Origin of the sequence: Mycolicibacterium llatzerense (assembly GCF_000878195.1) — a bacterium.
GTDB classification, from domain to species: domain Bacteria; phylum Actinomycetota; class Actinomycetes; order Mycobacteriales; family Mycobacteriaceae; genus Mycobacterium; species Mycobacterium llatzerense.
Map to the genome: position 1 here is coordinate 1 of NZ_JXST01000047.1, position 46,271 is coordinate 46,271.

At 68.4% G+C, this 46,271-nt stretch carries 44 protein-coding genes and 1 pseudogene; 10 read left to right on the forward strand and 35 right to left on the reverse strand.

Annotated elements, in window-relative coordinates:
• The 5 genes and pseudogenes from TL10_RS24970 to dprE2 form a co-directional block, all read right to left on the reverse strand.
• Positions 1–330 (reverse strand): annotated as a pseudogene (locus TL10_RS24970) (HNH endonuclease signature motif containing protein); the annotation flags it as partial.
• Between the two features lie 140 nt (positions 331–470).
• Positions 471–1,193 carry a cobalt-precorrin-6A reductase gene (locus TL10_RS24975; RefSeq protein WP_043987796.1) on the reverse strand — a complete coding sequence of 241 codons (723 nt, stop codon included), beginning with the start codon at positions 1,191–1,193 and terminating at the stop codon, positions 471–473.
• Positions 1,193–1,948 carry a precorrin-4 C(11)-methyltransferase gene (gene cobM, locus TL10_RS24980; RefSeq protein WP_043987797.1) on the reverse strand — a complete coding sequence of 252 codons (756 nt, stop codon included), beginning with the start codon at positions 1,946–1,948 and terminating at the stop codon, positions 1,193–1,195. Before cobM ends, TL10_RS24975 begins: the two co-directional genes overlap by 1 nt.
• Entirely contained in the window at positions 1,945–3,132 is a 1,188-nt protein-coding gene (locus TL10_RS24985) for a bifunctional cobalt-precorrin-7 (C(5))-methyltransferase/cobalt-precorrin-6B (C(15))-methyltransferase (protein WP_043987798.1), read from the reverse strand. Before TL10_RS24985 ends, cobM begins: the two co-directional genes overlap by 4 nt.
• 28 nt (positions 3,133–3,160) lie before the next feature.
• On the reverse strand, positions 3,161–3,919 hold the full coding sequence (gene dprE2, locus TL10_RS24990; protein ID WP_043987799.1) for a decaprenylphospho-beta-D-erythro-pentofuranosid-2-ulose 2-reductase: 759 nt from the start codon (positions 3,917–3,919) through the stop codon (positions 3,161–3,163).
• Positions 3,920–3,954: 35 nt separating this feature from the next.
• Between dprE2 and TL10_RS24995 the strand changes: the two genes are divergently transcribed.
• Both TL10_RS24995 and TL10_RS25000 read left to right on the forward strand, forming a co-directional pair.
• Complete coding sequence (locus TL10_RS24995) at positions 3,955–4,368, forward strand: F420-dependent biliverdin reductase (protein WP_043395247.1); 414 nt, start codon at positions 3,955–3,957, stop codon at positions 4,366–4,368.
• A gap of 117 nt (positions 4,369–4,485) precedes the next feature.
• The gene (locus tag TL10_RS25000) at positions 4,486–6,105 is read left to right on the forward strand and encodes an AMP-binding protein (RefSeq protein WP_043987800.1); all 1,620 of its coding nucleotides are present in this window, start codon (positions 4,486–4,488) and stop codon (positions 6,103–6,105) included.
• Here the strand turns inward: TL10_RS25000 and TL10_RS29820 are convergent.
• The 8 genes from TL10_RS29820 to TL10_RS25040 all read right to left on the reverse strand — a co-directional run bounded on the left by TL10_RS29820 (position 6,102) and on the right by TL10_RS25040 (position 12,804).
• Positions 6,102–6,791 (reverse strand): hypothetical protein, encoded by a 690-nt coding sequence (locus tag TL10_RS29820; RefSeq protein ID WP_052506536.1) that lies wholly within the window; start codon positions 6,789–6,791, stop codon positions 6,102–6,104. The two genes, TL10_RS25000 and TL10_RS29820, sit on opposite strands and share 4 nt — an antisense overlap.
• A gap of 116 nt (positions 6,792–6,907) precedes the next feature.
• A complete protein-coding gene (locus TL10_RS25010) occupies positions 6,908–7,918 on the reverse strand; it encodes a methionine synthase (protein ID WP_043395242.1) in 1,011 nt (336 codons plus the stop codon).
• Positions 7,919–7,928: 10 nt separating this feature from the next.
• Positions 7,929–8,261 carry an ArsR/SmtB family transcription factor gene (locus TL10_RS25015; protein ID WP_043987801.1) on the reverse strand — a complete coding sequence of 111 codons (333 nt, stop codon included), beginning with the start codon at positions 8,259–8,261 and terminating at the stop codon, positions 7,929–7,931.
• The gene (locus TL10_RS25020; RefSeq protein ID WP_043987802.1) at positions 8,258–8,746 is read right to left on the reverse strand and encodes an SRPBCC family protein; all 489 of its coding nucleotides are present in this window, start codon (positions 8,744–8,746) and stop codon (positions 8,258–8,260) included. Before TL10_RS25020 ends, TL10_RS25015 begins: the two co-directional genes overlap by 4 nt.
• Before the next feature lie 76 nt (positions 8,747–8,822).
• Entirely contained in the window at positions 8,823–9,890 is a 1,068-nt protein-coding gene (mnmA, locus tag TL10_RS25025; RefSeq protein ID WP_043987803.1) for a tRNA 2-thiouridine(34) synthase MnmA, read from the reverse strand.
• Positions 9,891–9,892: 2 nt separating this feature from the next.
• Positions 9,893–11,080, reverse strand: coding sequence for a cysteine desulfurase family protein (locus TL10_RS25030; RefSeq protein ID WP_043987804.1), 1,188 nt, complete (start codon positions 11,078–11,080; stop codon positions 9,893–9,895).
• Between the two features lie 33 nt (positions 11,081–11,113).
• Complete coding sequence (locus TL10_RS25035) at positions 11,114–11,974, reverse strand: lysophospholipid acyltransferase family protein (RefSeq protein ID WP_043987805.1); 861 nt, start codon at positions 11,972–11,974, stop codon at positions 11,114–11,116.
• Positions 11,971–12,804, reverse strand: coding sequence for a GNAT family N-acetyltransferase (locus TL10_RS25040; protein ID WP_043987820.1), 834 nt, complete (start codon positions 12,802–12,804; stop codon positions 11,971–11,973). Before TL10_RS25040 ends, TL10_RS25035 begins: the two co-directional genes overlap by 4 nt.
• Positions 12,805–12,912: 108 nt before the next feature.
• On the opposite strand from TL10_RS25040, the gene TL10_RS25045 reads away from it, so the two are divergent.
• Positions 12,913–14,052 (forward strand): NDMA-dependent alcohol dehydrogenase, encoded by a 1,140-nt coding sequence (locus TL10_RS25045; protein WP_043987806.1) that lies wholly within the window; start codon positions 12,913–12,915, stop codon positions 14,050–14,052.
• Between the two features lie 67 nt (positions 14,053–14,119).
• On the opposite strand, the gene TL10_RS25050 is transcribed toward TL10_RS25045, so the two are convergent.
• Genes TL10_RS25050 through TL10_RS25060 form a run of 3 tightly spaced genes read right to left on the reverse strand, consistent with a single transcriptional unit; the run spans position 14,120 to position 17,973 of the window.
• The gene (locus TL10_RS25050) at positions 14,120–15,580 is read right to left on the reverse strand and encodes an aldehyde dehydrogenase (RefSeq protein ID WP_043987807.1); all 1,461 of its coding nucleotides are present in this window, start codon (positions 15,578–15,580) and stop codon (positions 14,120–14,122) included.
• On the reverse strand, positions 15,577–17,355 hold the full coding sequence (locus TL10_RS25055) for a flavin-containing monooxygenase (protein WP_043987808.1): 1,779 nt from the start codon (positions 17,353–17,355) through the stop codon (positions 15,577–15,579). The genes TL10_RS25050 and TL10_RS25055 overlap by 4 nt, the downstream gene beginning before the upstream one ends.
• Before the next feature lie 39 nt (positions 17,356–17,394).
• Entirely contained in the window at positions 17,395–17,973 is a 579-nt protein-coding gene (locus TL10_RS25060) for a sigma-70 family RNA polymerase sigma factor (protein WP_043987809.1), read from the reverse strand.
• A gap of 204 nt (positions 17,974–18,177) precedes the next feature.
• On the opposite strand from TL10_RS25060, the gene TL10_RS25065 reads away from it, so the two are divergent.
• Positions 18,178–19,092 carry an MBL fold metallo-hydrolase gene (locus TL10_RS25065; protein ID WP_043987821.1) on the forward strand — a complete coding sequence of 305 codons (915 nt, stop codon included), beginning with the start codon at positions 18,178–18,180 and terminating at the stop codon, positions 19,090–19,092.
• Positions 19,093–19,215: 123 nt separating this feature from the next.
• Here the strand turns inward: TL10_RS25065 and TL10_RS25070 are convergent, their stop codons facing one another.
• From TL10_RS25070 to TL10_RS25105, 8 genes are all read right to left on the reverse strand, one after another.
• Positions 19,216–19,959 (reverse strand): SDR family oxidoreductase, encoded by a 744-nt coding sequence (locus TL10_RS25070; RefSeq protein WP_043987810.1) that lies wholly within the window; start codon positions 19,957–19,959, stop codon positions 19,216–19,218.
• Between the two features lie 99 nt (positions 19,960–20,058).
• Complete coding sequence (locus TL10_RS25075; protein ID WP_082068079.1) at positions 20,059–20,718, reverse strand: nitroreductase; 660 nt, start codon at positions 20,716–20,718, stop codon at positions 20,059–20,061.
• Positions 20,715–21,113: a cupin domain-containing protein gene (locus TL10_RS25080; protein WP_043395225.1), complete on the reverse strand. Its 399-nt coding sequence runs from the start codon at positions 21,111–21,113 to the stop codon at positions 20,715–20,717. Before TL10_RS25080 ends, TL10_RS25075 begins: the two co-directional genes overlap by 4 nt.
• Positions 21,114–21,165: 52 nt before the next feature.
• On the reverse strand, positions 21,166–22,092 hold the full coding sequence (locus TL10_RS25085; protein ID WP_043395224.1) for an MBL fold metallo-hydrolase: 927 nt from the start codon (positions 22,090–22,092) through the stop codon (positions 21,166–21,168).
• A 49-nt stretch (positions 22,093–22,141) separates the two neighbouring features.
• Positions 22,142–23,032, reverse strand: coding sequence for a hypothetical protein (locus TL10_RS25090; protein WP_043987811.1), 891 nt, complete (start codon positions 23,030–23,032; stop codon positions 22,142–22,144).
• Positions 23,033–23,130: 98 nt separating this feature from the next.
• Positions 23,131–25,920: a helix-turn-helix transcriptional regulator gene (locus tag TL10_RS25095; RefSeq protein ID WP_043987812.1), complete on the reverse strand. Its 2,790-nt coding sequence runs from the start codon at positions 25,918–25,920 to the stop codon at positions 23,131–23,133.
• Positions 25,921–26,023: 103 nt separating this feature from the next.
• Positions 26,024–26,980 carry an electron transfer flavoprotein subunit alpha/FixB family protein gene (locus tag TL10_RS25100; protein ID WP_043395218.1) on the reverse strand — a complete coding sequence of 319 codons (957 nt, stop codon included), beginning with the start codon at positions 26,978–26,980 and terminating at the stop codon, positions 26,024–26,026.
• A gap of 47 nt (positions 26,981–27,027) precedes the next feature.
• Entirely contained in the window at positions 27,028–27,828 is an 801-nt protein-coding gene (locus TL10_RS25105; RefSeq protein ID WP_043395216.1) for an electron transfer flavoprotein subunit beta/FixA family protein, read from the reverse strand.
• Positions 27,829–28,091: 263 nt separating this feature from the next.
• Between TL10_RS25105 and TL10_RS25110 the strand changes: the two genes are divergently transcribed.
• Genes TL10_RS25110 through TL10_RS25125 form a run of 4 tightly spaced genes read left to right on the forward strand, consistent with a single transcriptional unit; the run spans position 28,092 to position 33,269 of the window.
• The gene (locus TL10_RS25110) at positions 28,092–28,895 is read left to right on the forward strand and encodes a class I SAM-dependent methyltransferase (protein ID WP_043395215.1); all 804 of its coding nucleotides are present in this window, start codon (positions 28,092–28,094) and stop codon (positions 28,893–28,895) included.
• A 29-nt stretch (positions 28,896–28,924) separates the two neighbouring features.
• On the forward strand, positions 28,925–30,457 hold the full coding sequence (locus TL10_RS25115) for a 1,4-alpha-glucan branching protein domain-containing protein (RefSeq protein WP_192830303.1): 1,533 nt from the start codon (positions 28,925–28,927) through the stop codon (positions 30,455–30,457).
• Positions 30,458–30,485: 28 nt separating this feature from the next.
• Positions 30,486–31,715, forward strand: a complete 1,230-nt coding sequence (locus TL10_RS25120) for a glycosyltransferase family 4 protein (protein WP_043987813.1) — start codon at positions 30,486–30,488, stop codon at positions 31,713–31,715.
• Between the two features lie 57 nt (positions 31,716–31,772).
• Positions 31,773–33,269 carry a multicopper oxidase family protein gene (locus TL10_RS25125; RefSeq protein ID WP_043987814.1) on the forward strand — a complete coding sequence of 499 codons (1,497 nt, stop codon included), beginning with the start codon at positions 31,773–31,775 and terminating at the stop codon, positions 33,267–33,269.
• Here TL10_RS25125 and TL10_RS25130 read toward each other — a convergent pair whose 3' ends face one another.
• Entirely contained in the window at positions 33,270–34,007 is a 738-nt protein-coding gene (locus TL10_RS25130; protein WP_043395209.1) for an acyltransferase, read from the reverse strand.
• Positions 34,008–34,071: 64 nt separating this feature from the next.
• Here TL10_RS25130 and TL10_RS25135 point away from each other — a divergent pair, with 64 nt between their 5' ends.
• Positions 34,072–35,391: a BamB-related PQQ repeat family beta-propellar protein gene (locus tag TL10_RS25135; protein ID WP_082068080.1), complete on the forward strand. Its 1,320-nt coding sequence runs from the start codon at positions 34,072–34,074 to the stop codon at positions 35,389–35,391.
• Positions 35,392–35,446: 55 nt separating this feature from the next.
• On the opposite strand, the gene TL10_RS25140 is transcribed toward TL10_RS25135, so the two are convergent.
• The 7 genes from TL10_RS25140 to yczE form a co-directional block, all read right to left on the reverse strand.
• Complete coding sequence (locus TL10_RS25140; protein ID WP_043395207.1) at positions 35,447–36,142, reverse strand: esterase; 696 nt, start codon at positions 36,140–36,142, stop codon at positions 35,447–35,449.
• A 103-nt stretch (positions 36,143–36,245) separates the two neighbouring features.
• Positions 36,246–37,451 carry a THUMP-like domain-containing protein gene (locus TL10_RS25145; protein WP_110789215.1) on the reverse strand — a complete coding sequence of 402 codons (1,206 nt, stop codon included), beginning with the start codon at positions 37,449–37,451 and terminating at the stop codon, positions 36,246–36,248.
• A 40-nt stretch (positions 37,452–37,491) separates the two neighbouring features.
• Positions 37,492–38,517 carry a class I SAM-dependent methyltransferase gene (locus TL10_RS25150; protein ID WP_043987816.1) on the reverse strand — a complete coding sequence of 342 codons (1,026 nt, stop codon included), beginning with the start codon at positions 38,515–38,517 and terminating at the stop codon, positions 37,492–37,494.
• A 70-nt stretch (positions 38,518–38,587) separates the two neighbouring features.
• A complete protein-coding gene (locus tag TL10_RS25155; RefSeq protein WP_043395203.1) occupies positions 38,588–39,250 on the reverse strand; it encodes an enoyl-CoA hydratase in 663 nt (220 codons plus the stop codon).
• Entirely contained in the window at positions 39,250–40,050 is an 801-nt protein-coding gene (locus TL10_RS25160; protein WP_043395202.1) for an NUDIX hydrolase, read from the reverse strand. The genes TL10_RS25155 and TL10_RS25160 overlap by 1 nt, the downstream gene beginning before the upstream one ends.
• A complete protein-coding gene (locus TL10_RS25165) occupies positions 40,047–40,877 on the reverse strand; it encodes an ABC transporter ATP-binding protein (protein WP_043987824.1) in 831 nt (276 codons plus the stop codon). The genes TL10_RS25160 and TL10_RS25165 overlap by 4 nt, the downstream gene beginning before the upstream one ends.
• Complete coding sequence (gene yczE, locus TL10_RS25170; RefSeq protein WP_231575571.1) at positions 40,874–41,539, reverse strand: membrane protein YczE; 666 nt, start codon at positions 41,537–41,539, stop codon at positions 40,874–40,876. The genes TL10_RS25165 and yczE overlap by 4 nt, the downstream gene beginning before the upstream one ends.
• Before the next feature lie 301 nt (positions 41,540–41,840).
• Between yczE and yczR the strand changes: the two genes are divergently transcribed.
• Complete coding sequence (yczR, locus tag TL10_RS25175; RefSeq protein ID WP_082068081.1) at positions 41,841–43,292, forward strand: MocR-like transcription factor YczR; 1,452 nt, start codon at positions 41,841–41,843, stop codon at positions 43,290–43,292.
• Between the two features lie 6 nt (positions 43,293–43,298).
• Here the strand turns inward: yczR and TL10_RS25180 are convergent, their stop codons facing one another.
• The 3 genes from TL10_RS25180 to TL10_RS25190 all read right to left on the reverse strand — a co-directional run.
• Entirely contained in the window at positions 43,299–43,610 is a 312-nt protein-coding gene (locus TL10_RS25180) for a hypothetical protein (RefSeq protein ID WP_043987817.1), read from the reverse strand.
• Positions 43,611–43,693: 83 nt separating this feature from the next.
• Positions 43,694–44,932, reverse strand: a complete 1,239-nt coding sequence (serB, locus tag TL10_RS25185) for a phosphoserine phosphatase SerB (RefSeq protein ID WP_043395199.1) — start codon at positions 44,930–44,932, stop codon at positions 43,694–43,696.
• Positions 44,933–44,992: 60 nt separating this feature from the next.
• A partial coding sequence (locus tag TL10_RS25190; RefSeq protein WP_043987818.1) for a cbb3-type cytochrome c oxidase subunit I occupies positions 44,993–46,271 on the reverse strand: 1,279 nt, incomplete at its 5' end.

Below are 46,271 nucleotides of genomic sequence, written 5' to 3' on the forward strand. Positions count from 1 at the left end.
CACCTCGCCAGTCAGCGACCGCCGCGAGGCCAACAACTCAGCGTGCCTCACTCGGCGGCGAGCCTCCTCGGCACTGAGCCGGTCCCGGATGCGCAGCACGTCCGCCCAGTTCTTCGCCCCGATCTCCGTGGCGGTGGTGTGGGCCTGCAATGCGGCCACCACGGCATGATCAACGGCTTGGGCGGCGCACCGCATCTGCTCACGGTGGGACTGCACCGCCAACAACTCCGGCACCGACAACGCCATGTAGTCCACCGCCGCAACCCGCGCCTGTGCCGTGTCGAGGTCGGTGTAGACCTCCTCCACGGCGGTGGTGCTGGCAATGTCCATAGTCGAACACTAGTTCGATGCACCGACAAGAAACCGCGGGAAATGTGGCGCTAGTTACCTACTGTGACCAGCGCAAACAAAGTGACCAAAGTTTTTTGAATCGTCGGGCGACGAGCGCAGCAGCCGCGTTGCCCGGGCGCCTACAGTCCCCGCAACCACGCCACGGCTTCGTCGACTGTGGAGACTGTCGTCACGCCGTCGGGCAGCGCCGGCCGGTCCACCATGAGCACCGGAATGTTCAGCGCCGCGGCAGCATCCAACTTGGCGCGCGTCATGCCGCCGCCGCTGTTCTTGGTCACCAGGGCATCGATGCGGTGGTCAACCAGCAACGCCAGCTCGTTGTCGTAGCCGTACGGGCCACGGGAGAGCAGGATTTCGTGATCGGGTGGCAGCGTCTCGGCGTCGGGCGGTGTAACGGCACGGATCAGGAACCAGGCGTCCGACTCGCGGAACGCCGCGGTGCCGGACCGTCCCGTGGTGAGGAAGACCCGTTGGTAGCCAAGGTCTTTGACGGTCTGCGCGGCCTGCCGGTCGTCGGCGACGACGATGGCGTCGCCGTGCGGCCACGCCGGCCGAGCCAGGACCAGGTGCGGCAGCCCCAAGCCGGCACAGACCTGCGCGGCAGTGGCGGTGATGGTGGCGGCGAACGGGTGCGTGGCGTCGACGACCGCGGTGATCTCGTTGTCCTGCAGGTACGTTCGCAGGCCGTCGACACCGCCGAAACCACCGATCCGCACCGGACCCACCGGCAGCGCCGGGTCGGGGACGCGGCCGGCCAGGGAGCTGATCAGGTCGATGTCGGGGTGCAGTCGTTTGGCCAGCGCCCGCGCTTCGGAAGTCCCACCCAGCAGCAGGAGCTTCATCAGTGCGTACTCCCCCGGCGCCTACCACTGGAGTACAGGTAGCTGTCGGCAAAACCCCGGGCGCCCAACACGTCTCCGACGAAGATGACCGCGGTCTTGGTGATGCCGGCCGCCCTCGTGCGCTCGGCCAGCTCCGCCAGGGTGCACCTGACGACCTGTTCGGTCGGCCAGCTGACGAAAGCCACCACCGCACACGGGCTTTCCGGACGGTACCCGCCCTCGAGCAGTTGCGGGACGATGTTGTCGATCTGCGCTGCCGCCAGATGCAGCACCAAGGTGGCACCGGGCTTGGACAGGGTCACCAGGTCCTCGCCGTCGGGCATCGCCGTCGACAGCGTCGCCACCCGGGACAAGGTGATGGTCTGAGCCACACCCGGTACCGTCAACTCCCGCCCGAGGGCCGCGGCCGCAGCGGCGAAAGCCGGTACGCCGGGGACGATTTCGTAGTCGATACCGAGTTCGTCGAGCCGTCGGCACTGTTCAGCGACCGCACTGTAGATGGACGGGTCGCCGGAGTGCAGACGCGCCACATCGAGTCCGGCTTCGTGCGCGGCGGCCAGCTCGCCGATGATCTGCTCCAAGTTGAGCGGACCGGTGTCGACCACCCGCGCGTTCGGCGGGCACTCCACCAGCAGGTCGTCGGGCATGATTGAGCCGGCGTAAAGGCAGACCTGGCACGACTGCAGCAGCCGCTGCCCCCGCACGGTGATGAGATCGGCGGCACCGGGCCCCGCGCCGATGAAGTACACCGTCATTCTTTGACCACCGTCCACTGGGTTATCGGCAACGCCGGGCGCCAACCGGTGAAGCCACCGATCGGTTCGCCGTGATAGTGCTGGAAGCGGCGCAGGTCGCCGCCCAGCTTTGAATAGAGTTGCACCACAAAAGCTTCCGACTCCGCCGTCACTGCGTTGGCGACCAGCCGTCCACCGGATTCGAGCGCGTCGAAGCAAGCGTCGAACAGGCCCGGACGGGTCAGGCCGCCACCGATGAAGATGGTGTGCGGCGCGGGTACGTCGGCGAAACTCTCCGGCGCCGCGCCACGGACATCGACCCGCACGCCGAATGCGGTGACATTGTTGATGATCCGCTCGCGACGCACGTCGTCGCTCTCGAAGGCGACCGCGCGACCACCCGACGCCCGGCACCATTCGATTGCCACACTGCCCGAACCCGAGCCGACGTCCCACAGGATTTGGTCCGGCCGCGGCTGCAGCGTGGCCAGGGTCACCGCGCGCACGTGCTGCTTGGTGATCTGCCCGTCGTGCGCGAAAGCGGTGTCCGGCAACGCCGCTCCGATCCGCAGATCGGGGACGTACCGCACCGCAATGACATTCAACGCGTCGACGTCAGGGGCCGCCGCATTCCAATCCGCGGCAGTCATCGTGGTGACACGTTCGGCCGGCCCGCCGAGTTGTTCCAGAACGGTGAATTCCGATTGGCCGCGCCGAGCTTCGGTGAGCAGCCGGGCCAATGTCCGCGGGGTGTCGGCACCCTTGGACAGCACGATTGCGTGGCCGCCGAGCCGCATCGCGGTGTGGGGCGCGGCGTTGACAAGGCTGATCACCTCGGTGTTCTGCACGCTCCATCCCAGTCGCGCGCAGGCCAGGGTCACCGAGGACACGTGCGGCAGCACCGCCACCCGATCCCGACCGAACAGCCGGATCAGGGTGGCGCCGATGCCGTGCAGCATCGGATCACCTGAGGCCACCACGTGCACGTCGGGCAGCCCGTCGAACAACGTGGGCAGGGCCGGCAGCAGTGGCGACGGCCAAGCCCGGCGCTCGGCGGTCACCTCCGGGTCCAGCAGGTCCAGCTGCCGCGGTCCACCGAAAATCACTGTGGCGCTCAGCAGTTCATTACGCGTCGTCTGCCCGAGACCGGCCATGCCGTCGGCCCCGATACCGACGACCGTGATTTTCCCTTCGTGACCGGTCATCAGTGCCCTCTGCTCTTCGCGCAAGCGCTCATCGCGGCATCTTCCGCCAGATCGCCTTCGGCACAAACCGCGTCGCGAAGATCAGCGGCCGGATACCCCAGGGCACCCACACCGCCGACTTGCCCCTCCGCAGCGCCGTCGCGGCAGCGTCAGCGACCTGCGCGGGCGTGCTCGACATCGGCGCCGGGTCCATGCCCTCGGTCATCCGGCCGATCACGAAGCCGGGTCGCACGATCAGCAGCTGGATGCCGGTGCCGTGCAGCGCGTCGGCCAATCCGCAGGCGAAGCCGTCCAGGCCCGCCTTGGCCGACCCGTAGACGTAGTTCGCCCGGCGGACCCGGGCTCCGGCGATCGACGAGAACACCACGAGGCGTCCCCGCCCGGCAGCACGCATGCGCTGCGTCAGCAGCGTCAGCAGGTTCACCTGGGCCACGTAGTCGGTGTGCACGACGGCAACCGCGTGTGCGGCGTCATCCTCTGCCCGGGCCTGGTCACCGAGGACGCCGAACGCCAGGACCGCGGTACCGATCGGCCCGTGCTCGGCTTCGATCTCGTCCACCAGCGTCGCGTGCGAGGCCAGGTCGTCGGCGTCGAACTCGCTGGTCTGCACGTTGACCGCGCCCGCCGCCCTGACCGCGTGGACCTCGTCGGTCAGCTGGTCGGCCCGGCGGGCCGCAAGCACCACCGTGTTGCCCGGCGCCAGCCGGATGGCCAGTTCCAGGCCGATCTCGCTCCGGCCGCCGAAGATGACGACCACCTCGCCGCCAGCATCCGCCGTGTCGTTCACGGCTGCGATTATCACCTGCGCTACTTTTGACCGTGATGGCCAAGGCAACGACACGGCTCACCAGTGACGCGCTGGCATTCCTCACCGAGCGTCATCTGGCGATGCTGACCACCCTGCGATCGGACAATTCCCCGCACGTCGTGGCTGTCGGTTTCACCTTCGACCCGAAGACCCATATCGCACGCGTCATCACCACCGGTGGTTCCCAGAAGGCCCTCAACGCGGCCCAGCGTGGCGTCGCGGTGCTGAGCCAGGTCGACGGCGCCCGATGGTTGTCCCTCGAAGGCAAGTCGACGGTCAGCCATGACACCGACGACGTCCGCGATGCCGAACTGCGCTACGCCCAGCGCTACCGCACCCCACGGGTGAATCCCCGACGCGTGGTGATCGAGGTCCGGGTGGAACGCGTCCTCGGCTCCAGCGAGCTGCTGGACCGCGGCGAGGCCTAGTCCCAACGGGCCGTTGCGCTTCGCCAACGAGGTGTAACGGGCCCTGACAACCCGGCCCGGCAACGGCACCAACCGGCATGACGCACGTCTCCCCGGCATGGTTCGATCTATGACGCCATGACTATCGCCAGCCCTTTTCCCGAGGTCCAGATCCCGACGACGGCCGTCTACGAGTACGTCTTCGGCGATCTGGCCGAGTCGGATGCCGATCGCATCGCCATCACCGAGGTCGCGACCGGCGCTGAGTTCACCTACCGCGAGCTGACCACCCGGATCGAGGCGTTCGCCGGTGCGCTGGCCGCCCGAGGCCTGGGCGTCGGCGACGTGGTGGGTCTGCTGGCGCCCAACAGTGCCGCGTTCGCGGTGGCCTTCCACGGAATTCTGCGGTCCGGTGCCACGGCCACGACGATCAATGCGTTGTTCACGGCCAAGGACATCGCCAAGCAGCTGACGGACTCCCGTGCCGCCTTGCTGATCACCGTCACCGCGCTGGCGCCGCAGGCGCTGCAGGCGGCCGAGGCCGTTGGGCTGGGCGCCGACCGCATGGTCGTCCTCGACGGTCCCGGCAGCTCGGTCGACGGTCATCCGAATGCCACCGAACTGCTCGACGCCGCACTGCCCGCGCCGCGGGTCAGCTTCGACCCGGTGACCCATCTGGCGGCGCTGCCGTACAGCTCGGGCACCACGGGAAACCCCAAGGGCGTCATGCTCACCCACACGAATCTGGCGGCCAACGTGGCGCAGATTCGCCCGATCCAGGCCATGGGCCAGGATGACCGGGTGCTGGCGGTGCTGCCGTTCTTCCACATCTACGGCATGACGGTGCTGCTCAACTCCGTCCTGCACGCGCGGGCCCGGCTGGTCATCATGCCCAGCTTCGACCTCGCCCAGTTCCTCGGGACCATCCAGGACCACAAGTGCACGTTCGCGTTCATCGCGCCGCCGGTCGCGGTGGCGCTGGCGAAGCACCCGATGGTCGACTCCTACCGGCTCGATTCGCTGAAGGGGCTGATGTCGGGCGCCGCGCCGCTCGATGACGACCTCGGGATGGCGGTCGCCGACCGGCTGGGGTGCCCCATCGTCCAGGGCTACGGCATGAGCGAACTGAGCCCGGTGAGCCACTGCATGCCGTTCGACGGTGGCCGTGAACTCGTCGGCGCCGTCGCACCGTTGAGTTCGTGCGGCTGGACGGCGCCGGGCGCCGTCAGCAAGATCGTCGACCCCGATACGGGTGCCGAGATCGGCCAGCCCGAGCACGGCCTGAGCGAGGTCGGCGAACTGTGCTTCCGTGGCCCCAATGTCATGGCCGGTTACCTCAACAACGATGCCGCCACCCGCGAGACCATCGACGCCGACGGCTTCCTGCACACCGGCGACCTGGCTCGGGTCGACGCCAGCGGCTGCATCTACATCGTCGACCGGCTCAAGGAGCTCATCAAGTACAAGGGCTACCAAGTGCCGCCGGCCGAGCTCGAGGCAGTGCTGCTCACGCACCCCGGTATCGCCGATGCGGCGGTCGTCGGGGTCCGCGATCCGGATTCGGGCGAGGAAGTGCCCAAGGCATTCGTGGTGCTGCAGCCGGAGGCCACGTTGTCGGGCGACGAGATCATGGATTTCGTCGCCGGCCAGGTCGCGCCCTACAAGAAGGTCCGTCAGGTCGCGTTCATCGATGCGATCCCGAAGTCCGCGGCCGGCAAGATTCTGCGCCGCGAACTGCGCGCCATCCGCGAGGTCTAGGGCCGGATCGTCAGGCCGACATCGCGCGCGGCCTTGGCCTGGCGATAGCCGACCACCAACCCGACGAGCGGCATCAGCACCAACCCGGCCAGCCCGAACAGGTCGCCGCGCACCCCGACCGGCTCGGCGGCGGCCCACACCGGGATACCGGTGTGGTCGATGGACAGCAGATCCGCGGCGCCATCCTCGCTCGGCGCCGCCGGCGCGGGTACCTCGACGACGGGCGGCGCCACGTCCGGCGCCAACCACCAGGACCGGCCCGCCGGCGCTGTGCCGGTGTGCTGTTCGGCTACGACGACGGCCACCGGCGGGTTGACCGGCGTGGGCACCACCGCGTCCGGGCCGTCAGAGCCGCTGTTGGACTGGGCACCCGGCGCGAAGTTGTTCCGGCTGGCGTTCCCATTGCCGTTGCCATTCGACTTCGACGAATTTCCCGTGTTGGTCCGGCCCGAGGCCGACGATTTGGGGCCGGAGTTGCCGTTCCCGGCGGACCCACCGCCAGTGCCGGAGTTACCGCGCGAGGCGCTGCTCTGACCGGAACCTGCCTTGCCTGAATTGCTGTTCCCACCGTTGCCATGCGATCCGCCGGGGTCGGCGGCGGCGATCGCCGGCGAGGGGCCCACCAGCACCAGGAAGGCAGCGACCGAAAAGTTGGCGACCCTCAGCAGCGCATCGTCACAGCGCACGCCCGCCCCCGATCACTCCGGCTGAGTGGCAACCCCCTGCGCACTCCGGACCCTCATCATGGCATGTCACCATGCCCGGGTTGACGATTTCCGCGGTTCGCCGGGCAGGGCAGGGTTCAAGCGGAATCCGGGTCCTGCGCGATCCCGTCGGCGGCCTTGCGCAACAGCGTCAGTGCGCTGCGCGCCCACGTCTGCGTCGCCCCGGCCAGACCACAGGCGGGTGTCAATCCGACGCGTTCGCGTAGGACCGTGCGCGGAAAGCCGAGTCGGTCGGTGATACTCGCGGCTGCGGCGGCGACCTGCTCGACCGGGACCGGATGTTCCGGGGCGACTCCCGGCAGCACACCCAGCATGATGGTCCGGCCTGCCTCGACCCACTCGCCGATGCCGTCGAGATCAGCCGCGGTCAGCTTGGCCGCATCCACCGAGATCGCGCTGAAGGCAGTGCGCGCCAAGGTTTTCCATGGCACGTCGGTGGCACACACGTGAATACTCGCCGGTCCCCCGACGGTCGCGATGCACTGATCGAGCAGGCTCGCGGCCAACAGCGCGTCGACCGGCGCCACCGGCGACATCCGGGTCACGCCCGCCAGCCGCCCGGCCAGGGCGGCAGGCAGTGCCGGTTCGTCGAACTGCACCACCACCTCGGCGTCGCAGCGCCGCGCGACCTCGGCGCGATGGTGCGCGACGCCCTCGGCGAGTGAACCGGTCAGGTCCCGCAGCGCGCCCTGATCGGAGATGGCCCGGTGTCCCCCGGACAATTCGAGTTCGGCGGCCAACGTCAACGGACCGGGGACCTGCACCTTGATGGTCCGCCCGGTCCCGCGCAGCCCGGCCTTCTCCCACGCCTCTTCCAACGCGTCGACATCCTCGTCGAGCAGACCCGTTGCGCGGCGCACCACCGAGCTGCGGCCGGGGGCGATGCGATACCCGCGCGGAACGGTGTCCATGCCGATGTCGACCAGCAGCGCAGCTGCCCGTCCGATGATGTCGGCTCCCACACCGCGGGCGGGAAGCTCCACCAGGTGCGGCAGGGCGGGCAGCTCACCGACCACGACGGCAGCCGCTTCCCGGGCGACCGTTCCCGGCCACGAGCCGATACCGGTTGCCTGGGCGAAAATAGTCACGCGGCCAACACTATTCGATGGGCTCTTCCACGTAGCTGCGCAGGCGGTCGAGTGCCCGGTCCCAACGCTTCGACAGCGTGGTCAGGTACTCGCTGGCTTCGGCGAGCGGGTCCGGCTGGATGCGCCAGATGCGCTCGCGCCCGTGCCGGCTGCTGGTCACCAGTCCCACCGCCTCCAGCAGCAGCAGATGCTTGGTGGCCGCTTGCCGGGTCACCGGGATCACCTGCGTCACTTGTGAAGTCGAGGACGGGCCCGCTTCACACAGACGCACGACGATGCGTAACCGATTGGGGTCGCCGAGCGCGTCGAACAGTGGCGCCCGGGCGTCGGCCGTCGTACTCACACCTGCTCGTCCAGGTACTTGCGTACCAGTTTGGTCTGGGCTTCCCACCCGCCACTGTTGGCTTCGAACGCCTCGGCACGGCGGTCGGCCGGGATGTTGTCGAACCCGGATTCGACGATCCGCAGCACGACACCGTCTGCGGTGTCGGTCAGGGTGAACTCGACCAGCGTGGTCGGCTCGTTGTCGTAGTCGTCGCCCGGTTCGACGGCATACGGATGCCACCGGAACGCCAGCCGACGCTGCGACTCGACCGCGACCACGTGCCAGACCGACTTCTTCCCGGCGTGTGGTTCCTGTGCGGCAGCGACCTCGTCGTCGACCTCGGTCGGGGTGATCACGCCAGTCACCGATTCGCCGGCGACGAACGGTCCGTCGAAACGCACGCCGAACCACCGGCCGAACTCGTCGGCGTTGGCGATGGCGCGCCATACCCGGTCCAGCGGCGCGCGCAGCGTGACTTCTTTTTCGATGCGATCGGAACTCATAAGCAACCTCCCGGTTGCCTATCACGCTACGACCGCGCAGTCAGAAGCGCAACCGTTTAGTTGCCCTTGATTGGGTTCAGCGCGCGATGGTGGCGCTGCCGATGACCTCGTCACCGTCAGGGTCGCGGCGGTACAGCACCATGGTCTGACCTGGAGCGACGCCACGCAGCGGCGTGCGCAGCTGCACATCGAGCACCCCGCCGGCGAACTCGGCGACGGCGTCGGCCAACCCGCCGTGCGCCCGCACCTGGATCAGGCATTCGATGGGCCCGACCGGCGCGGCACCCGAAGTGAACACCGGACGCTCGCCGATCAACGAGTGAATCTCGAGATCTGCCACGCCGCCGACGTGCACGGTCCCGGTCTCCGCATCGATGCCGGTGACGTAGCGCGGCAGGCCGTCAGGCCCTGGGCCGGCGATGCCGAGGCCCTTGCGCTGCCCGATGGTGAAGCCATGCACGCCGTCGTGCTCCGCGAGCTTCGTGCCGCCGGCATCGACGACGGCGCCGGGACGGATGCCAATGCGGGCACCCAGGAAGGCGCGGGTGTCGCCGGACGGGATGAAGCAGATGTCGTGGCTGTCCGGCTTCTCGGCCACCGCCAGCCCACGCTCGGCGGCTTCCTGACGGATCTGCGGCTTGGGGGTGTCGCCGATCGGGAACAGCGCGTGGCTGAGCTGCTCGGCGGTCAGCACCCCGAGCACGTACGACTGGTCCTTGTCCGCGTCGACGGCACGACGGAGCCGACCGTTCTCCAGACGGGCGTAGTGCCCGGTTGCCACGGCGTCGAAACCGAGCGCCAATGCGCGGGCCGACAGCGCCGAGAACTTGATCTTCTCGTTGCAGCGCACGCAGGGGTTCGGCGTCTCACCGCGGGCGTACGACTCGACGAAGTCGTCGATGACGTCTTCCTTGAAGCGGTCCGCGAAATCCCAGACGTAGAAGGGGATTTCCAGGATGTCCGCGACCCGGCGGGCGTCCCCGGCATCCTCCTTGGAGCAGCACCCACGCGACCCGGTGCGCAGGGTGCCCGGCGCGGTGGACAGTGCCAGATGCACGCCCACGACGTCATGGCCGGCGTCGACCATGCGCGCCGCGGCCACCGAGGAGTCCACTCCCCCGCTCATCGCTACCAAAACCCGCATGACTACCTTCCCAACCCGGCACTGGCCAGTGCAGCCTGACGAGCCCGCTCGACCGCAGCCGGCAGCACAGCCAGCACGGCGTCGATGTCGGCATCAGAACTGGTGTGCCCCAACGAAAATCGGAGTGATCCGCGGGCACTGGCCGGAGCGGCGCCCATCGCGATCAAGACGTGTGACGGCTGCGCGACGCCGGCCGTACAGGCCGAACCCGTCGAGCATTCGATGCCCTTGGCGTCCAGCAGCATCAGCAGGGCATCGCCCTCGCAGCCACGAAAAGTGAAGTGCGCGTTGCCCGCAAGGCGGTCATCACCGGTGCCGCCGTTGAGCACCACATCCTCGATGCCGGACAGCACCCCGGCGACCAGGCGGTCACGCAAGGCGCCGATCCGGGTCCGGTGCGCGTCCAGGCCCTCGACCGCGACGCGCGCGGCGGTGGCCATGGCCACCACGCCCGCGACATCCGGTGTGCCCGAACGCACGTCACGTTCCTGCCCACCGCCGTGCAGCAGCGGCACGCATGCGACATCGCGGCGCAGCAGCAGCGCACCCACCCCAGTGGGGCCACCGAACTTGTGCGCCGCCACACTCAACGCGGACAGCCCGCTCGCGGCGAAATCGACCGGCACCGCACCGATCGCCTGGATCGCGTCGCTGTGCATGGGTACGTCGAATTCAGCTGCCACAGCGGCCAATTCAGCGATCGGCTGGATGGTGCCGACCTCGTTGTTGGCCCACATCACGCTGACGAGCGCGACGTCGTCGTGAGTTTCGAGAATCTCGCGCAATGCCTCGGCCGACGTGCTGCCCGTACTGTCCACAGGCAACCAGGCCACCTCCGCGCCTTCGTGCTCGACCAGCCACTCGACGGCATCGAGCACCGCGTGGTGCTCGATCGGCGACGTCACGATCCGGCGGCGTCCCGGGCAGCTGTCCCGACGCGCCCAGAAGATGCCCTTGACGGCCAGGTTGTCGCTCTCGGTGCCGCCGGCGGTGAAGATCACCTCGGAGGGCCGGGCACCCAACTGCTGGGCCAGGGACTCGCGGGCCTCCTCCATCCGGCGCCGCGCCGCCCGGCCGGAGGTGTGCAACGAGGACGCATTACCGCCGGCCGCCAGGACCGCCGTCATCGCCTCGATGGCAGCGGGCTGCATCGGGGTCGTGGCGGCGTGGTCCAGGTATGCGGGGCTCATGGCCTGTCCAGGATACCGGCCAGGCCAAACCGGTCAGGCGGCCAGCGCGTGCCCGTGAACAGCAGCGACGGGCAGCGGGCCCACCTGGTGCACCGCAGCTTGGCACCGGCCGGCCAGATCGCGGCGGTCGGCGCCGGGCAGCTGCAGCGACTGCACCTGGATGTGGCACACCGTCAGCTTGGCGGTGATGACCCGTTTGATCGACGTCAGCAGCGAGTCGTCACCGATGAACGCCGGAATGGTCGACTGCGCGCCGTCGCGGTGCCGGTACGTCAGCTGCAGCGGCTGCACCGGGCGGCCGGCGTCGACCGCGGCCTGGAACATCGCCGGGGCGAACGTGCCGTGCCCCAGACCGCACCACGTGGTGCCCTCAGGGAAGGCGACGACGGTCTGACCTGCGGTGAGCCGGTCCGCAACGGTGCGGACCACATCGGGCAGCCGGCGCAGGCTGTTGCGGTCGATCGGGATGACCTTCATCAGCCGGGCCAGGAAACCCAACGCCGGCCACTCGATCAGATCGGCACGCGCCACGAACGACCCGGGCATGACCGCGCCGATCACGAAGATGTCGACCCATGAGACATGTCCGGCGACCACCAGGACGCCGCTCAGGTTGCGGATCGGGCCGCCCGAGACAGTGATCCGGACGCCCAGGCCGCGCAGCACCAGCCGGCAGTACATCCGCTGGATGCGTGACCGGCCCGGCAACGGCACCGCCAGTAGCGGCAGGGTGGGCAGCAGCAACAACGTCATGACCAACCGCGCCGCGGTGCGCAGCGCGACGATGACCGGACGGCTGACGTGCGCAGCGTCCACCCGGATGCAGCTGGCGTCGCAGGACGCCTTGGGCAACCAGGGGTGCTCCTGCACCGTCGCGGGCGCGGGCGCAGTCACTGTCCGGCCTTGTCGGTTGCGGCGGCGGCCGAACGCAGCCGCGTCAGGTACCGGACGTCGGCCTCCCGCTTGTCCAGCAGGGCCGGGAAGTCACCGACACCGAAGTCGGGGTCGTAGGCCGGGTCGCCGCACACCTTCGCGCCCAGACGCAGGTAACCGCGCATCAGCGGCGGCACGGTCACGCGGGCCGGCGGCTCGATGTCGTCGAGCAGCTTGCCGTCGATGATCACCGGGCGGTACGGGCGCACCTTGTACTCCGAGGCGTGCCGCTTGTTGACGAAGTCGCGCACACCGCGAATCTGGGTGGCCGGGGCCTCGTCGGGGCTGCCCTGGATGGGCACCGACACGCAGCCGGTGACGTAGTCGTAGCCGCTGTGGTCCAGGTAGGCCAGGATGCCGCCCCACATGAGCAGCACGACGGCGCCGTTGCGGTGATCGGCGCGCACCACGGCGCGGCCCATCTCCACCATCGACGGGCGGATGCGGTCCAACGCGCTGACATCGAATTCGGTTGCGGTGTACAACCCGCCTGCGGCGATGGCGCCGGGCGGAGGGAGCATGCGGTAGCAGCCGACGTACTCGCCGGTGTGGTCCTCGCGGACCAGCAGGTGGTCGCAGAATTCGTCGAATCGGTCGGCGTCCCGGCCGCTTTCGAAACCGGGGCTGTCGTCGGTGAGGGTGTAACCCGGCTCCGAGGTGAACACGTGGTGACGAAGCCGTTGCGCGGCCTCGATGTGTTCGGAGTCGGCCGACAACAGCAGTGTGTACCGCGGGGTGTCGGTCGATGCAGTGGTGTCGTCAGGGGCGATGAGTACAGAACTAGTGCTCATGTTGTGCACGGTGACGGAGCCGTTGGGCGCGACGGCATCAACCACGTAACGCGTTGATGACCGGTGGCGAAACATCACGGTCCGTTACATTCGGCGCATGATGCCGCGATGAGGAGCCGCGCCGCGATTGTCCGTGAGGTCGGCGGGGACTGGTCGGTGGAGGAATTCGAGCTCGACCCGCCGCGCGCCGGTGAGGTTCTGCTGCAGATGGCGGCCGCGGGGCTGTGCCACTCCGACGATCACATCCGATCGGGCCAGCTGGCCGCGCCCAAAGGTGCTGCGGTACCGGGCATGCCGCCCACGATCGGTGGTCACGAAGGTTCGGCGGTGGTGCTCGAGGTGGGTCCGGGCGTCACCCGGTTCTCCCCCGGCGACCACGTGGTGACGTCGTTTCTGGCGGTGTGCGGGAAATGTCGTTGGTGCACAAGCGGTATGGAGTATCTGTGCGACGTCGGCGCCGGCACCCTCATCCCGGGCATGCCGACCGACGGCACCTTCCGCCACCACAGCCTCTCCGGTGAGGAGTTGCGGCACACCTCGAAGATCGGCGCGTTCGCCGAACACACTGTGGTGGCGGCAGATTCGCTGGTGAAGATCGACCCGTCGTTGCCCCTGGTGCCCAGCGCGCTGCTGTCCTGCGCGGTGCCCACCGGCTACGGGTCGACGGTGCGCCGCGCCGGGGTGCGCGCCGGCGACACGGTAGTGGTGATCGGCGCCGGAGGCATCGGTACCGCCGCTGTCCAGGGCGCGCACCTCGGTGGCGCATCGCAGGTTGTCGCGGTCGATCCGGTGGCGTTCAAGCGGGATTCCGCCCTGTCATTCGGCGCGACCCACACCGCGGCAACGGTCACCGAAGCCTTTGACCTCGTTCGGGAGCTGACCCGCGGCGTGATGGCCGACGCCGTCGTCGTATCACCGTCGATGATCGGTGACGGCGACGTCTCCGACGCCTTGTCCCTGACCCGGAAGGGCGGCACCTGCGTGCTGACCGGGATGGCGGCACCGTCGGCCGGGGCCGTGCAGCTCGACCTGCAGGACCTGATCCTGATGAACAAGAACCTGTGCGGCACGCTTTTCGGCTCGTGCAACCCGACCACCGAAGTGCCGGCGCTGGCACAGCTGTATCAAGAGGGCCGGCTCAAGCTCGACGAGATGATCACCCGGCGCTACCGGCTCGACGACATCAACTCCGCGTTTGATGATCTGCTGGGCGGCCGGGTGATTCGGGCTGTCGTGGATTTCACCTGACCCCTCCCCATGTTGACCCTGTAACCAGGGCGGTACTTACTCGCAGAAATGTGCCGTACGTACAGGGTCAACGGATCCCGGCGATGCCCCGGGCGACCAGCTTCGTCTCCAGGTACTCCTCGAAACCGGCCAGGCCCATCTCCCGGCCGATGCCGGACTGCTTGTAGCCACCGAACGGTGCATCCGGCGAGTACCAGACGCCACCGTTGACGTTGATGGTTCCGGTGCGCAACCGCGAGGCCACCCAGTCGACCCGGTCCTGATCGGTGCCGGCGACCGCACCGGACAGGCCATACGGCGAGTCGTTGGCGATGCGCACGGCGTCGGCGTCACCGTCGTGGGCGATCACGGTGAGCACCGGGCCGAAGATCTCTTCGCGGGCCACCCGGGCGTCGTTCGTGAGGCCGGCGATGACGGTCGGCTCGATGTAGAAGCCGCGGGTCCGGTCCGCGGGGCGGCCACCGCCGCAGGCGAATCGGCCGCCCTCCTCGAGTGCCAACCGCAGGTAGCCCTCGACCCGGTCGCGCTGGCGCGCCGAGATCAGTGGGCCGCACACCGTGGCCGGGTCGGTCGGATCCCCGAAACCGATGCCGGACATGGCCGTTGCCGCCGCGGCGACGGCCTCGTCGTACCGCGCCCGCGGCACCAGCAGTCGGGTGGTGAAGGCGCAGCCCTGACCGGCATGCATCGCGACACTGGCGGCCGCGGCGGCACACGCCGCGGGCAGGTCGGCGTCGTCGAGCACGAGGTAGGCCGACTTGCCGCCGAGTTCCAGGAACACCTTCTTGACGGTGTGCGACGCGGCCACCATGACGGCCCGGCCGGTGGCCGTCGACCCGGTGAACGACACCAGATCCACACGTGGATCCTCGGTGAGTTGGGCGCCGATCCGGTGCTCGCTGGAGGTGATGACGTTCACGACGCCCGCGGGAAAGTCCGTGCGCTCGTTGATGATCCGACCCACTTCAGCCGCGCACCACGGAGTGTCCGGGGCTGCCTTGAGCACGACGGTGTTGCCGGCGGCCAGCGCCGGGCCGAGTTTGGCGAAGTTGATCTGGTGCGGGAAATTCCAGGGCGTCACCGCGCCGACGACACCGCAGGCCTCGCGGACCACGGTGCGCCGGGTCGGTTTACCGAACGGCGCGGCCTCCCCGAGATCGGTTGTCCATTGGTAGTTTTCGGCGAGGTCGGCCACATAGCCCAGACCGTCGACTGGTGCCTGTAGGTGACCGCCGTAGGTCAGCGAAACCGGGGCGCCAACCTCGGCCACGGTGATGGTCCGCAGGTGCTCGATCTCGTCGGTGAGCGCGTCGTGCAACTGCCGCAGGCAATGCACCCGCAGCGCGGTGTCCCGGGACCAGTCGGTGTCGTCGAATGCGGTGCGGGCCGCGGCGATCGCGCGGTCCAGGTCCTCAGTGTCGGCGTCGGCGGCGTGCCCCAATGTCTCCTCGGTGGCCGGGTTGATCGTCGCGAACTCGCCACCGCGGCCCGCCACGAGCCGCCCGTCGATCAGCAGGGCGGTGCTCACGTGATCGTCAGTCCCTCAAGGGTTTCCGCATCCCGCCAAGCCGCGAGGATGTCGGCGTACTCGGTGGGGCTGCCGAAGAAGAAGCTGTCCTGGTTCAGCCGATCGCTTGGCTGCCCTTCGCGGTTGTAGTAGCCGGGTGTGCAGGCTTCGCGGCGGCCGGCGATCACCACCGATCGTGCCACCACATTCCGGACCCATGCCTCCTCGGCCGCTTCGCTCGCTTCCAGTTCCGCGATGTCGTTCTTGAGCGCCCACGCGATCACCCACGCGGTGTGCCTGGACTGGGTGTCGATCAGATACGGGAAGTTCACCGTGAATCCGGACTGCGCGATGCTGGCGATGAAACAGTTGGGAAATCCGTTGACGTGCAAGCCATGCAGGGTGCGGACCCCATCGGACCACTTGTCGGTCAACGTCTTTCCGTCGCGGCCGATCACCTCGAAGCCGGTGCGCCGGGTGTAGTCGGTGCCGACCTCGAAGCCGGTGGCGAAAATCAGGCAGTCCACAGGGAACTCGGTGCCGTCCACCACGACCCCGGCAGCGCTGATCTGCTCGACACCGCGGCCCCGGGTATCGACGAGGGTGACGTTGTCCCGGTTGAACGCCTGCAGGTACTCGTCATGGAAGCAGGGCCGCTTGCAGTAGTAGCCGTACCAGGGCTTGAGCCCCTCGGCGGTGGCCGGGTCGGTCACCAGCGCGTCGATGCGCGCGCGGATCTGCTCCATCTTCGCGAAATCGGCCAGCTCCGCCGTCGAGGCCCGCGGGTCGGTGCCTTCCTTCGCGATCGGCATGGCTTTGGCCAGGCTCGTCCAGGCATCAGCCACCAGGTCCTCATCGGCCTGCCCACCGGCGGTGAGGATCTGGAAATTCTCGATGCGACGCTGCTGCCAACCGGGTTCGAGCGCTGCCGCCCAGGCCGGATCGGTGGGCGCGTTCGCCCGCACGTCGACCGTCGACGGCGTGCGCTGGAACACGAACAACTCTCCGACCGCCGGCGCCAGACGCGGCACGCACTGGATCGACGTCGCGCCGGTCCCGATGATCCCGACCCGCTTGTCGGCCAGGTTCTCCAGGCCTGCGCCGGTGTACTCGTAGTCCCAGCGGCTGGTGTGGAACGCGTGGCCGGTGAACTCGGTGATGCCCTCGATACCGGGCAGCTTCGGCTTCTGCAGATAGCCGTTGGCCATCGAGACGAACCGGGCCCGGATGGCGTCGCCGTGGTTGGTGGCGATCACCCAGCGCGAATCGGCCGGGTCCCAACGGATTTCCTGCACCTCGGTCTGCAGGCAGGCGTTGCGGTAAAGGTCGTAGTGCTCGGCGATGGCCTGGCAGTGCGCGAAGATCTCGGCACCCTTGGCGTACTTCTCGGCCGGCACGTAGCCCAGCTCTTCGAGCAACGGCATGTACACATACGACTCGACGTCACAGGCGATCCCGGGATACCGGTTCCAGTACCAGGTGCCGCCCACGTCGGACGCCTTGTCGATGAGCCGGATATCGGCCACGCCCAATTCCCGCAGCCGGGCGCCGGTGAGCAGCCCGCCGAAACCGGCTCCGATGATCGCGACGTCGACCTCATCGGTCAGCGGCCTACGGGTGAAACCCGGCTCGGCCCAAGGGTCTTCGCCGAAGGCGGCGAACCGGCCGGCGATCTCCACGTACTGGCCGATACCGTCGGTCCGCAGCCGCCGCGCGCGTTCGTGGGCGTACCGCTGACGCAGCGCGTCGGGGTCGAACGTCGTGCCGTCGTCGGTGTCCGAGGTCCCATGCGTCATCGATGCATATTGGAACACGTTTCAGTTTCTGGCAAGGGTTCATGCGGTGCGCTCTTCTGTGTCCACGAACTCCTGGCGGTCGCGGTGCGCCAACGCGATACGCAGCTGCTGCCGCCCACGCGACACCCGCGACATCACCGTGCCCACCGGCACGCCCATGAGCACGGCAGTCTCGGCGTAGGTGTGGCCCTGGACCCCGACGTAGAACACGGCCGTCCGGGCACCGTCGGGCAGCTCGGCAAGCGCGGCCACGACGTCAGCGTCGGACATGACATCCAGCACCTCCACCTCCGCGGACCGGCGGGCGGCCCATGGTTCATGGCCACCCGCGGTGACCACCTCGAGTGACACTTCCGCGGGTCGACTCTGCCGGTACCGATGCCTGCTGACCCACCGGTTGTGCAGAATCCGGAAGAGCCACGCGTTGAGATTGGTGCCCTGCCGGAACGATCCGAAGCCCTCGTAGGCGTGTAACAGGGTGTCCTGCAACAGATCTTCAGCGTCAGCCTCGCTGTGCGTCAGCCGGCGGGCAGCGCGGCCGAGCGCGTCGAACAGCGGCACCGCCTCGACGACGAACCGGGCGGCGAGTTCGGGGGCCGGCACCGGCGCTGCCGTCACGATCGAATCCCCTTTGCAACCGGTGCCGGTGATATCGCACCGCCGAATTCAGACTCGTCGCACGGCGGCCGCAGGGGACCTTTGAAAGTCCGTAGTCGACAACCCAAATCAGTGGTGTGCGGCGGCATGGATGACTTCGCGGGACGGCTCGCGTTCAACTCCGCGCAGGGTCAACTCCCTGCCGAACCAGCCAAAGGAGACAACGTGAGCTTGGACAACATTTCCCACCTCGGGCAGACAGCACTCGATGAGTTGGTTCCGTCGCGCTACGCGGTGCAGGTCGGCGACATCGAAGTACTGGTCATCAGTGACGGCGTCCTGCCCATCACCGCATCGACGTTGGCCACCAAGACCCCGCCGGCCGAACTCGCCGGCTGGCTGGGCGACAACTTCCTGCCGCCCGAGATCGTCGACTGGCCGCTGAACGTCGTCGTGGTGCGCAGCGGCGATCGGACCATCCTGGTCGACGCAGGATTGGGACTCGAATTCCCGGACTTCCCACGTGCCGGCCAGACCATCCAGCGACTGGAAGCCGCTGGTGTCGACCTCGATTCAGTGACCGACGTCGTACTGACCCACATGCACATGGACCACGTCGGTGGGCTGATCACCGAGGGATTGAAGGACCGACTGCGTCCCGATCTGCGAGTTCACGCGTCGACCGCCGAGGCCGAGTTCTGGGAGGCCCCCGATTTCTCGCGCACGGTCATGCCGCAGCCCATTCCGGATGTGCTGAAGCGGGTCGCCACGCAGTTCCTGAACGAATACCGTGGCCAACTAAGGACATTCGAGACGGACTTCGAGGTTGCACCGGGCGTGCTCATCTCCCGCACCGGCGGTCACACTCCCGGCCACAGCGTGGTCCGGCTGGAGTCTCGTGGCGAGAAGCTGACGTTCGCGGGCGACGCCGTGTTCGCTCCCGGCTTCGATAATCCCGAGTGGCAGAACGGTTTCGAGCACGACCCCGAAGAGGCGGCCCGCGTCCGTGTCCGCCTGCTGCGGGAGGTCGCGGCGACCGGCGAGGCTTTGGTTGCGACGCACCTGCCGTTCCCGTCCGTGTGCCATGTGGCGGCCGTCGGCGACACCTTCCGGTGCGTGCCCGCAACCTGGGATTACTGACCGCTGAACGAGAACGGCCCCCGGACCTGTGGTCCGGGGGCCGTTTTCAGCATGATCACGCAGTCTCGAACCCGATGCCCGCGGTCTCACCGGTGACCAGCGCGGTCAGCCCGGTCAGCTCCGTCACCGTGTGGCCAGCCAGTCCACCAACCGGAGGTCCGAGATGATGGCGTCGCCGCTGGTGACCAGGCCGGTGTCGCCAACCTTGGTGCCGAAATAGACGGCCGCGGGGTCGACCACGATCGGCAGGCTTTCGCCGCGGTGGGCCAGCGCCAGTTTGGCCAGGCCTGCGAACGTCAGCTTGTCCGGCCCGCCGATGTTCACGATGCCGTCGACCGGCGCGGCCTGCGCGACCCGAGCCACTTCGGCGGCCACTTCGGCGCCGGCGATCGGCTGGATGAGGCCGTCTGGCACCCGCACCTCGCCGTCCACCGTCAGGGACGCGGTGATCGCCTCGGCGAACTCATGGAACTGGGTGGCCCGCACGATGGTGTACGGCAGCCCCGACCCCGTGATGATGCGCTCCTGGGCCACCTTGGCGCGCATGTAGCCGCTGTCGGGTAGGCCGTCACACCCCACGATGGACAGCGCGACGTAGTGGCCGACGCCGGACGCCTTCGCCGCAGCCACCAGGTTCGTCGCCGACTTGGTGAAGAACTCCAGCACCGGACCGTCGGCGAAGTCGGGCGAGTTGACGACGTCGACCAGCACGTCGGAGCCTGCGAGCGCCTCCGTCAGGCCCGCGCCGGTCAGGACATCGGCGCCCGTGTCCCGCGAAGCCGCCACGGTCTCGTGACCCGCTTCTTTGAGCAGCGCGACGACCTTCGAACCGATCTGGCCGCTGGCGCCCATCACAGTGATCTTCATCAGACACACCCTTTCGAGTTGTTTCGGTTGTGCAGCTTCAAACCTGGCAGTTGCCGAGGGCGGGCGGACCCCGGAAAGTCCGTAGTCTGCGCCCGGTGATCAGTCGAGGAAGGCCACGTTCTCGCGGATCGGATTTCGAGGCGTATCAAGGTGGTTGGCCGGGAAAGCCGGATCGGCGTAGCCGATCGCGATCCCGCACAGGATCGAGAGCTCCTCGGGGATGCCGAGCTGCTCACGCAGCACCTCCGGGTAAAAACTGATCGACACCTGAACACAACTCCCCAGACCCCGCTCGGTCAATGCCAGCATCAACGTCTGCAGGAACATTCCGACGCCCATCGCGTCCACGACGCCGAAGTCGCGGTGCATGCACACCACTCCCGCGACGGGGGCACGAAAGAACTCCCAGTTGCGCCGCTGCGCCACCCAGCGGCCCGCCGCATCGCCGCGCTCGATGCCCATCGCGCCATAGACCAGAGCGCCGCTCTCCCGACGCAGGTGCGCGAACCGGGGCGGCAGACCCGCCGAACCCACCTCAGGCGGCGCCGTATCGACGGCGGTGAGCAGCGCGTCGACCAGCCGGGCGCGCCGCGCGCCGGTGACGAGGTACACGTGCCACGGCTGGGTGTTGGAGTTCGACGGCGCCCGGATCGCCAGCGCCAGGGCCTCGTCGAGCAGCTCACGCGGAACCGGCTTGTCCGGCAAGAACATCCGAGCCGAGCGACGCGCCCGGACGATGTCGCCGAACCCGGTCGTCATCGGACTCGCCGGTCCTTGCGGGCTTCGAGTTCGTCCTCCTCGACGACCACGAGCATCGGCACGCCGGGCGTGCAGATCATCGTCACGAGAAACCGCAGCGGCACATCAGAGCGATTGTTGGCGTCCGAGTAGTGGATGACGTCGCCGCCGGGCTCCCAGAACGCCTCCCCGGCCTTGATGACTCGCGGCGGTTCACCCTCCAACTCGAAGAGCATCTCGCCCTCCAAGACATAACCGAACGACGGTCCACCGGGGTGCCGGTGCGGCGGTGCACCCGCGCTGCCCGCCGGCCACTCGATGATCGACGTCATCACGTGGGCATCGGCCGGAATGAACGGCGGCGTGACGGTCTGGATCGTCGTGATGGCCTTCATCAGGTCGGCACTATCGAACATTGTTGCTCCTCAGTTGAATTCAGGTCTGGCCAGTTGGAACGTGATCGCGCGCTCAGGACTCCCACACCGCCGGTACGCACCGGAAGACATTGCCTGCCGCTGCCACGTGGCAGACCGACGGGAATGGCAGGTGGGTCGCCACCAGCGCCTCACGGGTCGACGACAGCTCCTGCAGAAGACGGACCCGCACGCGCGCCGCCTCCTCGGGGTCGTGTTCGAAACCGTTGAACCAGTCCGGGTGATCGAACCCTGCTTGCAGCACGGCATCGCCGGCGAATGTCAGCCTCTCGCCGCCGGATGCCAACCGGACGACGCTATGCCCGGGGGTATGTCCGCCGGTGCGATGGGCGAGTACCCCCGGCGCCACCTCGTACTCCGTTTCGAACGGCCGTAACACGCCGCGGTAGTCGTCCAAAAACCTTGTAGCGGAAGAGCGCATCGCGTCTTGCATGCTGGCGTTCACCGCGGTGCGGGAGAAATCGGGTGACTCCCAGAACTCCGCCTCGGCGGCAGCGGCGTGAATCCGCACGTCCGGGCGTAGCCGGTCCCTCACCCCATCGACGAGCAGGCCACCGACGTGGTCGAAATGCATGTGGGTCAGCACCACGTCGGTCACGGAAGCGAGGTCGATGCCGGCTGCCTCCAGTCGCGCGCCCCAATGCCCGGCCCGTGGCGTGAAGTCCTGGTAGTCGACGCCCACTCCGGCGTCGATGAGGATGGTCTGGGCTCCGTGCCGGACGACCACCTGATTCAAGGGCAACGCGAGTTCGTCCGCCGGCAGGAACATGTCGTCCAACCAGGCCGCCCGGACCTCCGGGGCGGCGTTGGTAGCCAACTGCGGAGCCGCCATCGGTAGCACGCCGTCGCTGATCACCACGACGTCGATATCGCCGACGGTCAGCGCGTAGTGCGACGGCACCGGTTGCTCCGGTCCTGGTCCACCGACCGGCGAGGTCGTTTCCACCGTTTGAAGTGTCATGTCGTATCCCCTGTCACTGGTCACGGCCCTACAGCCCTGTTTCGTGTATTCAGCATCGCCGCGCCGACGGCTGACCGACCCCTTGGAATCCCGTAGTCGGCATGGGCTGCAGCCAGCCGGCGATGTTGGCGACGTAATCCTTGAAGACCTCCAGCCGCGACGGATCGTCCGCGATCTGCCTCCCGGGAGGTTCGGATACGAACGACGGTGCCCCGGCAGCGACGTCCCAGTTGTAGTCGGCAAAGTGGTGGAAGGTGGACTCGGCAACCGCGCGCCCCATCGGTCGGCCGTCCTGCGCCTGTTCGCCATCGATGACGACGGCAAGATTGAACTGTCGGCCAGTAGTGGTGCTGCGGCCCTTGGCAATTGCGCGGGCAAACGGACCGTTCGCCGCCACCAATCCCTCATGCGGGTGCGCTGGGAACCATTCGATGCGCCCACTTGCGGTCCGGTTCGTACGCAGCAGGTCGTGCACCGGCCCGTCGACCAGCACCGGCTGATAGTCGCCGTTGGCGCCGGAATGGTAGTTGGGCCACGAGATGCTCGGAGTGTCCACGTCATCGCACAACCCGCGGGGATCGATGGTCGGATCATGGAATTCGTTGACCACTCCAAGTGATCCGAGGTTGTTCAGGCAGCATCCCAGGTCTTGATGATCGCGCGCGGTGAGTACGCCTCCACCATCCTCTCGAAACCGCCGGATGCCCTCGGCGTCCGCCGTCGTCAGACCGTCGCCGACGTCGACCGCCATCAGCCACAGCTGATCGAAACCGAGCTCGTCCAGACGACTCAGCACCGGGTCGTCGGCGGGGCACAACCGGTTGCGTGCAATCACATGATGACCGGCCGCTCTCAGTTCGTCCGCCAGTAGAGAAAACCGGCTGACGTCCCAATCGTCGGCGCACTCGGTGATCGTCGTTTGCAACAGGATGCGGGACACAAAACTCACTTCACTTCAGGGTTTTCGCGGAATGCGATCAGCGTGGCCGATCCCGGACCGCCGCGAGCCCTTGGAAGTTCGTGGTCCCGTGGTGCAGTTCAGTGCGCGGCGATAATCGTGCGCAGCTGACGCCGCGACGTAATGCCGAGTTTCACGAAGACCTTCCGCAGATGCCATTCGACGGTGTGCGTGCTGATGAACAGCTGCGCACCGATCTCCTGGTTGGTCAGACCGCCGGCGGCCAGTTCGGCGATCTGGGTTTCTTGCGTCGTCAGCTCGTCACCGGAACTGACCGGCTCCTTGCGGACCTTCTTCCCGGCTGCGATCAACTCGCGGCGGGTCCGCTCCGAGAATGCCTCGGCTCCCATGCGATTGAACATCTCGAACGCCGCCCCGAGGTGCTCACGCGCTGCCACGCGACGGTTCATCCGGCGCAGCCATTCCCCGTAACATAAATGCGCCCGGGCCAGCAGGAAGACGACGCCGGTGCGCCCGAGCCGTTCGATGGCCTCGGTGTACAGGGCGTCGGCGTCCTCGTCGTCGGCCACCAGGGCACGCGAGTGTGCGAGAGCGCCCAATCCCCAGTCGGTGCCGCTGGAGCCCGCACGCGCGGCAAGCCTCTGCACCGCCCACTCGGCAGTTCCCTTGTCCCCGATGCGCGTTGCAGCTTCGACGAGCTCGACCAGACACCAGCTATAGAAGCCCAGGTCTTCGTAATCGCAACAGTTCCTGGCCGCGGCAAAGGCTTCGGCGTAGCGCCCGAGTCCGTTGTAGAGAACAGCCGAAAGAAACCCGGTGACGCCGACTCCCCGTCCTTCGCCGCGGGCAGCCGCATCGGCCGCCGCGGACTCGATGAGGCCGACTGCGTCACCCGCGACCCCACGAAACGCCGCCAACGACAACGAGTGGTACCGCAGCGGGGCATAGTCGGTCGCCGCCGAGATGACGGCGGCCTCAGCGATAAGTGCTGCCGCCGTGTCGAATTCGCCTGCCAGCAGATGCACACCGGCCCCGAAGGCGAGTGCGGGCGGAAGCGCGGCCAGGGCGCCGGCGTCACGCGCCTGACGAATCACGGCGGTGGCCAGCAGCCGGTGGATGCCGTCATCCCAAATCTCGCCGACGGCCGATTCCTGAACAATGGCCAGTCCCAACGGCATCCACCGCAGGAGCTGACCGTCGGCATCCTGCGCGTGCCGGCACATGAGGTCCAGCGCGGCGCGCATCTGTTCGGTACCACCGCCGGTGACGATGCGGCTCGCCACCCCGCTCAGCAGCAAGTCCACCGGCCGATGCAGCTCGGTCGCACCGCCGAGTGCAGCGCCCGCGGCCTCGGCCACCTGTACCAGCATGCCCGGCCCACCGAGCCGGCCCGCATACATCGCCGCGGCGAGCGCCTCGAGATATGTCTCGTGGGCAAGGTCAGCATCGAGCGTCTCGAGATCTCTTGCCGCGGCAAGCAACTTCTGCACGGAGTCGCTCAGCGGCGGCACGCCGGGCCCGCCGCCGCGGCTGCGGGCGAACTGCATCTCGGCCCGCAACCGATCCACTTGCGCCCGTTGCAGATTCGTCAGTGGCCCGAGTTCGGCGATCGCCAGGAGTTCATACGCCGCAGCCGGTGCCGCCGCGTCACGCTTGGCCTGCGCCGCCGCGAGCGCCCGTGCCGCGCGCAGGACCGGGTCCGCGGTGAGCACCGTCGCACGTTCCAGGAAGGCCGCCGCCGCGGCGACGCCGCCTTTACTCTTGGCCCGGCCGGCGGATCGCTCCAGATCCGCGGCCACCGCGTCGTCGGGCCCCGCCGCCGCGTGGGCGAAATGCCAGGCGCGACGGTCGGGGTCCTGCCGGGGATCTGTGGCCTCGGCCAGAGCCCGATGTACCGACCGGCGCGCGTTCACGTCGGCCGCACGATAGACAGCCGAACGCATCAACGGATGGCGGAAACGCACGCGCGCACCGAACTCGATGAGTCCGGCCGCCTCTGCCGGCGCCAGCGCACCGACGGACAGTCCCAAAGTCGTTGCGGCCCTCTGGAACAGCGCCGCGTCCCCAACCGAGTCGGCGGCGGCGAGGAACAACAGTTGCTGGGCAGCCGGTGGCAGCGCCTCTACGCGACGCCGGTAGCCGTCCTCGACCTGCCTCGTCACGCTGCGCCCGGTGCCCATGCTCCAGAAGCCACCGGCGAGCTCGGCGGCGGAAACACTTCGGGGAACCTCGAGGAGCGCCAGCGGGATCCCTCGTGTCTCAGCGACGACGCGGTCGCGCACCCGTTCGTCGACCCGCCCCAACAGCACCGAGTCGAGCAGGTCGCGAGCGTCGGCATCCGACAGCCCCGTCACCGCCAGCTCCGGCAGCGTCCCCAGCGCCTCCGCTCCGGCGTCACGGGCCGCGAACAGCAGCGCAACGGGCTCAGCGAGCAAGCGCCGCGCAACGAAGGCGAGAGTCTGCACCGACACCTGGTCGAGCCACTGCGCGTCATCGACGAGGCACAGCAGGGGCTGGTCGGCAGTCGCCGCGGCCAGCAGGCTGAGCACCGCGAGCCCCACCAGAAACCGATCGGGCGCCGCCCCCACGCCCCGACCGAAGGCGACATCCAATGCTTCGCGCTGCGGCGTGGGCAGCTCGTCGAGGTGATGCAGCAGCGGTGCACACAGCTGATGCAGGCCCGCGTAGGCCAGCTCCATATCGGACTCGACGCCCGTCACCTGGATGCGGCGAAATCCGTCGGCCGTCTCGGCCGCATGCCGCAGCAGCGCGGTCTTTCCGACCCCCGCCTCGCCGCGCAGCACCAGCACCTGGCTGCCACCGGCCTGCGCGGTCGACAACAGACCGCGCAGCGTCGCGATCTCTCTATCGCGGCCGCGCAAGGCCGGCCCGCGACCCTGGCTCAACATTGGCATCACCGTATCTAGTTGCTGTCAGCAGTCTTACCAGACACAAAAGTGCCCCAAAACCGGAGTTCTGGGGCACTTTCGCGTCTGCTGGTGCAGAGAAGAACTAGCCCTTGCGAGCCTTGATGGCGTCGGTCAGCTGCGGGCTGACGTTGAACAGGTCGCCCACGATGCCGAGGTCGGCGATCTCGAAGATCGGGGCCTCTTCGTCCTTGTTGACCGCGATGATGGTCTTGGACGTCTGCATACCGGCGCGGTGCTGGATGGCGCCCGAGATACCCAGGGCGATGTACAGCTGCGGGGCAACGGTCTTACCGGTCTGGCCGACCTGGAACTGACCGCCGTAGTAGCCCGAGTCGACCGCGGCACGCGAGGCACCGACGGCACCGCCGAGCGAGTCGGCCAGGGCCTCGACGACCGCGAAGTTGTCGGCGCTGCCGACACCACGGCCACCGGCGACCACGACGCTGGCCTCGGTGAGCTCCGGACGGTCACCGGCGACAGCCGGCTCGCGCGAGGTGATCTTGGTGGCGTTCTCGGCCTGGGCCGGAACCTCGACGTTGACGACCTCGCCGGCACCAGCGGCCGGGGCGGCCTCGATGGCACCCGGACGGACTGCGATGACCGGGAGCACGTCGTTGGCCTGCGCCTCGACGGTGTAAGCGCCACCGAAGATGCTGTGCACACCGATGCCGCCGGCCTTGACGTCGATGACGTCGACCAGCAGGCCGGCACCCAGGCGAGCGGCCAGACGACCGGCGACCTCTTTGCCCTCGGTGCTGGCGACGGTCAGAACCGCGGCCGGGCCGGCGGACTCGACGAGCGCCTCCAGCACATCGACGGTCGGGGTGACCAGGAAGTTCGCCGCGTCAGCCGACTCGGCGACGTAGATCTTGGCCGCGCCGGCGGCCTTGAGGGCGTCGGTCAGCGGGGCGGCGGTGCCCGGGGCACCCACCACCACGGCAGCCGGCTCACCGAGCGCGCGAGCGGCGGTGATCAGTTCGGTGCTCACCTTCTTGAGGGCACCATCGGCGTGCTCGACGAGCACAAGTACTTCAGCCATGCGTATTTGCCTCTGTGTCTTTCGTGGAAGTTTCGGTGGGGTGGGGGCTAGATCAGCTTCTGAGCAACGAGGTACTCAGCGATCTTGTTGCCGCCCTCGCCCTCGTCAGCGATCTTCTCGCCCGCGGCCTTGGCCGGCTTCGGCGTCGACGACAGCACCTTGCTGCTGGCGTTGGCGACACCGACCTCGTCGGCCTCGACACCGATCTCAGCCAGGGTCAGCACGGTGACCGGCTTCTTCTTGGCGGCCATGATGCCCTTGAACGACGGGAAGCGGGCTTCGCCGATGCGCTCGTTGACACTGACGACGGCGGGCAGTGCGGCCTCCAGGCCGAAGACACCGTCGTCGGTCTCGCGCTCACCGGTGACCTTGCCGCCCTCGACGGAGATGCTGCGCAGGGAGGTCAGCTGCGGCAGGCCCAGCAGCTCGGCGATGACTGCGGGGACCGCGCCACCGACACCATCGGTGGACTCGTTGCCACCGATGACCAGCTCGGCGCCCTCGATGGTGCCCAGGGCGCGGGCCAGGGTCCAACCGGTCTGCACGATGTCCGAGCCCTTGAGCTGGTCATCCTTCACGTGCACCGCGTTGTCGGCACCCATGGACAGAGCCTTGCGGATGGCCTCGGTGGCCCGCTCCGGTCCGACCGTCAGCACGGTGACGGTGCCGGCGCCGCCGGCGGCCTCTTCCTTCTCCTTGATCTGCAGCGCTGCCTCGACGGCGCGCTCGTTGATCTCGTCGAGCACCGCGTCCGCGGACTCGCGGTCGAGGGTGAAGTCGCCGTCGTTGAGCTTGCGCTCCGACTCATAGTCAGGGACCTGTTTGATCAGGACCACGATGTTCGTCATGGGTGTGGTTCGTCCTCCTCGATGAGGCCGGCGTCGGCCTGGCATTCACGATTCACGCAACGACCAACATGTTACTACTCGGTAACTTATGTGGCATGGCGCAGGAACACCATAGCTGGTCGAGCGCCGCCCGAGGATGCCGCCTTTTGTTTTCTTGACCACACTTGAACCGGTTCGGCAACATGGCAGAACCAGCAGGTGGGACGGCCCAACCAATTGGGCCTGGTAGTTCAGCGACCACTCTGCACTAGCCTGCCTATCTAATGAGCACTTTTCCCGAAACCCAGCCGGACAGCCACGCGGCACCGTCAGTGCCAGTCATGCCACTGACCGGTGAGCGCACCGTTCCGGACCTGGCCGAGGAGAACTACTGGTTCCGCCGCCACGAGGTGGTCTACCGGCGACTGGTCGACCGCTGCCGCGACCGCGACGTCCTCGAAGCCGGTGCCGGCGAGGGCTATGGCGCAGATCTCATCGCCGACGTCGCGCGCCGCGTGATCGGACTGGACTACGACGAGTCCTCGGTGGCGCACATCCGCGCCCGCTACCCGCGGGTCGAGATGCTGCACGGCAACCTCGCCGCGCTGCCCCTGCCCGACGCCTCCGTCGACGTGGTGGTCAACTTCCAGGTCATCGAACACCTGTGGGACCAGGGCCAATTCGTCGCCGAGTGCCTGCGCGTGCTGCGTCCGGGTGGCGTCCTGCTGATGTCGACGCCGAACCGCATCACCTTCACCCCCGGCAGCGACGTCCCGCTGAACCCGTTCCACACCCGCGAACTCAACGCCGCCGAGATGACCGAGCTGCTGACCGAACAGGGCTTCGTCATGGAGGCCATGCTGGGCGTCTATCACGGCGCCGGGCTGCGTGCGCTCGACGCCCGGTACGGCGGCTCCATCATCCAGGCGCAGATCGACCGCGCGGTGGCCGACGCACCGTGGCCGGCGGACCTGCTGGCCGACGTGGCCGCGGTGACGATCGACGACTTCGATCTGCTGGATGCCGCTGCCGCCGACGTCGATATCGACGACAGCCTCGACCTGGTGGCAATCGCGGTGCGGCCGTGAGTGATTCGTCCAGCGCACCCGTACCGGGGATGTTCACCCTGGTGCTGCACACGCACCTGCCGTGGCTGGCGCACCACGGCCGCTGGCCGGTCGGCGAGGAGTGGCTGTACCAGTCGTGGGCGACGGCGTACCTGCCCCTGACCCGCGTGCTACGCGAGCTGGCGGAGGAAGGTCGCGGCCACCTCCTGACCCTGGGCATGACGCCCGTCGTCACCGCACAACTCGATGACCCGTACTGCCTGGCCGGCATGCAGCAGTGGCTGTCCAACTGGCAGCTGCGGGCGCTGGAGGCGACCACAGTTCGTGACGGCGGCGGCGCCCCTGAGACCTTCAACTCACCGGAAGCGTTGCGCGCCTTCGGTATTCACGAGCACGAGCAGGCCGGTGCAGCACTCGCCGAATTCGCCGACCACTGGCAGCACGGCGGCAGCCCGGTGCTGCGGCAGCTCATCGGCGCGGGCACCATCGAATTGCTCGGCGGCCCGCTGTCGCATCCGTTCCAGCCGCTGCTCAACCCCCGGCTGCGGGAGTTCGCGCTGCGTGAGGGCCTGGCCGACGCCGGCGCCCGGTTCGCGCACACCCCCGGCGGCATCTGGGCGCCCGAATGTGCGTACGCCCCCGGCATGGAGACCGGCTATGCGGCTGCCGGCGTCACCCACTTCATGGTCGACGGCCCGTCGCTGCACGGCGATACGGCGCTCGGCCGCCCGGTCGGTGAGTCGGACGTCGTCGCCTTCGGGCGCGACCTGCAGGTCAGTTACCGCGTGTGGTCCCCCAAGTCCGGCTACCCGGGGCACCCGGCCTACCGGGACTTCCACACCTACGACCATCTCACCGGACTCAAGCCCGCCAGGGTCACCGGCCGCACCGTCGCGTCGGAGTCGAAGGCGCCCTACGAGCCGGAACGGGCCGTCGCGGCCATCGACGCGCACGTCGCGGATTTCGTGAACACCGTTCGGCGGCGGCTGATCTCGGAGTCCGAGCGCATCGGACGCCCGGCCCACGTGGTCGCCGCGTTCGACACCGAGCTGTTCGGGCACTGGTGGCACGAGGGACCGGAATGGCTGGCGCGGGTATTGCGCGCGCTGCCCGAGGCCGGGGTCCAGGTCGGCACCCTCTCGGACGCGATCAACAACGGCTTCGTCGGCTCCCCGGTCGAGCTGCCGCCGAGCTCCTGGGGTTCGGGCAAGGACTGGCAGGTCTGGTCGGGTGAGCAGGTCGCCGACTTCGTCACGCTCAACGCCGAGGTCGTGGATACCGCGCTGACCACAGTGGACAAGGCCCTGGCCCAGGATTCGGCCTACCCGGCACGGGACCGCGTGGCCGACCAGATCCTGCGCGAGGCGCTGCTGACTGTCTCGAGCGACTGGCCCTTCATGGTCAGCAAAGACACCGCGGCGGAATATGCTCGCTATCGCGCGCATCTGCACGCACACGCCACCCGGGAGATCGCCGGTGCCCTCGCGTCTGGACGGCGCGATCAGGCCCAGACGCTCGCGGAGGGTTGGAACCGCGCCGACGGACTGTTCGGCGCCCTGGACGCGCGGAGGTTGCCGCGATGAGCGCTTGCGCGAAGAGCAGAGGGCACCGATGAAAATCCTCATGGTCTCGTGGGAGTACCCACCCGTGGTGATCGGTGGCCTCGGACGCCACGTCCACCATCTGGCCGTCGAGCTGGCCGCCCGCGGCCACGAGGTCGTGGTGCTGTGTCGCCGGCCCGCCGGTACCGACCCCAGCACGCACCCCACCACCAACGAGGTGCACGAGGGTGTGTGGGTGATCTCCGCGGCGCTCGATCCGAACGAGTTCACCTTCGGCACCGACATGATGGCCTGGACGCTGGCCATGGGGCACGCCATGGTTCGTGCCGGCCTGAGCCTGCGCGACTGGACGCCCGATGTGGTGCATGCCCACGACTGGCTGGTCGCGCACCCCGCCGTCACCCTGGCCGAGTTCTTCGACGTGCCATTGGTCTCCACCATCCACGCCACCGAGGCCGGCCGGCATTCCGGCTGGCTCTCCGGACCGGTGAGCCGGCAGGTGCACTCGCTGGAGTCGTGGCTGGTGCACGAGTCGGACTCGCTGATCACCTGCTCGGTGTCCATGGGCGAGGAGATCACCGAGCTGTTCGGGCCCGAGCTGCCCGACGTGAGCGTCATCTGCAATGGCATCGACACGGCCGGCTGGCCGTTCGCGATGCGGCGCAAGCACGACGGCCCGGCCGAGCTCCTGTTCGTCGGCCGGCTCGAGTACGAGAAGGGCGTGCACGACGTCATCGCCGCGCTGCCCCGCATCCGGCGGACCCACCCCGGCACCACGCTGACCATCGCGGGCGACGGCACCCAGTACGACTGGCTGGTCGAGGAAGCCCGCAAAGCCAAGGTCACCAAGGCCGTGAATTTCGTTGGCCGCGTGGACCATTCAGGCCTGCTGGAGCTGCTGCACCGGGCCGACGCCGCGGTCCTGCCGAGCCACTACGAACCGTTCGGCATCGTGGCACTGGAGGCCGCCGCAGCCGGCACGCCACTGGTGACGTCCAACGTCGGCGGGCTCGGCGAGGCCGTGATCAACGGCAAGACCGGTGTCTCCTGCCCGCCGCGGAACGTCGGCGCACTGGCTGCCGCGGTCCGCAAGGTGCTCGACGATCCGCCGGCCGCGCAGCAGCGCGCCCTGGCCGCCCGGGACCGGTTGAACCACGACTTCTCGTGGCAGCACGTCGCCGCCGAGACGTCGGACGTGTACCTGGCCGCCAAGCGCGGCGAACGCCTGCCACATGCCCGTCGTCCCATCGTGGAGCGCCCGCTGCCCGACCGCGGCTGAGAGTTTCTCCGCGAGCTTCGCTTGACGGATATACCCCCCGGGGGTACAAACGGCAGTGTGTTCACTCGCCGTAGTTTCCTGATCGCGTCTGCCGTCACGGGCGCGTCCACCCTCGCCGGGGTCGCCGCGTGCGGCAAGACGCCGTCCCCCGCCGCGGCAAGTGGCATCGACCAGAAGGCCGTCGCCGCCGCCGAGGCGGCCCGTCCGCACACCGGCCGCACCGTCTCCGTGGCACTGCGCCCGCAGCCGGCCACCGTCGACCTCGGCGGCGTCACCGTGCAGACCCTCGCGTACGGCGACCAGGTGCCCGGCCCGCTGATCCGCGCGTCGGTGGGCGACGACTTGGCAGTCCGCGTGTCCAACGGCCTCGACCATGACACGTCGTTGCACTGGCACGGCATCGCGCTGCGCAACGACATGGACGGCGCGTCGCCCGCGACACCGAACATCAAGCCGGGCAACGACTTCACCTACAACTTCTCCGTCCCGCACGCCGGCACCTACTGGGCGCATCCGCACACCGGGCTCGACGCGGACTACGGGCTGTACCTACCGGTGATCGTCGACGACCCGGCCGACCACGGCCGGTACGACGCGGAATGGATTGTGGTCCTTGATGACTGGACCTCAGGCGCCGGCAAGTCACCGCAGCAGATCTACGACGGCCTGCGCGCCATGGGCAACATGGGCGGGCACGACATGAGCAGCATGGGCGACATGTCCATGGCGACGAGCGCGCTGCTCGGCGGCGACGCCGGTGACGTCAAGTACCCCTACTTCCTCGCCAACGGCCGCATTCCCACCGCACCAACAGTTTTCAATGCCAAGCCGGGACAACGAATTCGGCTGCGCATCATCAACGCCGGCGCCGACACCGCGTTCCGGGTAGCCCTGGCCGGGCATCGCATGACCGTCACGCACACCGACGGATTCCCGGTCGACCCGGTGGACGTGGACGCGCTGCTGCTGGGCATGGGCGAGCGCTACGACGTCATCGTCACCGCGGGCGACGGGGTCTTCCCGTTGGTGGCAGCGGCCGAGGGCAAAGACGACGCCGCCCGCGCCATCCTGTCGACCGGCGCGGGCACCGCGCCGGAGCCCGCATTCCGGCCCAAGGAGCTGACCCAAAAGGTCGGCACCGTCGCCGATTTCACCGCCACCTCAGCCGTCGACCTTGGACCGCTCACGCCGGACGTCACGCTGACCGCGGAACTCACCGGCTCGATGATGAAGTACGACTGGGGTATCAACGGGCGGTCGTTCGACAACCGGCAGGCACTGACCGTCCGTCAGGGCCGGCGCGCCACCATGACCTTCACCAACTCGACGACCATGTGGCATCCCATGCACCTGCACGGGCACACCTTCCAGGTGCTGCAGGCCAATGAAGGTGCAGTCCGGCGCGGCCCACGCAAGGACACGCTGATCGTGCTACCCAAGCAGAAGGTGACCGTCGCGCTCATCGCGGACAACCCCGGCGAATGGATGCTGCACTGCCACAACGCCTATCACCAGGAGGCTGGCATGATGACGACGCTCAACTACACGAGCTGACTACCGAGAGCTCTTCTTGCGTTCGATGTCGGCCAATGCCCGGGCGAGTTCCTCGCGCTCGGCGGCCGAGGTCTCCCAGTCCAGCTTGCGGTTCCTGACCACCTTGGCCGGTGCACCGACGGCAATGGAGAAGTCCGGAATCTCGCCCTTGACCACCGCGTGGGCACCCAGCACGCAGCCGCGGCCGATGCTGGTGTTGCGCAGGATCGTCACCTTGGCGGCAACCCAGGTGTCCGGACCGATCCGCACCGGGCCCTTGACGATGCCCTGGTCCTTGATCGGCAGCTCCATGCTGTCCATCTTGTGGTCGAAGTCGCAGACGTAGCACCAGTCGGCCATCAGCGCCGAATCGCCGAGCTCGATGTCCAGGTAGGTGTTGATGACGTTGTCGCGGCCCAGCACCACCTTGTCGCCGAATCGCAGCGACCCCTCGTGACAGCGAATGGTGTTCTTGTCACCGATGTGGACCCAGCGGCCGATCTCCATCTGCGCCAGCTCGGGCGTGCACTGAATCTCCACGCCTTTGCCGAGGAACACCATGCCGCGCGTGATGATGTGCGGGTTGGCCAGCTTGAACTTGAGCAGACGCCAGTACCGCACGAGGTACCACGGGGTGTAGGCCTTGTTGTCGAGCACCCATTTCAGCGACTCGCGGGTGAGGAAGCGCGCCTGTCGCGGATCGCGCAACCGCGAACCCCGCCATCGTTTGTGAATCGGTGCGCCCCACATCGTCGTCATGGCCGGAAAGCCTACGCGAGGCGAAATCGGACATTCGCCGGTCTCGGGCTAGTCTCGGGACTCGATGTCTGCACACCGAATGCGCCGTCTTGCCGCCAGCACGGCCACTGTCGCCACCACCCTGCTGACCTCGGCGGCCGCCCTGACCATTGCCGGGTGTGGCAACACCGACTCCTGGGTCAAGGCCCATCCTTCGGACGGCTGGCCGGCACAGTACGGCGACGCCGCCAACAGCAGCTCGACCACGCTGGCCGGGGCAAGCAGCTTGAAGCAGGACTGGGCCCGGTCGGCCAAAGGCAACCTCGGCGCCCAGGTGATCCTCGGCTCCGGCAACTATCTGGCGATCAACGCGCAATCGGCCAACGGTTGCTCACTGATGGTCTGGGAAAGCGACGAGCACGGCCGCCAGCGCTGGTGCACGCGCCTGTGGCAGGGCGGCGGAATGTCCAGCCCACTCTTTGATGGCTTCGACAACATGTACGTCGGGCAACCGGGCGCGATCATGTCGTTTCCGCCGACCCAGTGGATCCGGTGGCGCCAGCCGGTGATCGGAATGCCGACGACGCCGCGCATCCTGTCGCCCGGCCAGCTCCTGGTGGTGACGCATCTGGGCCAGGTGCTGGTGTTCGACGCGCACCGCGGCCAGACCATCGGCGCCCCGCTGGATCTGGTCAGTGGCGTCGATCCCGCCGACTCGGCGCGCGGCCTCGCCGATTGCCAGCCCGCCAAAGCGGCCTGCCCCATCTCGGCGGCGCCCGCGTACTCCCCCGACACCGACATGGTGGTGCTGGGTCTGTGGCAGCCGGGCGCTGACGCCCCCGCCCTCGTCGGGCTGCGTTACCACGAGGGCCAGACGCCACTGCTCAGCCGCGAATGGACCAGCACCGCGGTCGGCGGCGGCCCGATCGCCAGCCCGGTGCTGTCGGCCGACGGCAAGACCGTCTACGTCAACGGCCGCGACCAGCACCTCTGGGCGCTGAACTCCGCCGACGGCAAGGCCAAGTGGTCCGTCAATCTGGGCTTCCAACCGCAGACGCCGCCGTCGGTGACGCCGGACGGTCTGGTGGTCGCGGGCGGCGGGCCGCAGAGCAAGCTCACCGCCGTCAAGGACAAGGGCGACAAGGGCGACGTGGCGTGGTCCCGCAACGACGTCGAGCCGCTGACGACGTCCACGCGCGCCGGTAGCGACGTCGGGTACGTCGTCGTCCGCGACGGTGATCACGGCCAGGCATTGCTGGTCTTCTCCCCCGCCGACGGCCACACCGTGAACAGCTACCCCCTGCCGGGTGCCACCGGCTGGCCGGTCGGGGTGTCCGTCGGTCACGACAAGCGCGTCGTCACAGCGACCAGCGACGGTCAGGTCTACGCTTTCGCGCCTGCCTGATCAGGGATTTGTGCACGAAAATCCGCGGCCAGCGCGGAAAATCGTGCACAAATCGCTAGGCCAGCATCGCGTCGACCGGGGCCCGGGGCACCGTCACCTGCACCGCACCGGCGGATTCCGGCAGCACCTGGCCCTGGCTGAAGAAGAAGATCAGCGAGTCGTTGGTGAGCGCGAAGTTCTGGTAGGTGTCGGGGTCCAGGCCGGCCGACGGTGGCAGCAGCACCGGCTGTGCGGACTGTCTGACCAGTTCTCCTTGGACCATCGGCAGGATCACCGGAAACGGTTGTGCGCCAGGGGCGAACAGGGTGTCGATGGTGATCGGCTTGCGCTGGTTCTGGTCCCAGTTGAATGACTTGTAGAACGTCTGCGGGTGCGCACCACCGACGTCCTGGAACGTCTTGAACACCACCGACTGGGTGCTGCGGTTCGGCGTCGTGGAGCTGTGCAGGGTCGCCGTGGTGTCCAACTCGTATGAGGTCTCGTGCGGCCCGGGCATCTTGGCGACGTTGACGTACCCGTCACGCGTCTGCGTGATGTAGTCGACCACGGCCTGCTGATCCGGGTAGTCGATCGGGTAGCTGATGTTGAGCGCGTAGCCGCGTGAGGTGTCGCGAATCTGGCACATCCGCGAGCCGTCGACGACACCGGCCAGCTCCGCGCATTTCGGCGGGTTCGCGGCTGCCAGAGGCACGCCGAGCCAACCGACAGCGCCTGAAGCAGCGATCACTGCGGCGAGTACGGGAAGGCGCATCTGGTGAATCCTCCGGGGGATGAATGAATGGCGGCACATCGCCGCCGGTTCCAGCGTACCTGTCAGCCCCACCCGGACCGGGCATGATCTGCGACCAGGTGGTTCAGCGCGATGGGCGGCAAATGAAGGCCGTCGGCCGGGCCGCGGCACCGGTCCCGATCCGGGTGATCACCACCGACAGCTGCACACCCGACCGCTGGAGCTTCAGCTTGGACCGCAACGCATCCGGGTCGACGTCGACGCCGCGAATCAGGATCTCGACGGCCGACGCCCCATGCGCGGAGAGCGCCTGGCGCAGCCGCTTCTCGTTGAAGGCGATCTGCTCGACGACCTCGAATCCCCTTGTGCCGCTCGGTAACTCGTCACCAGAAAGGTACGCGATCGCCGGGTCCAGCTGCCACAGGCCGTGCCGCGCCGCGTAGTGGCGGACCAGGCCGGCCCGCACCACCGCGCCATCGGGGTCGACGATCCACCGCCCGACGGGTGCGCAAGGGCAGTCATCGGGGTCCGTATCGGTGAATTCCTCGGCTACCCGGCCGGTTTTGTCCAGCACGGTGGCCCGGCGCGTGACCCCGGATGTGGTCAGCCCCGGCGACCACAAGCAGGCCTCCCGGACGCTGCCGGCCAGTGACGTGATCTGCACCTCGCCACGGAATCCCAGCTCGGCCAGCTGGCCGAAATCGACGCCGGGAGCGCACTTCACCACCAGGTCGCGGCCCTGGTACACCTCGAGCAGCTCGTCCAATGGCGGTGCATAGTCGCGGGGGTCGAACTTGCGGCGCCCGGAACTGCGCCGCGCCGGGTCGACGACCACGACCGCGTCCCGGGTCACCGGGCGCAGCGCGTCGGCGCGGCACAGCAGCGCATGGTCGCCCACGTTGTGCTGCGCCATGGCCAGACGGACCGCATCGAGGTCGCTGCCGATCAGAAGGGACGCCGATTCGCCCGAATCGCTCAGGGCGGCAAGCTCTGTCCCGACCGAACACGTCGCGTCGTGCACGACGCGGCCGGCCAGCCGGCGTGCGCGATGCACCGCGACGGCCCCGGCGGTGGCCTGCTGCAGCGCCTCGTCGGTGAACAGCCAGCCGGCCACGTCGCCGAGGTCGGCCAGTTTGGCGGCAGCGCGCCGGCGCAGCAGCACCGTCTCGACCAGCACCGCCGCGCGGTCGCCGAAACGCGAACGCGCCCAGGCGATGTCGGATACCCGATGGGCCTCGGTCAGCGGCCGGGCGGCCACCTCGACGAGCGCCTCCTGACCGGCTCCGGTCAGGTAGGCGACATCGTCGAGCGTGAAGGCGTAACCGCTCACGTCGGGAGCGTCGAGTGCGTCAGGTCCGCCGGGGACACTGTCAGGACGGTTTGACCCCGGTGATCATCACGTTGTAGAACCAGCCCTTCGGCACCACGCGGCGCCACACGTTGGCGTCGAACCAGCTCAGCGTGGTCCAGCCGCCGAAAGCGAACTTGGCCCACTTGAAGCCGAGCTTGCCCTGGGGCACGGTCGACTCGAAGGTCCGCACCGGCCAGCCCAGCATGGCGGCGGTGAATTCCTCACTGGCGGTGGCGACTTCGACGGCACCGGCGTTGGTCGCCATGCGCTCCAGGTCTGCCGGATCGAAGGTGTGCAGGTCGACGATCCACTCCAGCGCCGCGGCGCGCGAGTTCTCGTCGAGCTCTTCCTGCGGACGGCGCCAGGACTCCAGCCCGGGCAGCTTCATGGCCGCGACGGTGGTCTTCCAGGTCAGGTCGGCCAGGCGACGGGCGTAGAAGTTACCGACAGTGGTGGGCTCGCCGGCGAAGATGAACCGGCCGCCCGGCTTGAGCACCCGGACCACCTCGCGCAGCGACAGCTCGACATCGGGGATGTGGTGCAGCACCGCGTGTCCGACGACCAGGTCGAAGGTGTTGTCCTCGTAAGGGATTCCCTCGGCGTCGGCGACGCGGCCGTCGATGTCCAGGCCGAGGGCCTGGCCGTTGCGGGTGGCCACCTTGACCATGCCCGGGGACAGGTCGGTGACCGAGCCACGGCGGGCGACGCCGGCCTGGATCAGGTTCAGCAGGAAGAAGCCGGTGCCACAGCCGAGCTCGAGGGCGCGGTCGTAGGGCAGCTCACGCTGGACCTCGTCGGGGACGATGGCGTCGAAGCGCCCGCGGGCGTAGTCGATGCACCGCTGGTCGTACGAGATCGACCACTTGTCGTCGTAGCTCTCGGCTTCCCAGTCGTGGTACAGGACCTGCGCCAGCTTGGTGTCGTGGCGTGCCGCCTCGACCTGCTCGGCGGTCGCGTGCGGGTTGGGTGCCTGGTCAACTACGTCGGACACCTGGGTGGCTGCCTCGGCTGCCGCGACCTCAGACGTCTGGTCGGTACTCGTCATGCAGGTCAGCCTAACTGCCCGGTCACCGTGAGTTCACATCCACGGTTCTGTACATGGATCGAGCAGCGGTTCAGCGAACCCCGAACGCTGCCTTTGCTGTGGCCAGCGCCTCGGGCGAGGAGTCCAGGAACCTGCGCGCCCATTGCTGCGCCTCGTCGTAGACGTGGTCGGGAGCCACCAATTGGTCGATCAGACCCAGGGACACCGCTTCCTCAGCGCCGGCGAACCGGCCGCTGAACACCAGGTCCTTGGCCCGGCTGTCGCCGACGGCCGCCGCCAGCCGCGCGGCAGCGCCTTCGGCCGGTGCCCGGCCGGACAGGATCTCCGTCGACCCGACCTTCACGTTGTCGCCGCTGATCCGCCAGTCGGCAGCCAGCGCCAGTGTCAGGCCACTGCCCAGTGCGTAGCCGGTAACGGCCGCGACGGTGGGCCGCGGGATGGCGGCGACGGCGTCGACCGCGGCACGGCACACCGCGCCCGCGACGCGCGCTTCGGCCGCGTCGAGCGTGCTGGTCTCGTGGTCGTCGTCACCGGTGCAGAACACCTCGTGGCCGCCGTACACGATGACGGCGTTGACGTCGGACCGCTGCCCCAGCTCCTCGGCGGCCGCCCCGATCTCCCGGCACATCTGGCGGGTCAGCGCGTTGAGCGGGGGCCTCGCCAGCAGCAGGGTGCCGATGCCGTCGGTGACGTGGACTTCGACAAATTCTGCGGCGAACTCTCGCTTCGTCATCACTGCGCCCTACCGCCGCGAGCGGCCTTGTAGCGCTCGGCGTCGAAGAACTCGATGTCCCAGCTGCCCTCGCCCATGGTGAGCACGGGTTCGATCGGCTCGATCGTGCGCTCGTCCTTGAGCAGTTCGCCGACCGTGCGGCCGTCCAGCGAGCTGAGCTGGGTCCAGGTGGGCGGCAAGAGGAACGAATGCCCTTGCGCGAACTCCTGCAGCGCGGCTTCGGGCGTGCGCCAGGCGACGTGGTCACTCTCGGTGTTGTTGCCGTCGGCCCGCTGTCCGGCCGGCAGGGCGCCGACGAAGAAGAACGTGTCGTAGCGGCGGGTGCGTTCTTCCTTGGGAGTGATCCAGTTGGCCCACGGCCACAGCAGATCGGCGCGCAGCACCAGCTTCTCGCGGGCCAGGAACTCACCGAACGACAGCTCGCGGCTCTCGAGCGCGACCCGCGAGTCGTGGTACACGGAGCTGTCGGAGACGATGCCGTCCGGGTCATCGGCCGGCCCGGCGAACAGCACGCCGGACTCCTCGAAGGTCTCCCGGGCGGCGGCGCACACCAGCGCGCCGGCCAGCACCGGGTCCACTCCGAACTTCTCGGCCCACCAGGTGCGGTCGGGTCCGGTCCAGGCGATGTCGGCGTCGCGGTCGCGCTCATCCACGCCACCGCCGGGGAACACCGTCATGCCGCCGGCGAATTCCATCGACATGGTGCGGCGCATCAAGAAGACCTCGATGCCAGGGGCACCGTCGCGCACCAGCATCACGGTCGCGGCCGGCCTCGGATGCAATGGGTCGGGTTCGGTCATATACGCCTCCTGTGCGCCGCGCGGCTGCGGGTACGACGGGCGAAGTACCGCCCGTCGATGTACTCCAGGGCGATCGACTGACCGAAGGCCTGGGAGAGATTTTCGGACGTCAGCACGTCGGTCAGCAGACCCGAGGCGACAGCCTGGCCTTCGGCGAGCAGCAGGCAGTGCGTGAAGCCCTCGGGGATCTCCTCGACGTGATGGGTCACCAGGACCGTCGCCGGTGCGTCCGCGTCGGCGGCCAGATCCGCCAGTCGGGCCACCAGCTCTTCCCGGCCGCCGAGGTCCAGCCCGGCCGCCGGCTCGTCGAGCAGCAGCAGTTCCGGATCGGTCATCAGCGACCGGGCGATCAGCACCCGCTTGCGCTCGCCCTCGGACAGCGTGCCGTAGCGGCGGTCGGCGAGGTGTTCGGCACCGATGCTCTCCAGGGTGTCGAGCGCCCGGTTGTAGTCGACGTCGTCGTACTGTTCGCGCCACCGGCCCAGAACCGCGTAACCGGCGGAGACCACCAGGTCGCGCACCACTTCGTCGTCAGGTATCCGCTGCGACAGCGCCGAACTGCTCAACCCGATCCGGGAACGCAGCTCGGACATGTCGGTGCGGCCCAGCCGCTCGCCGAGGACGAACGCGGTGCCCGACGACGGATGTTCGACGGCGGCCGCCATGCGCAGCAGCGATGTCTTGCCGGCGCCGTTGGGGCCGAGGACGACCCAGCGTTCGTCGAGTTCCACCGACCAGTCGATCGGACCGACCAGGGTGGCTCCGCCGCGGCGCAGCGTGACCCCGGAGAATTGGATCAGGAGGTCGTCATCGGCGGAGTCGATCAGCTGGTTGGAGTCGGGCGCGACATCTGGTCTTGCGGGGTTGTTGCTGAGGGCGCCGGGCACTCGCTCATCGTAGCCACGGCCGGTTCGACGTCCGATCGGCCGGCCCGGTCCCCCACCACGTGCGCCCATCCGCTCGCCGCGAGCCAGCGAGCCGGGGTGCACCGCAGCACCAGTTGCACCAGCGGCCCAATCCCCAAGGCGTACACCACGGTTCCGACGCCGACGGTGCCGCCCAGCAGCCAGCCGGTGGCCAGCACGGTGACTTCGATGCCGGTGCGAACCAGTCGCACCGACCATCCGGTCCGAGCCACCAGCCCGGTCATCAGTCCGTCGCGTGGGCCCGGTCCCATTCCGGCACCGATGTACATCACGGTGCTCACCGCGTTGAGCACCACGGCGCCGACCATCATGACCGTGCGCACCGGCAGCGTCGCCGGCTGCGGCATGACCGCCAGTGCGGCGTCGACGGTGATGGAGATGACGATGACGTTCGCGACGGTGCCGACACCGGGCCGGTTGCGCAGCGGGATCCAGCCCAGCAGCACCACGACACCGACGAGCGCGGTGGCGCCGCCGATGGTCAGCCCGGTGTGCTTGGCCAGGCCCTGGTGGAAGACGTCCCACGGGTCCAGGCCGAGGCCGGCCCGCACGAACAGCGCCATCGAGACGCCGTAGCCCGTCAGCCCGGCCAGCAGCAGCGCCGAGCGGATGGCGGTGGTCGTGGCCCTGCGTCCGGATGTGCGTGCCGTCTGCTGCTTCACGCGTGATCCTGGAAGCGCGCACGGATGGCATCCAGTTCGTGACGGACTCGGGCGGCATCGAGATCACGGATATCGGCGCGGTTGTCGCGTCCTGACCGGAGGTGCTTGGCAGCCAGTTTAGATAGCCAGTTCGTACGCATGACACCAGTTTCCCGACCAACTGGCTTGCTATTCAATAGCCAGTTGGTCGATACTGGCTTCAATGTCGATCGAGATGTCAGCCAGATCACTTGACGAAGTCCTTCTGGCACGCGAATTGGGCAACTGGCGCACCTCCAGCCTCAGTGGCCCCGCCTATCTGGGCCTGGCCGACGCCATCCGGCTGCTCATCGTCGACGGCCGCCTCCCCGTCGGCGCCCGGTATCCGAGCGAACGCGCGCTGGCCGACGCCCTGCGCGTCTCCCGCACCACCGTCACGGCGGCCTACGCCCAGCTCCGCGAGGACGGCTACCTCAACGCCCGGCGCGGCGCCCGCAGCACCACGGCCCTGCCACACACCGCGCCGACCGCCGGGCCGACGCCCATCGTCCGAACAGGCACGCTGAGCCTGGCCGACGCCGCCCCGTCCGCACCGGCGGCCGCCACCCTCGAGGCCTTCACCCGCGCCACCCAGCGTCTGGCGCCGCACCTGCACGACATCGGCATCGAGCTCACCGGCGTCCTCGAGCTCCGCCAGGCCATCGCCGAAAGATATTGCGCCAGAGGACTTCCCACCGATCCCGACGAGATCATGGTGACCAGCGGGGCGCTGCACGCCATCAATCTGGTGCTGGCCACCTATGCCCGTCCAGGCGACCGGGTGCTGATCGAACAGCCGACGTACCACGGCGCCATCTCGCTGATCGCCGCGTCCGGAGCCCGACCGGTGCCGGTCAGCATGACCGACGACGGCTGGGAACTGGACGCCGTGCAGGCCGCCATGCGGCAACTGGCCCCCAATCTGGCCTACCTGATCGTCGACAACCACAACCCGACCGGACTGAGCCTGCCGGCCGCGGGGCGGGAACGGCTCGCCCGCATCATCTCCGAGACCCGGACCCGCACCATCATCGACGAAACGATCTGCGACATCTGGCTGGACGAGCCACTGCCGCCGCCACTGGCCTCCTACCTGGAGAGCCGACGCGACCTGGTGATCACCGTCGGCTCGATGTCGAAGTCGTTCTGGGGCGGGCTGCGGGTGGGCTGGATCCGTGCCGAACGGTCCACGCTGGCCGCTATCGCCGCGGTGCGGCCGTCGATCGACCTGGGCACCGCCATCGTCGAACAACTGGCTTCGGCCGACCTGCTCCGGCAGGCCGACACCGTGCTGCCGGCTCGTCGCGAACTGCTGCGCACCCGGCGGGACCTCGTGAGTTCGCTGCTGCGAGAACAACTTCCGGACTGGACGGCCGGCCCCTGCCACGGCGGCATGTCGATGTGGATGCGGCTACCCGCACCCATGAGTTCAGCGCTGTCCGCCGCGGCATCCCGGATGGGGCTCGTCATCCCGGCGGGTCCCCGCTTCGGGGTCGACGGCACCCTGGAGCGCTTCATCCGGGTGCCCTACACCCAACCCGAGGAGCGCCTGCGCGAATCGGTTGCGGTGCTGGCTCAGGCGTGGCGCGGTGTCACCGGCGCCCGTGCGCCCGATGCGCACGCCGTCATGGTCTGAGCGGAATTACTGCTGGCTCTGGATCAGGCCGATGCAGGTGCCGATGTGCTCCGGCGTGCACGGAATGCCGTTGACCGTCTGCAACCCACCGACCGACTGGGTGATCTGTGCGCCCGTGCCGCTGTTGGACGTCTGCGGCGGCACGGCCTGCGGGCCACTGCCATTCGCCGTGCCCTTGACGCACACGCCTTCGAAGTGGCTCGGCACGGTCCCCCACGGGCACGCGTAGGCCGGCGCGGCCGCCGTCAGCGAGACGACCGACAAGGGGCCGGCGACCAACGCGACAGCACTCACACCAACCAGAACCGCACGCTTCATGTCACCATCTCCCACACGCTTACGCAGCAAATCAATATCAATAGTCACCACTGTAACGCGACAACGGTCCCAGTGTGTCCTGGCTAGGGAATATCGACCCGGCGCACCACACCGTCAACGGCGTCGGCGGCCTCGATCTCGCCACGCGTGATGCCCAGGATGAACAGCACGGTGTCCAGATACGGGTGACTCAGCGAGGCGTCGGCGACGGCCCGCAGCGCCGGCTTGGCGTTGAACGCCACCCCGAGGCCCGCGGCCGACAGCATGTCGATGTCGTTGGCACCGTCGCCGACCGCGACGGTCTGTTCCATGGGCACGCCGGCCTGGTTGGCGAAGTCACGCAGCGCCTTCGCCTTGCCCGGACGGTCGACGATCGGGCCGGTCACCCGTCCGGTCAGCTTGCCGTCCACGATCTCCAGGTGGTTGGCCGCCACGAAGTCGAGCATCAGTTCCTCGGCCAGCGGCTCGATCACCTGACGGAACCCGCCCGAGACCACACCACAGTGGTAACCCAGCCGGCGCAGCGTACGCAGGGTGGTCCGGGCCCCCGGAGTGAGCTCGATCTGATCGGCGACCTCGTCGACCACCTCGGCCGGCAGACCGGCGAGCGTGGCCACGCGTTCCCGCAGCGACTCCTCGAAGTCGAGTTCACCGCGCATGGCCGCCTCGGTGATCGCGGCGACCTTGGCCTCGGCGCCGGCACGGGCGGCCAGCATCTCGATGACCTCACCCTGGATCAGGGTCGAGTCGACGTCGAACACGATGAGCCGCTTGGCCCGCCGGGCCAGGCTGTAGTCCTCGAGCGCGATGTCGACGCCCTCGTCGACCGCGACACGGGCCAGCGCCGCCTGCAGCTGCGCGTAGGCCCCGCCCACCGGCGGCACCGACACCCGCAACTCCAGCCCGGTCACCGGGTAGTCGGACACCCCGCGGATGAAGTCGATGTTCACCCCGAGGGCCGCGACCTCGCGGGCGACGACGGTGAAGGCCTCGGCGGTGATGGGCCGGCCCAGCACCACGATGGTGTGGGTCGACGGTTCGGTCAGGACGGGCTGGTCGTCACTGCTGTCGATCGTGACATCCAGACCCAGCTCCCCGATGGCCTGCTGCACGTCGGTGCGCAGGACCTCGCCGGCCACCTCGGCCGGCACCGCAACGAGCACGCCGAGCGTCAGGCGGCCACGGATGACCACCTGCTCGACGTTCAAGAGTTCGATGTTGTGCCGCGACAGCACGCCGAACAGCGTCGACGTCACACCCGGCTTGTCCAGTCCGGTGACGGTGATCAGCACCGACCCGTTCGATTTGCTTTCCTGCGTCATCCGTTAGGTCCCCTAACGCAGAACCGCCCGCGCCTTAGGCGCGGGCGGGTCGGCTGATTTCTAGTGGTGCGATCGGCCGATGTGCGCTTCGGCGCGCATCCGCTCGACCATGTGCGGGTAGTGCAGCTCGAACGCCGGGCGCTCCGAACGGATCCGGGGCAGCTCGGTGAAGTTGTGCCGCGGCGGCGGGCAGCTGGTGGCCCACTCCAGGGAGTTGCCGTAGCCCCACGGGTCGTCGACCACGACGGGCTCGCCGTAACGCCAGCTCTTGAACACGTTCCACACGAAGGGCAGCGTGGACAGGCCCAGGATGAAGGCACCGATGGTGGACACGACGTTCAGCGTGGTGAAGCCGTCGGTGGGCAGGTAGTCGGCGTAACGACGCGGCATGCCCTCGTCACCGACCCAGTGCTGGACCAGGAAGGTGGTGTGGAAGCCGATGAAGGTCAGCCAGAAGTGCAGCTTGCCCAGGCGCTCGTCGAGCAGACGGCCCGTCATCTTCGGGAACCAGAAGTAGATGCCCGCGTAGGTGGCGAACACGATGGTGCCGAAGAGCACGTAGTGGAAGTGCGCGATGACGAAGTAGCTGTCCGTCACGTGGAAGTCCAGCGGCGGGCTGGCCAGCAGCACACCCGACAGACCACCGAGCAGGAAGGTGATCAGGAAGCCGACCGAGAACAGCATCGGCGTCTCGAAGGTCAACTGCCCCTTCCACATGGTGCCGATCCAGTTGAAGAACTTGATACCGGTCGGGACCGCGATCAGGAACGTCATGAACGAGAAGAACGGCAGCAGCACGGCGCCGGTGGCGTACATGTGGTGCGCCCACACAGCAACCGACAGTGCGGCGATACCGAGCGTCGCGTAGATCAGGGTGGTGTAACCGAAGATCGGCTTGCGGCTGAACACCGGGAAGATCTCCGACACGATGCCGAAGAACGGCAGCGCGATGATGTACACCTCGGGGTGGCCGAAGAACCAGAACAGGTGCTGCCACAGCAGGACGCCGCCGTTGGCGGGGTCGTAGATGTGCGCGCCCAGGTGGCGGTCAGCGGCCAGGCCGAACAGCGCGGCGGTCAGCAGCGGGAAGGCCAGCAGCACCAGGATCGAGGTCACCAGGATGTTCCAGGTGAAGATCGGCATGCGGAACATGGTCATGCCCGGGCAGCGCATGCAGACCACGGTGGTGACCATGTTGACGGCGCCGAGGATGGTGCCAAGACCACCGACGGCCAGGCCGACGATCCACAGGTCGCCACCGGCACCGGGCGAGTGGATCGCGTCGGTCAGCGGCGAGTAGGCGGTCCAGCCGAAGTCAGCGGCACCACCGGGGGTGATG

Coding starts and splice junctions, on each gene's coding strand:
- TL10_RS24975 (WP_043987796.1), bottom strand. CDS start 1,193: ATGAAGCTCCTGCTGCTGGGTGGGACTTCCGAAGCGCGGGCGCTGGCC.
- cobM (WP_043987797.1), bottom strand. CDS start 1,948: ATGACGGTGTACTTCATCGGCGCGGGGCCCGGTGCCGCCGATCTCATC.
- TL10_RS24985 (WP_043987798.1), bottom strand. CDS start 3,132: ATGACCGGTCACGAAGGGAAAATCACGGTCGTCGGTATCGGGGCCGAC.
- TL10_RS24995 (WP_043395247.1), top strand. CDS start 3,955: ATGGCCAAGGCAACGACACGGCTCACCAGTGACGCGCTGGCATTCCTC.
- TL10_RS25000 (WP_043987800.1), top strand. CDS start 4,486: ATGACTATCGCCAGCCCTTTTCCCGAGGTCCAGATCCCGACGACGGCC.
- TL10_RS25020 (WP_043987802.1), bottom strand. CDS start 8,746: ATGAGTTCCGATCGCATCGAAAAAGAAGTCACGCTGCGCGCGCCGCTG.
- mnmA (WP_043987803.1), bottom strand. CDS start 9,890: ATGCGGGTTTTGGTAGCGATGAGCGGGGGAGTGGACTCCTCGGTGGCC.
- TL10_RS25030 (WP_043987804.1), bottom strand. CDS start 11,080: ATGAGCCCCGCATACCTGGACCACGCCGCCACGACCCCGATGCAGCCC.
- TL10_RS25040 (WP_043987820.1), bottom strand. CDS start 12,804: ATGAGCACTAGTTCTGTACTCATCGCCCCTGACGACACCACTGCATCG.
- TL10_RS25045 (WP_043987806.1), top strand. CDS start 12,913: ATGAGGAGCCGCGCCGCGATTGTCCGTGAGGTCGGCGGGGACTGGTCG.
- TL10_RS25055 (WP_043987808.1), bottom strand. CDS start 17,355: ATGACGCATGGGACCTCGGACACCGACGACGGCACGACGTTCGACCCC.
- TL10_RS25070 (WP_043987810.1), bottom strand. CDS start 19,959: ATGAAGATCACTGTGATGGGCGCCAGCGGCCAGATCGGTTCGAAGGTC.
- TL10_RS25075 (WP_082068079.1), bottom strand. CDS start 20,718: ATGACGACCGGGTTCGGCGACATCGTCCGGGCGCGTCGCTCGGCTCGG.
- TL10_RS25080 (WP_043395225.1), bottom strand. CDS start 21,113: ATGTTCGATAGTGCCGACCTGATGAAGGCCATCACGACGATCCAGACC.
- TL10_RS25085 (WP_043395224.1), bottom strand. CDS start 22,092: ATGACACTTCAAACGGTGGAAACGACCTCGCCGGTCGGTGGACCAGGA.
- TL10_RS25095 (WP_043987812.1), bottom strand. CDS start 25,920: ATGTTGAGCCAGGGTCGCGGGCCGGCCTTGCGCGGCCGCGATAGAGAG.
- TL10_RS25100 (WP_043395218.1), bottom strand. CDS start 26,980: ATGGCTGAAGTACTTGTGCTCGTCGAGCACGCCGATGGTGCCCTCAAG.
- TL10_RS25105 (WP_043395216.1), bottom strand. CDS start 27,828: ATGACGAACATCGTGGTCCTGATCAAACAGGTCCCTGACTATGAGTCG.
- TL10_RS25110 (WP_043395215.1), top strand. CDS start 28,092: ATGAGCACTTTTCCCGAAACCCAGCCGGACAGCCACGCGGCACCGTCA.
- TL10_RS25115 (WP_192830303.1), top strand. CDS start 28,925: ATGTTCACCCTGGTGCTGCACACGCACCTGCCGTGGCTGGCGCACCAC.
- TL10_RS25120 (WP_043987813.1), top strand. CDS start 30,486: ATGAAAATCCTCATGGTCTCGTGGGAGTACCCACCCGTGGTGATCGGT.
- TL10_RS25130 (WP_043395209.1), bottom strand. CDS start 34,007: ATGACGACGATGTGGGGCGCACCGATTCACAAACGATGGCGGGGTTCG.
- TL10_RS25135 (WP_082068080.1), top strand. CDS start 34,072: ATGTCTGCACACCGAATGCGCCGTCTTGCCGCCAGCACGGCCACTGTC.
- TL10_RS25140 (WP_043395207.1), bottom strand. CDS start 36,142: ATGCGCCTTCCCGTACTCGCCGCAGTGATCGCTGCTTCAGGCGCTGTC.
- TL10_RS25150 (WP_043987816.1), bottom strand. CDS start 38,517: ATGACGAGTACCGACCAGACGTCTGAGGTCGCGGCAGCCGAGGCAGCC.
- TL10_RS25155 (WP_043395203.1), bottom strand. CDS start 39,250: ATGACGAAGCGAGAGTTCGCCGCAGAATTTGTCGAAGTCCACGTCACC.
- TL10_RS25160 (WP_043395202.1), bottom strand. CDS start 40,050: ATGACCGAACCCGACCCATTGCATCCGAGGCCGGCCGCGACCGTGATG.
- yczE (WP_231575571.1), bottom strand. CDS start 41,539: ATGGCGCTGTTCGTGCGGGCCGGCCTCGGCCTGGACCCGTGGGACGTC.
- yczR (WP_082068081.1), top strand. CDS start 41,841: ATGTCGATCGAGATGTCAGCCAGATCACTTGACGAAGTCCTTCTGGCA.
- TL10_RS25180 (WP_043987817.1), bottom strand. CDS start 43,610: ATGAAGCGTGCGGTTCTGGTTGGTGTGAGTGCTGTCGCGTTGGTCGCC.
- serB (WP_043395199.1), bottom strand. CDS start 44,932: ATGACGCAGGAAAGCAAATCGAACGGGTCGGTGCTGATCACCGTCACC.